Annotated in this window: 51 protein-coding genes (2 of these 51 only partly in view); 31 read left to right on the top strand and 20 right to left on the bottom strand. The window is 63.3% G+C overall.

Annotation, left to right across the window (positions count from 1 at the left end; all coding sequences use genetic code 11):
• The 3 genes from AB4037_RS15250 to AB4037_RS15240 form a co-directional block, all read left to right on the top strand.
• Positions 1-633 carry the 3' portion of an ABC transporter ATP-binding protein gene (locus tag AB4037_RS15250; protein ID WP_434957403.1) on the top strand. It extends 156 nt beyond the left edge of the window, so only the last 633 of its 789 coding nucleotides appear in the window; the start codon falls outside the window, past its left edge; its stop codon occupies positions 631-633.
• A 72-nt stretch (positions 634-705) separates the two neighbouring features.
• Positions 706-1,476, top strand: a complete 771-nt coding sequence (locus AB4037_RS15245; protein ID WP_441772094.1) for an ABC transporter permease — start codon at positions 706-708, stop codon at positions 1,474-1,476.
• A gap of 32 nt (positions 1,477-1,508) precedes the next feature.
• The gene (locus AB4037_RS15240) at positions 1,509-2,540 is read left to right on the top strand and encodes an ABC transporter substrate-binding protein (protein WP_441772093.1); all 1,032 of its coding nucleotides are present in this window, start codon (positions 1,509-1,511) and stop codon (positions 2,538-2,540) included.
• Positions 2,541-2,656: 116 nt separating this feature from the next.
• Here AB4037_RS15240 and AB4037_RS15235 read toward each other — a convergent pair whose 3' ends face one another.
• The gene (locus tag AB4037_RS15235) at positions 2,657-3,841 is read right to left on the bottom strand and encodes a mandelate racemase/muconate lactonizing enzyme family protein (protein ID WP_441772092.1); all 1,185 of its coding nucleotides are present in this window, start codon (positions 3,839-3,841) and stop codon (positions 2,657-2,659) included.
• A gap of 320 nt (positions 3,842-4,161) precedes the next feature.
• On the opposite strand from AB4037_RS15235, the gene AB4037_RS15230 reads away from it, so the two are divergent.
• From AB4037_RS15230 to AB4037_RS15210, 5 genes are all read left to right on the top strand, one after another.
• The gene (locus AB4037_RS15230) at positions 4,162-4,329 is read left to right on the top strand and encodes a DUF3311 domain-containing protein (protein ID WP_434957399.1); all 168 of its coding nucleotides are present in this window, start codon (positions 4,162-4,164) and stop codon (positions 4,327-4,329) included.
• Positions 4,329-5,873, top strand: a complete 1,545-nt coding sequence (gene mctP / locus AB4037_RS15225) for a monocarboxylate uptake permease MctP (protein WP_441772091.1) — start codon at positions 4,329-4,331, stop codon at positions 5,871-5,873. The genes AB4037_RS15230 and mctP overlap by 1 nt, the downstream gene beginning before the upstream one ends.
• A 150-nt stretch (positions 5,874-6,023) precedes the next feature.
• Complete coding sequence (gene mgrA, locus AB4037_RS15220) at positions 6,024-7,058, top strand: L-glyceraldehyde 3-phosphate reductase (protein WP_441772090.1); 1,035 nt, start codon at positions 6,024-6,026, stop codon at positions 7,056-7,058.
• A 277-nt stretch (positions 7,059-7,335) separates the two neighbouring features.
• Positions 7,336-8,025, top strand: coding sequence for an outer membrane protein (locus AB4037_RS15215; RefSeq protein ID WP_434957396.1), 690 nt, complete (start codon positions 7,336-7,338; stop codon positions 8,023-8,025).
• A gap of 104 nt (positions 8,026-8,129) precedes the next feature.
• Entirely contained in the window at positions 8,130-8,459 is a 330-nt protein-coding gene (locus AB4037_RS15210; protein WP_441772089.1) for a YnfA family protein, read from the top strand.
• Positions 8,460-8,469: 10 nt separating this feature from the next.
• On the opposite strand, the gene nagA is transcribed toward AB4037_RS15210, so the two are convergent.
• Together nagA and AB4037_RS15200 are read right to left on the bottom strand one after the other, a co-directional pair.
• Positions 8,470-9,618: an N-acetylglucosamine-6-phosphate deacetylase gene (gene nagA / locus AB4037_RS15205; protein ID WP_441772088.1), complete on the bottom strand. Its 1,149-nt coding sequence runs from the start codon at positions 9,616-9,618 to the stop codon at positions 8,470-8,472.
• A gap of 2 nt (positions 9,619-9,620) precedes the next feature.
• On the bottom strand, positions 9,621-10,484 hold the full coding sequence (locus tag AB4037_RS15200) for a BadF/BadG/BcrA/BcrD ATPase family protein (RefSeq protein ID WP_441772087.1): 864 nt from the start codon (positions 10,482-10,484) through the stop codon (positions 9,621-9,623).
• Positions 10,485-10,871: 387 nt separating this feature from the next.
• On the opposite strand from AB4037_RS15200, the gene AB4037_RS15195 reads away from it, so the two are divergent.
• Positions 10,872-13,385, top strand: a complete 2,514-nt coding sequence (locus tag AB4037_RS15195; protein ID WP_441772086.1) for a glycogen/starch/alpha-glucan phosphorylase — start codon at positions 10,872-10,874, stop codon at positions 13,383-13,385.
• 92 nt (positions 13,386-13,477) lie between these two features.
• Here the strand turns inward: AB4037_RS15195 and AB4037_RS15190 are convergent, their stop codons facing one another.
• The 8 genes from AB4037_RS15190 to AB4037_RS15155 all read right to left on the bottom strand — a co-directional run bounded on the left by AB4037_RS15190 (position 13,478) and on the right by AB4037_RS15155 (position 22,358).
• On the bottom strand, positions 13,478-15,421 hold the full coding sequence (locus tag AB4037_RS15190; protein WP_441772085.1) for a beta-N-acetylhexosaminidase: 1,944 nt from the start codon (positions 15,419-15,421) through the stop codon (positions 13,478-13,480).
• A 23-nt stretch (positions 15,422-15,444) separates the two neighbouring features.
• On the bottom strand, positions 15,445-15,921 hold the full coding sequence (locus AB4037_RS15185) for a GNAT family N-acetyltransferase (protein WP_434957390.1): 477 nt from the start codon (positions 15,919-15,921) through the stop codon (positions 15,445-15,447).
• Positions 15,922-15,933: 12 nt separating this feature from the next.
• Positions 15,934-16,881 carry an ABC transporter ATP-binding protein gene (locus AB4037_RS15180; RefSeq protein WP_441772111.1) on the bottom strand — a complete coding sequence of 316 codons (948 nt, stop codon included), beginning with the start codon at positions 16,879-16,881 and terminating at the stop codon, positions 15,934-15,936.
• Positions 16,882-16,886: 5 nt separating this feature from the next.
• Positions 16,887-17,699 carry an ABC transporter ATP-binding protein gene (locus tag AB4037_RS15175; protein WP_441772084.1) on the bottom strand — a complete coding sequence of 271 codons (813 nt, stop codon included), beginning with the start codon at positions 17,697-17,699 and terminating at the stop codon, positions 16,887-16,889.
• Entirely contained in the window at positions 17,696-18,586 is an 891-nt protein-coding gene (locus AB4037_RS15170) for an ABC transporter permease (protein ID WP_441772083.1), read from the bottom strand. Before AB4037_RS15170 ends, AB4037_RS15175 begins: the two co-directional genes overlap by 4 nt.
• Positions 18,583-19,566, bottom strand: coding sequence for an ABC transporter permease (locus tag AB4037_RS15165; RefSeq protein WP_441772082.1), 984 nt, complete (start codon positions 19,564-19,566; stop codon positions 18,583-18,585). Before AB4037_RS15165 ends, AB4037_RS15170 begins: the two co-directional genes overlap by 4 nt.
• Positions 19,566-21,215: an ABC transporter substrate-binding protein gene (locus tag AB4037_RS15160; protein ID WP_434957386.1), complete on the bottom strand. Its 1,650-nt coding sequence runs from the start codon at positions 21,213-21,215 to the stop codon at positions 19,566-19,568. Before AB4037_RS15160 ends, AB4037_RS15165 begins: the two co-directional genes overlap by 1 nt.
• Positions 21,216-21,311: 96 nt before the next feature.
• Positions 21,312-22,358, bottom strand: a complete 1,047-nt coding sequence (locus AB4037_RS15155; protein ID WP_441772081.1) for a LacI family DNA-binding transcriptional regulator — start codon at positions 22,356-22,358, stop codon at positions 21,312-21,314.
• A gap of 328 nt (positions 22,359-22,686) precedes the next feature.
• Here AB4037_RS15155 and glgB point away from each other — a divergent pair, with 328 nt between their 5' ends.
• From glgB to AB4037_RS15135, 4 genes are all read left to right on the top strand, one after another.
• On the top strand, positions 22,687-24,960 hold the full coding sequence (gene glgB / locus AB4037_RS15150; RefSeq protein ID WP_441772080.1) for a 1,4-alpha-glucan branching protein GlgB: 2,274 nt from the start codon (positions 22,687-22,689) through the stop codon (positions 24,958-24,960).
• A gap of 231 nt (positions 24,961-25,191) precedes the next feature.
• The gene (glgC, locus tag AB4037_RS15145; RefSeq protein ID WP_441772079.1) at positions 25,192-26,463 is read left to right on the top strand and encodes a glucose-1-phosphate adenylyltransferase; all 1,272 of its coding nucleotides are present in this window, start codon (positions 25,192-25,194) and stop codon (positions 26,461-26,463) included.
• Between the two features lie 56 nt (positions 26,464-26,519).
• Positions 26,520-27,953 (top strand): glycogen synthase GlgA, encoded by a 1,434-nt coding sequence (gene glgA, locus AB4037_RS15140; RefSeq protein ID WP_441772110.1) that lies wholly within the window; start codon positions 26,520-26,522, stop codon positions 27,951-27,953.
• Between the two features lie 263 nt (positions 27,954-28,216).
• Entirely contained in the window at positions 28,217-29,845 is a 1,629-nt protein-coding gene (locus AB4037_RS15135; RefSeq protein WP_441772078.1) for an alpha-D-glucose phosphate-specific phosphoglucomutase, read from the top strand.
• Between the two features lie 41 nt (positions 29,846-29,886).
• Here the strand turns inward: AB4037_RS15135 and AB4037_RS15130 are convergent, their stop codons facing one another.
• Positions 29,887-30,822: a lysophospholipid acyltransferase family protein gene (locus AB4037_RS15130; RefSeq protein ID WP_441772077.1), complete on the bottom strand. Its 936-nt coding sequence runs from the start codon at positions 30,820-30,822 to the stop codon at positions 29,887-29,889.
• Positions 30,823-31,021: 199 nt separating this feature from the next.
• Here AB4037_RS15130 and glgX point away from each other — a divergent pair, with 199 nt between their 5' ends.
• From glgX to AB4037_RS15115, 3 genes are all read left to right on the top strand, one after another.
• Positions 31,022-34,858 carry a glycogen debranching protein GlgX gene (gene glgX, locus AB4037_RS15125; protein WP_441772076.1) on the top strand — a complete coding sequence of 1,279 codons (3,837 nt, stop codon included), beginning with the start codon at positions 31,022-31,024 and terminating at the stop codon, positions 34,856-34,858.
• 2 nt (positions 34,859-34,860) lie between these two features.
• A complete protein-coding gene (locus tag AB4037_RS15120; RefSeq protein ID WP_441772075.1) occupies positions 34,861-35,304 on the top strand; it encodes a hypothetical protein in 444 nt (147 codons plus the stop codon).
• Between the two features lie 173 nt (positions 35,305-35,477).
• Positions 35,478-36,416 (top strand): LysR family transcriptional regulator, encoded by a 939-nt coding sequence (locus AB4037_RS15115; RefSeq protein WP_441772074.1) that lies wholly within the window; start codon positions 35,478-35,480, stop codon positions 36,414-36,416.
• Here AB4037_RS15115 and AB4037_RS15110 read toward each other — a convergent pair.
• Complete coding sequence (locus AB4037_RS15110; protein ID WP_441772073.1) at positions 36,367-37,095, bottom strand: SDR family oxidoreductase; 729 nt, start codon at positions 37,093-37,095, stop codon at positions 36,367-36,369. The two genes, AB4037_RS15115 and AB4037_RS15110, sit on opposite strands and share 50 nt — an antisense overlap.
• 274 nt (positions 37,096-37,369) lie before the next feature.
• Between AB4037_RS15110 and AB4037_RS15105 the strand changes: the two genes are divergently transcribed.
• The 8 genes from AB4037_RS15105 to AB4037_RS15070 all read left to right on the top strand — a co-directional run bounded on the left by AB4037_RS15105 (position 37,370) and on the right by AB4037_RS15070 (position 44,962).
• Entirely contained in the window at positions 37,370-37,987 is a 618-nt protein-coding gene (locus AB4037_RS15105) for a CDP-alcohol phosphatidyltransferase family protein (protein ID WP_434957376.1), read from the top strand.
• Positions 37,984-39,744: a bifunctional alpha/beta hydrolase/class I SAM-dependent methyltransferase gene (locus tag AB4037_RS15100; RefSeq protein WP_441772072.1), complete on the top strand. Its 1,761-nt coding sequence runs from the start codon at positions 37,984-37,986 to the stop codon at positions 39,742-39,744. The genes AB4037_RS15105 and AB4037_RS15100 overlap by 4 nt, the downstream gene beginning before the upstream one ends.
• 145 nt (positions 39,745-39,889) lie before the next feature.
• Complete coding sequence (locus tag AB4037_RS15095) at positions 39,890-41,221, top strand: phosphatase PAP2/dual specificity phosphatase family protein (RefSeq protein ID WP_441772071.1); 1,332 nt, start codon at positions 39,890-39,892, stop codon at positions 41,219-41,221.
• Positions 41,214-41,657: a hypothetical protein gene (locus tag AB4037_RS15090; RefSeq protein WP_434957373.1), complete on the top strand. Its 444-nt coding sequence runs from the start codon at positions 41,214-41,216 to the stop codon at positions 41,655-41,657. The genes AB4037_RS15095 and AB4037_RS15090 overlap by 8 nt, the downstream gene beginning before the upstream one ends.
• Positions 41,654-42,319, top strand: coding sequence for a lysophospholipid acyltransferase family protein (locus tag AB4037_RS15085; RefSeq protein ID WP_441772070.1), 666 nt, complete (start codon positions 41,654-41,656; stop codon positions 42,317-42,319). Before AB4037_RS15090 ends, AB4037_RS15085 begins: the two co-directional genes overlap by 4 nt.
• On the top strand, positions 42,319-43,257 hold the full coding sequence (locus tag AB4037_RS15080) for a phosphatidate cytidylyltransferase (RefSeq protein WP_441772069.1): 939 nt from the start codon (positions 42,319-42,321) through the stop codon (positions 43,255-43,257). Before AB4037_RS15085 ends, AB4037_RS15080 begins: the two co-directional genes overlap by 1 nt.
• A gap of 67 nt (positions 43,258-43,324) precedes the next feature.
• On the top strand, positions 43,325-44,341 hold the full coding sequence (locus AB4037_RS15075; protein ID WP_441772068.1) for an aldose epimerase family protein: 1,017 nt from the start codon (positions 43,325-43,327) through the stop codon (positions 44,339-44,341).
• Positions 44,342-44,464: 123 nt separating this feature from the next.
• Complete coding sequence (locus AB4037_RS15070) at positions 44,465-44,962, top strand: hypothetical protein (protein WP_441772067.1); 498 nt, start codon at positions 44,465-44,467, stop codon at positions 44,960-44,962.
• Between the two features lie 38 nt (positions 44,963-45,000).
• On the opposite strand, the gene AB4037_RS15065 is transcribed toward AB4037_RS15070, so the two are convergent.
• From AB4037_RS15065 to AB4037_RS15055, 3 genes are all read right to left on the bottom strand, one after another.
• Positions 45,001-45,765: a metallophosphoesterase family protein gene (locus AB4037_RS15065; RefSeq protein ID WP_441772066.1), complete on the bottom strand. Its 765-nt coding sequence runs from the start codon at positions 45,763-45,765 to the stop codon at positions 45,001-45,003.
• A gap of 85 nt (positions 45,766-45,850) precedes the next feature.
• The gene (locus tag AB4037_RS15060; protein WP_441772065.1) at positions 45,851-46,141 is read right to left on the bottom strand and encodes a DUF1330 domain-containing protein; all 291 of its coding nucleotides are present in this window, start codon (positions 46,139-46,141) and stop codon (positions 45,851-45,853) included.
• Entirely contained in the window at positions 46,138-46,503 is a 366-nt protein-coding gene (locus AB4037_RS15055) for a MerR family transcriptional regulator (protein WP_441772064.1), read from the bottom strand. The genes AB4037_RS15060 and AB4037_RS15055 overlap by 4 nt, the downstream gene beginning before the upstream one ends.
• Before the next feature lie 204 nt (positions 46,504-46,707).
• On the opposite strand from AB4037_RS15055, the gene AB4037_RS15050 reads away from it, so the two are divergent.
• Positions 46,708-47,151: a hypothetical protein gene (locus AB4037_RS15050; protein WP_434957365.1), complete on the top strand. Its 444-nt coding sequence runs from the start codon at positions 46,708-46,710 to the stop codon at positions 47,149-47,151.
• A 22-nt stretch (positions 47,152-47,173) separates the two neighbouring features.
• On the opposite strand, the gene AB4037_RS15045 is transcribed toward AB4037_RS15050, so the two are convergent.
• Positions 47,174-48,178: an asparaginase gene (locus AB4037_RS15045; RefSeq protein WP_441772063.1), complete on the bottom strand. Its 1,005-nt coding sequence runs from the start codon at positions 48,176-48,178 to the stop codon at positions 47,174-47,176.
• Positions 48,179-48,441: 263 nt separating this feature from the next.
• Here AB4037_RS15045 and AB4037_RS15040 point away from each other — a divergent pair, with 263 nt between their 5' ends.
• Complete coding sequence (locus tag AB4037_RS15040) at positions 48,442-49,905, top strand: NAD-dependent succinate-semialdehyde dehydrogenase (RefSeq protein WP_434957363.1); 1,464 nt, start codon at positions 48,442-48,444, stop codon at positions 49,903-49,905.
• 66 nt (positions 49,906-49,971) lie between these two features.
• Here the strand turns inward: AB4037_RS15040 and AB4037_RS15035 are convergent, their stop codons facing one another.
• Positions 49,972-50,754, bottom strand: coding sequence for a hypothetical protein (locus tag AB4037_RS15035; protein WP_441772062.1), 783 nt, complete (start codon positions 50,752-50,754; stop codon positions 49,972-49,974).
• Positions 50,755-51,076: 322 nt separating this feature from the next.
• Here AB4037_RS15035 and AB4037_RS15030 point away from each other — a divergent pair, with 322 nt between their 5' ends.
• A complete protein-coding gene (locus AB4037_RS15030; protein ID WP_441772061.1) occupies positions 51,077-52,117 on the top strand; it encodes an alpha/beta hydrolase in 1,041 nt (346 codons plus the stop codon).
• 37 nt (positions 52,118-52,154) lie between these two features.
• Here AB4037_RS15030 and AB4037_RS15025 read toward each other — a convergent pair whose 3' ends face one another.
• Positions 52,155-52,496, bottom strand: a complete 342-nt coding sequence (locus tag AB4037_RS15025) for a cupin domain-containing protein (RefSeq protein ID WP_434957360.1) — start codon at positions 52,494-52,496, stop codon at positions 52,155-52,157.
• A gap of 85 nt (positions 52,497-52,581) precedes the next feature.
• A complete protein-coding gene (locus AB4037_RS15020) occupies positions 52,582-53,325 on the bottom strand; it encodes a FadR/GntR family transcriptional regulator (RefSeq protein WP_434957359.1) in 744 nt (247 codons plus the stop codon).
• 261 nt (positions 53,326-53,586) lie between these two features.
• Between AB4037_RS15020 and AB4037_RS15015 the strand changes: the two genes are divergently transcribed.
• The 4 genes from AB4037_RS15015 to AB4037_RS15000 form a co-directional block, all read left to right on the top strand.
• On the top strand, positions 53,587-54,666 hold the full coding sequence (locus tag AB4037_RS15015; RefSeq protein WP_441772060.1) for an ABC transporter ATP-binding protein: 1,080 nt from the start codon (positions 53,587-53,589) through the stop codon (positions 54,664-54,666).
• A gap of 10 nt (positions 54,667-54,676) precedes the next feature.
• Positions 54,677-55,606 carry a carbohydrate ABC transporter permease gene (locus AB4037_RS15010; RefSeq protein WP_441772059.1) on the top strand — a complete coding sequence of 310 codons (930 nt, stop codon included), beginning with the start codon at positions 54,677-54,679 and terminating at the stop codon, positions 55,604-55,606.
• Positions 55,607-55,609: 3 nt separating this feature from the next.
• The gene (locus tag AB4037_RS15005) at positions 55,610-56,455 is read left to right on the top strand and encodes a carbohydrate ABC transporter permease (RefSeq protein ID WP_441772058.1); all 846 of its coding nucleotides are present in this window, start codon (positions 55,610-55,612) and stop codon (positions 56,453-56,455) included.
• Between the two features lie 78 nt (positions 56,456-56,533).
• Positions 56,534-57,288: the 5' portion of an extracellular solute-binding protein gene (locus AB4037_RS15000; RefSeq protein WP_434957355.1), read on the top strand. Its footprint extends 568 nt past the window's final position; only the first 755 of its 1,323 coding nucleotides appear in the window; its start codon is at positions 56,534-56,536; its stop codon lies off the right edge, out of view.

Below are 57,288 nucleotides of genomic sequence, written 5' to 3'. Positions count from 1 at the left end.
CTCAATGCCACGGCCGGGCTGCTGACCCCGGTGGCCGGAACGGTCGAGGTCTTCGGCAAGCCGCTCAAGGGCTTGAACGGGCAGGCCGGCTATCTCTTCCAGCAGGAATCGCTGATGCCCTGGAAGACCGTCCTGCAGAATGTCGCCATTGGCCTGGAAGTTGCCGGCACGCCGTCCGAAAAGGCGAGGAAGGCGGCGCAGAGCTGGCTGGAGCGGGTCGGTCTCGCCCGTTTTGGCGATCGTTATCCGCGCATGCTGTCCGGCGGGCAGCGCAAGCGCGTCGGGCTGGCGCAGGTGCTCATCCGCAATCCCAAGCTGCTGCTCATGGACGAGCCCTTCGGGCCGCTCGATGCGCAGACCCGTCTGGTCATGGGCGATCTGCTCCTGAAGCTCTGGTCCGAAGACCGCAAGGCGGTGATGTTCGTTACCCACGACCTCGACGAGGCAATCGCACTGGCCGATCGCATCGTCATCATGTCGGCCGGCCCGAAGGCGCGCATCATCGGGGATTTCGCCGTGCCACTGCCCCGGCCTCGCGCCATAGCGGAAATTCGCCACGATCCCGCTTTCATCCGCCTGCATCGCGACATCTGGGATGCCCTGCGCGACGAGGTGATGAAGGCCTACAGCTAGTTCGCTGGCTTTTTCCATGTCTTCGATATCTTCACGACACCCTGATATCTTCACGACACCTTTGGGACTCCAATGAACAACAAGATCGTTTTGCTCGTCCTGCAGGTTCTTGTCGCGGTCATCGGCATCACTGTTTGGCACGTCGCCTCGACGACCTCGCTGTTCGGTTCGCCCAAGACGGTGGCGTTCTTCTTCGCCGATCCGCTCAGCGTCTGGAACAGAATCGTGGAATGGTTCACCGACGGCTCCATCTGGTATCATTTGTGGGTCACCCTGGCTGAATCGGCGTTGGCCTTCCTGTTCGGCGGGTTGGGCGGCGTGGTTCTCGGCTTCTGGTTCGCGCGCCAGCCCGTGGTCGCCGCCATTTTCGACCCTTATGTCAAGGCCGCCAATGCGCTGCCCCGGGTGGTGCTGGCGCCGATCTTCGCTTTGTGGTTCGGCCTCGGCATCTGGTCGAAGGTGGCCCTCGGCTTCACCCTCGTGTTCTTCATCGTCTTCTTCAACGTCTATCAGGGCGTCAAGGAAGTGAGCCCGGCCGTGCTCTCCAATGCCCGCATGCTCGGCATGAACGAGCGCCAGCTGCTACGCCACGTCTATCTGCCTTCGGCGATGTCCTGGGTGTTCTCCAGCCTGCATACCTCTGTCGGTTTTGCCGTGGTCGGCGCGGTGGTGGGCGAATATCTCGGCTCCTCGGCGGGCCTGGGCTATCTCATCCAGCAGGCCGAGGGCGTATTCGATGTCACCGGCGTCTTCGCCGGCATGTTCGTCCTGATGGCCTTCGTTCTGATCGTCGACTGGCTGATGACGACGGTGGAGCGCCGCCTTCTGGTCTGGCGCGGCTAAATGATATTGGAAATCGAATTGGGAGGAAAAACATGAAACGCAGAACTTTCCTGATCGGCGCCAGCGGCATGGTGTTTGGTGCCTCGCTCGGCGGCGCGCTGCCGGCCTTCGCCGAGGATGCCAAGCCGGAGAAGCCCGATCTGACCATCGGCGTCGGCGGCAAGCCATTGCTCTATTATCTGCCGCTGACGGTGGCCGAGCAGAAGGGCTTCTTCAAGGAGGAGGGGCTCAGCGTCACCATCAACGATTTCGCCGGTGGTTCCAAATCCCTGCAGGCGCTGGTCGGTGGCTCGGTGGACGTGGTGACGGGTGCTTACGAGCACACCATCCGCATGCAGAACAAGGGGCAGGATATCGTCGCGGTCTGCGACCTCGGCCGCTTCCCTGGCATCGTGATCGCGGTGCGCAAGAGCCTGGCCGGCGAGATCAAGACCATTGCCGATCTCAAGGGCCGCAAGATCGGAGTTACCGCGCCGGGGTCCTCTACGGCTCTCCTGCTGCAATATGCCTTGCACAAGAACGGGCTGACCTCGGCCGATGTCGCGCAGATCGGCATCGGCGGCGGAGCCAGCGCCGTCGCTGCCATCAAGAATGGCGGCATTGACGGGCTGTCGCATCTCGATCCGGTGATCAGCCAGCTGCAGCACGACGATGACATCGCCATCGTGCTCGACACGCGCACGGAGGAGGGCACCAAGGCCCTGTTCGGCGGCACCAATCCGGCGGCAACCGTCTATCTGAAGCAGTCTTTCGCGCAGGAGAACCCCGTGACCACACAGCGCGTGGTCAACGCCATGATGAAGGCTCTGAAATGGCTCGGCCAGGCCAAACCGGAGGACGTTGCCGATATCGTGCCGAAGGAATATCTGCTGGGCAATCGCGACCTCTATATGCAGGCGTTCCAGAACTCGCGGCAGATGTATTCGCCGGACGGCATGGTCACCAAGGACGGCTATGAGTCGATGATGAATGCGCTCAAGGCCCTCGACCCTGAACTCGCCAATGCCAGCGTTCCCTACGAAAAGACCTTCGATCCGAGCTTCGTCAAGGCGGCCAAGATCTGACGTTTGGGACGTGACGGATGGGGCGTGTCAGCCCCCTGGCTGACATCTGGAAACGAAACGCTCGCCGGCAAGCGTTGTGTCAGCCAGGAGGCTGACACTGCGCCGCAACTGCAGGGCTAGCTCAGCGGCAGGCGACGGAACACGCCGGGGCGATCCGGGTCGTGATATTTGTTGTAGGGACCATCATGGAGGAAGAGTTGATGCAAATGCCTCAGTTTGTCCTGTGACAGCGTCACGCCGAGGCCCGGCCCCTCCGGTACCGGCACGACATTGTTCTTGGGACGAAACGGACCTTCCTCGATGACGTCGAGCGGCTGCATGCGGAACAGCGACTGGTTGGGTTCGCGGATATGCGGCATGGCCGCGCACAGATGCAGATAGGCGGCGCTCGCCACCCCTGAATCGCCGGAATAGCACCAGAAATCGAGGCCGAGCTGCTCGCAGGCGCCGACGAAGCGCATGGTTCGGGCAATGCCGCCATGGGTCGCGATATCGGTGACCACGGCATCGGGCACGCCTAGATGTGCCGCCTGGCGCAAGTCGAGGCTGTGGACCGAGAAGGGAATCGATGTGTGCTGGCGCAGGGCCTTGAGGTCATAGAGCGAGCCGCACGGATCCTCCCAGTTGCGGATGTTGAGCGGCTCGAGTTCCCGCGCGATCTGGCGCGCCGAGGTCAGCGAATGAGCCATGTTGCCATCGATGCGCAGCATGGCGCCAGGCCCGAGCGCCTCGCGCAGCAATTCCATCATGCGTACGCTGGGGCCGATATCGGCGGTGTAGAACTTGCCCTCGAAAAAAGTGGTGCCATGCGCTTCCCTGAGGCCAAGGCAATAGTCCACGACCGCTTCCGGCGTGGTCTCTCCGCCATCGGGCCCGGCCTTCTCGCGGAAGGAGAAATAATCCGTGACCGGGATGGCCTTGCGCACCGCACCGCCGAGCAGCGCATAGAGAGGCAGGTTCCAAAGCTTGCCGCGCAGGTCCCATAGCGCCATCTCGATGCCGCCGAAGGCGCGAATGAGATTGTAGTCGATATTGTTGGAAACGCCCTGCCAACTCGGCAGCGAGATCAATTCGGCCCCGGCGATGTCGAGGGGATCGCGCCCGACGAGGCGGGGGCCGAGGCTCAGATTGATGATCGCCGCATGTGCGTAGGATGGTGCTTCGCCGATGCCGGTGAAGCCTTCATCGGTCTCGACCTCGACGATGGCTTTGGAAAAGCCGGCCAGCGAGCCGTAGGACCACAGATAGGGCGCCTCCAGCGGTATGTTGACGGGGGTGGCCCGGACCGCGGTGATCTTCATCCTGCACTCCTATTTTGTATAGGCATAAGTCGGCGTGAGGAATTTGGGAAGGCTGAGGATACAAGGGCGGCCTTCGGCCTGCGCCCGGGACTCCGATCGCCGGCCGCGTCTTCGACAGCCTTGACGGTCCATCCCGAATGGTGCCGGCTTTGCCCTCGCAACCCCGCACGGGCAGGCGCCCCAAAATCCCCTCTGGACTCAGTCTTTCTCCAAGGGAATAAAAAGCTGCCAGAAGAGTTTATAGCAGGCTGGATTCGGCTTTGGCCGCATCCGCAGCGGCAATCTTGATGGAAGATTGTCGCAATACCGGGGGAAATGCCATGAAATATCTGCTTCTGCTGGTACCTTGCGTACTGGCATTGCTGACACCGCTCTATAACAGCATCGATCCCGTGCTGTTCGGAGTGCCCTTCTTCTATTTCTACCTCCTCGTCCTGGTGCCGATTTCGTCGCTGTTCGTCTATCTCGCCTGGAAGGTTGAACGCTGATGCTGGACAATCTCAATTGGACGGCGGCGATGGTGTTCGTCTTCTTCTTCGCCGTCGTGACCGTTGTTGGTTTCGTGGCGGCGCGCTGGAAGGCGGGGGATCTCGACCAGTTGCACGAATGGGGCCTCGGCGGCCGACGCTTCGGTGCCTGGATCACCTGGTTCCTGCTGGGTGGCGATCTCTATACGGCCTACACCGTCATCGCCGTGCCGGGCTTGATGTACGCGCTCGGCGCCTATGGCTTCTTCGCCGTACCCTACACCATTCTGATCTATCCGCTGATCTTCCTGATCATGCCGCGGCTGTGGAACGCCACGCACAAGCATGGCTATCTCACCGGCGCCGATTTCATCGCCGGGCGCTACGGCAATCGCTGGCTGGAACTGGCGGTAGCCTTCACCGGTATCCTCGCGACCATGCCTTATATCGCCCTTCAGCTCGTCGGCATGGAGAAGGTGATCCAGGCCCTCGGCTTCTCGGCAACGGGCATGGCCTCGCACCTTCCCCTGACGATCGCCTTCATCATCCTGGCGCTCTACACCTATAAGAGCGGGTTGCGTGCGCCGGCGATGATCGCCTTCGTCAAGGACATCATGATCTATATCTTCGTGATCGCCGCGGTCATCGTCATCCCCTATCAGCTCGGCGGTTTCGGTTCGATCTTCGAGAAGGCGAAACTCGTCTATGACGCCAAGGCAGCCGCCGCCGTTGCCGCTGGCAAGCCGGCAGCCGTGGGTCTCACCCTGGCGCCTTCGCAGATCTGGCCCTTCATTACGCTGTCGATCGGCTCGGCCATGGCGCTGTTCATGTATCCGCACGCCCTTACGGGCACGCTGTCGGCCACAGGACCGAACGCCATCCGTCGCAATGCGGTGTCGCTGCCGGCCTATTCGCTGGTGCTCGGCCTCATCGCGCTTCTGGGCGTGATGGCAGTCGCCGCCGACATCAAGACCGACGATGCCCAGGCGGCGATCCCGCTGCTGGTCAACAAAATGTTCCCCGATTGGTTCGCCGGCTTCTGCTTTGCGGCTATCGCCATCGGCGCCCTGGTGCCGGCGGCGGTGATGTCGATCGGGGCTGCCAATACCTTCACGCGCAATGTCTGGAAGCCCTTCATCGAGCCGGATATGTCGTCGCAGAAGGAATCCTACCTTGCCAAGCTGATGAGCCTGATCGTCAAGGTCGGCGCCCTGGTGGTGATCGTGTTCCTGCCGACCAAATTCGCCATCGATCTGCAATTGCTCGGCGGCGTTTGGATGATCCAGATCTTCCCTGCCTTGGTGGCAGGCCTTTATACGCGCTGGTTCAATGGCTGGGCCTTGCTGATCGGCTGGGCGGTGGGCATGCTGGCCGGTAGCTATATGGCCTGGGGGCCAACCTCCGTGGTCTCGACCTACACCCTGTTCGGCACCTCCTTCTATATCGGTGTGATCGCCGTGGTGCTGAATTTCGTCGTCTCCGTGGTGCTGACCATGGTGCTGGGCTCCTCGGCGCAGGACGAGACGACGGCGGCGGACTATGAGGACGCCGTCACGACGCCCTGACAGGGGTCGCAATCGAGGCGGGAGAGGCCGGCGGTGACGCCGGCCTTTTCATGTCCGCCGGGTGTATGGTGGTTGAACAATTGGCCCGGGCCGGGCAGTTTGTCTGATGAATGATTGCGGATTCGCTTTTCCTCAGTATTGGAGCCACCTATGACTTATGTCGCGGATGAGGCGCGTTACGACGCCATGCAATATCGCCGGTCCGGCCGCTCGGGCCTGCAGCTTCCGGCTCTTTCGCTGGGCCTGTGGCATAATTTCGGTGGCGACATCCCTTTCGAGAATGCCAGGGCGCTCTGCCGCAGGGCCTTCGACCTCGGCATTACCCATTTCGACCTAGCCAATAATTACGGGCCGCCGCCCGGCTCGGCCGAAGAGACCTTCGGGCGCATCCTCAGGACGGACTTCGCCCATCATCGCGACGAACTGGTGATCTCCACCAAGGCCGGCTATCGCATGTGGCCCGGCCCCTATGGCGAGTGGGGCAGCCGCAAATATCTGCTCTCCAGCCTGGACGCCAGCCTCAAGCGCATGGGTATCGAGACGGTCGACATCTTCTATTCCCACCGCTTCGATCCGAACACGCCTCTGGAAGAGACCATGACCGCGCTGCATGACGCGGTGCGCCAGGGCAAGGCCCATTATGCCGGTATCTCGTCCTATAGTGCCGAGAGGACCAGGGAGGCGGCTGCGATCCTGCGCCGTCTGGGCACGCCGCTGCTTATCCATCAGCCGAGTTATTCGATGCTCAATCGCTGGGTCGAGAAGGACAGCCTGCTCGACCAGCTCGAAGCGGACGGCGCTGGCTGCATCGCCTTCACGCCGCTGGCGCAGGGCTTGCTCACCAACAAATATCTCAGCGCGACCGGCATTCCCGCCGACAGCCGCGCTGCGGCCGGCAAGTCGCTCTCGCCCGATCAACTCACCGAGACGAATCTGACCAGGCTGCGGGCCCTCGATACGATAGCTCGTCGCCGCGGCCAGACCCTGGCCCAGATGGCGATCGCCTGGGTCCTCAGGGATGGCCGCATGACCTCGGCGCTGATCGGGGCCAGCCGCCCGGGGCAGATCGAGGACTGCGTCGGCGCCTTGAAGAATCTCGCTTTCTCCGCCGAGGAGCTGGCGGAGATCGACCACTATGCCGAGGAAGGCAACGTCAATCTCTGGGCGGCATCGAGCAAGAGCTGATCCCCGACCTGGCGACGATCGACCTGCAACGGGCCACTTTGTGGCCCGTTATGTTGCGATGGTTTACCAAGGAAATACGAATTTGCTTCCCTAATGTCCCGAACAGGGTATTCGCGGTCAGAAAATAAAGCAATAATCCTGTTTTCTTCAGTCAATAGTATATCGATGATTAGCGTTCTATTGCCTTCAGAGGTGGCAATTATCTGAAAATATGGACAATATGTAGAAATTGTGGCAGTGATTTCTTGCCGATCAACGTCGTGATAAGGTGGGGATCATGAAGAAAATCGTTTTAGCGGCACTCTTTCTTGCGCCAATGCCGGCACTTTCAGCAGACCTTGCGCCGGCGCCTGTGGAACCTATTGTGCCTGTGACGCCCTTTAGCTGGACCGGCTTTTATGTCGGTGCCCATATCGGCTATGGTTGGGGACGGGAAAAGGACGATTTGAGCAGGTCGACGCCCGTGCCGGCCGATAACTTCAACGTCAATGGTGTGCTCGGCGGCCTGCACGCCGGCTACAACGAACAATTCTCCAACAATATCGTCGTCGGTCTGGAAGGCGACATCGACCTCAGCAGTATCAAGGGCAGCCATACGGTCATCGACGCCCAGAACGGCAACAGCCGGCTGCATATGACCAATCGCTGGCAGGGATCGGTCCGCGCGCGTCTGGGCTATGCCTTCGACCGTATTCTCGTCTATGCCACCGGCGGCGTCGCCTTCGGCGATATCCGTGAACGCTGGAACCTCTTCGATGGTGACGTCGTGGGTTCCTCCACCAAGACCAAGGTGGGCTGGACCGCCGGCGCCGGTGTCGAATATGCCTTTACCGACAACTGGATCGGACGCGTCGAGGTCCGCTACACCGATTTCGGCAAGTCGCGCTTCCGCGTGGCGCCCGATACCCGCTTCAAGGCCGGTTTCCACGAGACCGTCGCCATGGTCGGTGTCAGCTACAAATTCTGAGTCGTCTGAGCAGGGGCGAGACAGCCCCTGCGTCGCCCTTTCGCCACCTTCCGCCTCCGGTACCAGCCCGCTAAGCTGACGCCGATGGGAGACGGACGGCCTGCATGAAATCGATTCTGTTCTATGTCCTGGCGGCGGCCGGCGAGATTGCCGGCTGCTATGCCTTCTGGGGCTGGCTGCGCCTCGGCAAGCCGGCCTGGTGGCTGGTGCCTGGCGTGGCAGCCCTCATTGCCTTCGCCCTGCTGCTCTCGCGCGTCGAAACCGATGCGGCCGGGCGGGCCTATGCCGCCTATGGCGGGATCTATATCGGCGCCTCGCTGCTCTGGCTGTGGGGCGTCGAAGGGATCAGGCCCGATCGCTGGGATCTGATCGGAGCGGTTCTGTGCCTGGCCGGCATGGCCGTCATCCTGTTCGCACCACATCGCATCGCCTGACGCGGCCGCTTCACCCGGCCAGTTGGCGACCTCCCACCCACACGCCGCGCGCGGTCAGATGCTCGTCGAGATGCACGATGTCGGCACGATAGCGCGGAGCCAGCCGTCCCCGGCGGCTGTCGAGGCGGAGGAACTGGGCGGGATAGAGGCTGGCCATGCGCAGGGCCTCCCCGAGATCGACGCCAAGATGGCCGACGCTGTAGCGCAGCGCCGCGTCCATGGTGAGGTCGGAGCCGGCCAGCGTGCCGTCTTCCAGCGTCAGGGCGCCGTTGCGCCGCGTCACCTTGCGTCCGTTGAGATAGAAGACGTCGTTGGCATCGCCAGCAGTGGGCATGGCGTCGGTGACGAGAAAGAGCCGTCCCGGCGCCTTTTTCGCGCGCAAGGCGAGCGAGAGCGAGCCTGGATGCACATGGAGACCGTCGGCGATGATGCCGACCCACAGCCCGCCATGGTCGAGCGCGGCCCCGGTGACGCCGGGGTGACGACCCTGCAAGGGCGACATCGCATTGAAGAGATGGGTGATGCCGGTGGCGCCGGCATCCGCCGCCGCCATCACTGCCTCATAGCTGGTATCGGTATGGCCGAGGCTGACGATCACGCCCCCATCCGCCAAGCGCCGGATCAGGTGAAGCGGCGCATTCTCCGGCGCCACGGTGAGCAGGATGGTCTCGATGCCGCTGCCGAGAATGAGCTCGACATCGGCTTCCGTCAGCGGCCGGATCAGGGCCGGGTCATGGGCGCCCTTGCGCGGCACCGAAAGGAAGGGCCCTTCCAGATGAATGCCGGCCATGCCCGGCACCCCATCGGCGATCGCCTGGCGGGCGGCGGTGATGGCGCTCTTCATTCCATCGGCCGTGTCGGTGATGTAGGTCGGCAGCAGGGCGGTGCTGCCATGGCGCCGATGCGCTGCGACCATGCCCGCAAGCGTCGCCACGTCGGGTGACTGGTTGAACAGGAAGCCGCCGCCGCCATTGACCTGGGCGTCGACGAAACCGGGTGCCAGCAGCCCGGAGGGCAGGGTGGTCACGGCGGCATGGGAAGGAATGTCGAACCGCGGCACCAGGCCGACGATCACATCGGCCTCCACCAGGACGGCGTGGCCCTCGACAAAGGTTTCGCCGTTGAACAGGCGGGGGGCGGTGAGAGCGTTTAGAGACATCGTCAGCGGCCCCTTTTCGCCAGGGTCAGGGCTCCGGCCAGGGCATCTCCCTTGGGCGGGACCAGGATCTCATCATAGCGCACCGGCAGATAGGGCCGATAGGGTTCGGCGAGCCCTCCCATCAGGGCGATCCTGGGGGCGCCAAGGTCTTTCAGGCGGTCGAGCATGGCGACGATGGCGCCGGTGGCTCCGGCAATCAGACGGTCCGCCACCACATCCCCCCCGGCGGCCTCGAACACCAGGGGAGCGAAGCGGCCATAATCCCTCGGCGTTGCGGTCCTGGCCCAGATCACCGCCTCGTTCGGATCGTCGTGGAAATGCGCCAGCAGGCGGCGGGTCAGATCGCTCGTGGGGCCGAGCAGGTCGACGCTGAGCAGGGCGGCCCTGAGTGCGGCCCGTCCGAGCACGGCGCCGGAGGCGTCGTCGCCAAGGGCGAACCCCCAGCCACCGACCGAGGTCTCCCTGCCTCCCACCAGGGCGAGGCCCTGCGAACCCGTGCCGAGAATGAAGATGCCGCCATCCTGGCCGGCATGGGCACCGAGGCAGGCCGTGACCGCGTCCGAGGTGACGGTGAGGGCGCCATAACCGAAGGGAAAAGCAGCGATACTGTCGGCAAGGGCGGGAATATTGCCGCCGGAAAGACCGAGGCCGGCCCGGATCCGGGTCTTGGCTCCGGGGTCCAATCCGGCAGCGGCAAGTGCGGCATCGCCGGCTGCGGCGATGGCCGGGCCTGCAATATCGGTGCCGAGAGTCAGGTTGGAGGAGCCCGACAGGCCTTCGCCGATCAGCTTGCCGCTCTCGTCATAGAGGCGGGCGCGTGTATTGGTGCCACCGCCGTCGACCGCGAGATAATAGATAGCCGTCATGCCTGTCTCCCAGGGCAAGGCGCCTGAACGCTGCTTGCCCTAACTCCTTGTTCCGATGCGTCTTTGCGATTCTTGGCGATCCCGCGAAATCGCATGGCCCCATGGCCGTGGCATATCATCATCGCCCGCGGAATTCAGCCAGGATTCCGCCGCAGGCGCATACTCTCCACGGTCGTGAGCAACAGCATAGGGCCGCTTTGTGCAGGCGACGCACAAGGTGGACGAGCCATGCAGAACAGACATATGAGGTGATCATGGCAGCTCATCCGGCCATAATCACAAGATATCAGTGTTTTTGCCTACATCTTATGCAAAAGGGGCACTCGTAACCAGGCGGCACTTGGGTTAAGGAGCACCGTCCTGGGATCAACGATCGAGAAGTGACACATGACTTCAACGTTGCACGACAAGCTCTATTCGGCCGAAGCGGCGATGGCTGTCGGTGATGAGGCGGCCAAGCTGCCCGAGGCGACCGGCGAGGCGCGGGCCTTCCGTGACTTGATCCTCGCCAAGCTGACCTATGCCGTCGGCAAGGACCCGATCGTGGCGCGCGACCATGACTGGCTGCGGGCCGTGAGCCTGGCGTTGCGCGACCATATCGTCGACCGCTGGATGGCAACGACGCGCGGCGTCTACCGCATGGGCGGCAAGCGTGTCTATTACCTCTCGCTCGAATTCCTGATCGGCCGCCTGCTCAAGGATGGCCTCAACAATCTCGGCCTCGTCGCCACGGCGCGCGAGGCACTGGCTTCCGTCGGCGTCGATCTCGACATGATCGCCGAGATGGAGCCCGATGCCGCCCTCGGGAATGGCGGCCTCGGCCRCCTCGCCGCCTGCTTCATGGAGAGCATGGCCACCGTCGGCATTGCCGCCTATGGCTACGGCATCCGCTATGAGAACGGCCTGTTCCGCCAGAACATCGTCGATGGCTGGCAGACGGAATCGCCCGAGAACTGGCTGCAGAACGGCAATCCCTGGGAATTCCCGCGCCGTGAAGTCGCCTATGAAGTGGGCTTCGGCGGTGCCGTCGAAGCGACGGACGGCTGGGATGGCTCGGCCGTGCATAGCTGGAAGCCGGCAGAAACCGTGCTCGCCGTCGCCCATGACACGCCGGCCGTCGGCTGGCGCGGCAACCGCGTCAACACGCTGCGCCTGTGGTCGGCCCGCTCGCTCGATCCGATCTCGCTCGACGCCTTCAATGCCGGCGACCATATCGGCGCCCTGAATGACCGCACCAAGGCGGAATCGATCTCGCGCGTGCTCTATCCGGCCGATTCCACGCCGGCCGGCCAGGAATTGCGCCTGCGCCAGGAGTATTTCTTCACCGCCTCGTCGCTGCAGGACATCGTCCGCCGCCACCTGCAGCAGCATCGCGACATCAAGACCCTGCCTTCCAAGGCGGCCGTCCAGCTCAACGACACTCATCCGGCCATCGCCGTGGCCGAGCTGATGCGTATCCTGATCGACATTCACGGGCTGAACTGGGCCGACGCCTTCGCCATCACCCGCGAGACGATCTCCTACACCAACCATACGCTGCTGCCTGAGGCGCTGGAAACCTGGCCTGTGCCGCTGATCGAGCGCCTGCTGCCGCGGCACATGCAGATCATCTACGCCATCAATGCCCGCGTGCTGACCGAGGCGCGCGAGAGCGGCGCCTCCGATGCCATGATCGCCACCGTCTCGATCATCGACGAGAGCCATGGCCGGCGCGTTCGCATGGGCAATCTGGCCTTCGTCGGCTCGCACAAGGTCAATGGCGTGTCGGCCCTGCATTCGGAGCTGATGAAGGAGACGGTGTTCCGCGACCTCAACACGCTGTTCCCCGGGCGCATCACCAACAAGACCAACGGCATCACGCCGCGGCGCTGGCTGATGACCGCCAATCCGGGGCTGACCACGCTGCTGCGCGAGACCATCGGCGATGGCTATCTCGACGATGCCGAAAAGCTGGTGGCGCTGGAACCCTACGCCACGGATGCCTCCTTCCAGGAGGCCTTCGCGGCCGTCAAGCATGCCAACAAGGCGCGCCTGGCCAAGGTGCTTCAGCAGACGGTGGGCCTGCGTGTCGATCCTTCCGCGATGTTCGACGTCCAGATCAAGCGCATCCACGAATATAAGCGGCAGCTTCTCAACATCCTCGAGACCATCGCGCTCTACAATGCCATCCGCGCCCATCCCGAGCGCGACTGGGCGCCGCGCGTGAAGATTTTTGCCGGTAAAGCGGCGGCGAGCTACACGGCGGCCAAATATGTGATCAAGCTGATCAACGACGTCGCCAAGGTGGTGAACTCGGATCCGGCCGTGCGCAACCTGCTCAAGGTCGTGTTCATGCCGAACTACAATGTCAGCCTCGCCGAGGTGATCATTCCGGCCGCGGACCTGTCCGAGCAGATCTCGACCGCGGGCCTGGAAGCCTCGGGCACCGGCAACATGAAGTTCGGCCTCAACGGCGCGCTCACCATCGGCACGCTCGACGGCGCCAATGTCGAGATGAAGGAGCATGTCGGCGACGACAACATCTTCATTTTCGGCCTGAAGGCACATGAGGTCGAGGAGAAGAAGCGCCAGGGCCGCAATCCGGCCGACGCCATCGCGGCCTCGCAGGCCTTGGCCGAGGTGCTCGATGCGGTGGAAAGCGGCGTGTTCTCGCCGACCGACCGCGAACGCCATCGCGGCACGGTGCAGTCGCTGCGCTCCAGCGACTGGTTCTTCGTCACCGACGATTTCGACGCCTATGCCGCCGCGCAGCGCAATGTCGATACGCTGTGGGCCAACAAATCGGCCTGGCGCGAGAAGTCGATCCTCAACGTCGCACGCATGGGCTGGTTCTCCTCGGACCGCACCATCCGCGAATATGCCGACGAGATCTGGGGCGTGCAGACGACGCCGGTGGAGTAGACGCTGCTATTCCGGCAATCTCGATAAGATTTGCGTCCCGCGAGGCATGAAACACAGCTTCGCGGGATTTTGTTTGTCTGGAGACCAGTGTCTCAGGCCTTGATCCCATAGAGCAGTGGCATCAAGCCGACCATGGCCCTGAAGCGGTCCCAGGATTTTTTGGGCGGGGCCGTCCATCCGGTTTCCGCCAGGGCCGAAATGCGGGGAAAGATCAGGCGGTCGAACACGCCGCGGTCGGTCATCGGTTCGGACCAGATGCAGGTCTGCACGCCAAGGAAATGTTGCCTCTGGATATCCGACCAGCCTTCCACCGGATCGAAACGGTAGATCTTTTCGGCGTCGGACCAGCCGGCCCAGCCGGCGCCCGGCTCTGACCAGGCCGGACTGTTGGCCATGTCCAGATAGTAGACCTGTCCGGGGCAGACGACGATGTCATAGCCTTCGGACGCCAGCCTGGCGCTGATCTCTACCGTATGCCAGCCATTCAGGTAGCAATTGGCCTTGTCGATGCCGCCGCCATGCGCCGCCTCTTCCCAGGCGCCCGTGATGCGGCCCCTGGCGGTGAGCGAGGCCTGGACGCGTTGCAGGAAGTGGGCCTGCAATTCGGCCGTGCCGCCGCCGCCCAAAGTTTTGAGATGCGTCATGGCCTGAGGAGAGCCTTCCCAGGCACCCGCCGGGACCTCGTCTGCGCCGACATGGATGGTGCGGGAGGGAAAGAGCTCGAGCAATTCGTCCAGGAGCTTCTCCACGAAGGCATAGGTCTCCTCACGGGCGGGATTCAGGCAGTTGTTCGGAAAGCCCTGGATGGAGAAATATTCGCCCTGTTCATCTGGATCGCGCAGCGAGGGCAGGGATTGCAGCACCGAGTAGCAATGGCCCGGCATGTCGATCTCCGGCACGACGTCGATGCCGAGGCGCGTTGCGAGATCAACGATCTGCCGGATCGCTGTCTTGGTATAATAGCCGCCCGTAGGTGCCGCTCCGGAGCCGAGCAGCGAGGGGATGGCCAGGCCATGGCCGCGCCAGGCGCCGGTGGCGACCAGTTCCGGATAGGCCTCGATCTCCACGCGCCAGGCCTCGTCGTCGGACAGGTGCCAGTGGAAGCGGTTCAGCTTGTTCCAGGCGAGAACGCGCAGGAATTGCGCGATCTCGGCCGAGCCGTAGAACTGGCGGGCGACGTCGAGATGGGTGCCGCGCCAGCGAGCCCAGGGTTCGTCCCGGATCTTGCCCTCCAGAGGGAACAGGAAGGTCTGCGGATGCAGGCGAGCGCCGCGCAGTATCTGTCCAAGCGTGATCAGACCGTAGAGGAAGCCGGCGCGGCTTGCGGCCGTGAGCGTTACGCCCTCTTCGGCGAAAAATATCCGGTAGGCTTCGGCTGCCATGCCGTCCTGATGCTGCAGGGTAACGGCAAGTCCGCCTTCGGCCTCGGGCCGGACGATGCCTTCCACCGGGAACAGGCTGGTCGTCAGCTCGCCAAAGGCGGCGATGGCCTGGCTGGCCTCACCGGAGCCGGCCTGGGGGGCAAGCCCCAATGGCACGCCGCGCCGGCCGGTGACTGAAACCTCGTTCGGCCAGGGAACGATGGAGATGGCGACGGGCGCGATATCCGGCACGGGATAGACGTCCGCGCCCCGCTTGGGCGAGGCATTGTCGCCGCTGGACCGGCTGGGCATGACCGTGACCGGCAGATTGGTTCCGTCGTCGAAAACGACATAGGCGGTGTTGGTTCCATCGGTCCAATGCCGCAGCGGATAGCTGAGGCCCCGGGCGGTGACGGTCCAGGCCGTGTTCGGCTGCAGAACGAATCCTTCGGGTGGCGCGAACTCGGCATAGTTCGACAGGCGGGTTCGAAGCGAGCCGCCTTCGATCGTGGCGGCAGGGTCTATGCGTCCCGGCCCGCTGATGCAGAGCCGAAATCCCGATATGGCCCTGTCGGATGTATTGGTCAGGGTCAGGGCATAAGCGAGCTGCCGATCCTCGCTGGATGGCGTCCAATGAGTTTCGAGGCGAAGAAGATTGCGCACGGATATCGTCATGAAAGTCTCTCGAAGGGCAAAGATCAACTGGAAGCTTTGAGGAGGCCGGCGAAGATGCCGGGCGTGGAATCGGCGATCGGTGTCGCGCCCACCGTGCGGGCATAGAATTCCACCGGCCCGACATCGCCGATGGCGGCATAGGCATAGCCCTGCGCACGCATGTCATTGAGGCAGGCGAGGAGCAGGGCATGGCCAATGCCGCGGCCGCGTTCGGCCTCGTCCACGCCGGTGGGGCCGAAGAACCCCCGGGCGGTGGCGTCGTAGCAGGCGAAACCGAGCAATTGCCCCTGCCTGACCGCAATGAAGCATGAGACCGGCTGGCGGCAGAGAGCTACGGTCGCCTCGCTGGCCCAGCCGGCGGTGAAATGCCGGCGGATCCACTCCGTTATTGCGGCAAGCTCCGGGGGGAGGGCACGCCGGAGCGTGATGCCCGCGTCGTCGAGGCGGGTGTCCAACGCCTTGTTCGGCACGAGGTCGTAGAGTTTGACGAGAAGGTCCATGCAAAGTCCTGTTCAGTCTGAAGCGTTCTGTTCTGGAGATCCGGCTATCCGGACGAAATGGTTCGGGCCTACCTGCTCGATCGTGTTCGAGGCGGGTCGCGAAATGCGGCGAATGTCTTCGGCTCGGCTGAGAAAGGCGCTGCTTTGGCCCGGGATGAACGGGCGGTTCGGATCGGGAACCGCGGAGAGCAGCAGCTTGGTGTAGGGGTGGCGCGGATTGGTGATCACCGCCAGGGCATCGCCCCATTCCACCATCTGCCCGGCGAACATCACGACGATCTCTTCCGCGACATGGGCGGCCGTGGCGATGTCATGGGTGATGTAAAGCACAGCCAGATTGCGCTCGCGCTTGATGCCGGCAAGCAGGTCGAGGATGCCCTGCCGGATCGAGACGTCGAGCATCGAGGTGGGCTCGTCCGCCAGCAGGACCTGTGGGCGAACCGCAATGGCGCGGGCGATGTTGACCCGCTGGCGCTGCCCGCCGGAGAGCTGATGCGGGAATTTGCCGATCGTCACCTCGGGATCGAGGCCGACGCTTTCCAAAAGCTGCTTCACGCCTGCCTGGCCTTCGGCGCGTCCCCGGGCATGGCCATGCAGCAGCAGGGGCCGAATGAGGTGATGACCGATGGAAAAGACCGGGTTGAGCGAGGCGAAGGGATCCTGGAACACCATCTGCACCGCGCGCCGATAGGCTTTCTCTTCCTTGCGACTGCCGGGTTGCGTAACGTTGCGGTCGTGGAAGTGCAGGGCTCCCCCGGTCGGCCGGTCCATGCGGGCGATGATGCGGGCGCAGGTGGTCTTGCCGCAGCCGGACTCGCCGACCAGGGCCAGTGCCTTGCCGGGGACAAGCGACAGGGTGATGCCGCGCAGGGCCTGCACGGCCCCGAAGGAGCGCGCGATGTTCTCCAGCCGGATGATCGGGGCAGTCGCCGGCTGCAAACGGGTCGGGGAAGCCAGCATATTCATCAAAGGCTCCCCTCGAGATGGCGGGCCACCGGCAGGGCCGGGATGGCGCTCCACAATTTGCGGGTATAGTAGTGCCTGGGGGCCATGCTGATCTGGCTGGTATCGCCGACCTCCACGAGTTCGCCCTTCAGCATCACGCCGATGCGGTGGCAGATCTGCGCCATCAGATGCAGGTCATGGGTGATGAAGAGCACCGAAAAGCCCTGGCTTTGCTGCAAATCTACCATTTGTTCCAGGATTTCCCGCTGCACCACGACGTCGAGCGCGGTGGTCGGCTCGTCCATGATGATCAGTTCGGGATGGAGGGCGAGGCAGATCGCGATGACGATGCGCTGACGCATACCGCCGCTGAACTGGTGCGGATAATGGCCCAGGCGATCGACGGGAATGCCGACCAGGCGAAACATGTCCTCCGCCCTGGCGCGCGACTGTTCCCGCGAATAGCCCTTGTGAAGCCGCAGCACGTCGTGGAACTGCGCCTCCACGCGCAAGAGCGGGTTGAGGGAGTTCATGGCGCTCTGGAAGACCATGCCGATCCTGCGCCAGCGGATGCGTCTGAGCTCGTCCTCCGGCAAGGCCAGGATGTCCTGGCCGTTCAGCAGGATGCGGCCGCCCGTGGTCAGGGCCGGGGGCTTGGCCAGGCGGGTGATGGCATACGCGATCGTGCTCTTGCCGCAGCCGGATTCGCCGGCAAGCCCGAAGAGTTCGCCGCGCCGGATCTGGAAGGAGACTTGCCTGACCGCATGGAAGGCTCCCCTGTCGAGCAGATAGTCGACGCTCAGATTCTGGATGTCGAGAAGTACCTCGCTCATGATCGGCTCCTCGACAGGCGTTTGCGCCGGTTGCTGAGCTGCAGCCAGCGGGTCAGGGCGGGGCCCGATCGCAATTGCGGATTGGCGATCTCGTCAAAGGTGAAGTTGAGCAGCGACAGGCCGAATCCGACCAGCATGATGCCGATGCAGGGCGTGGCGATGTCCCACCAGGCGCCGACGATGATGGCAGAGGAGTTCTGCGCATTGTAGAGCATGGTGCCCCAGCTGACGTTCAGCGGGTCGCCGAAGCCGAGATATTCAAGCGTGGTCTGGGCGACGATGGCGTAGATGACGCTGCCGACGAAATTGAGGGCCAGCAACGGCAGAAGGTTGGGCAGGATCTCGACGAAGACGATGCGCCAGCTCGGTTCGCCGATCATGCGCGCGGCAACCACGAATTCACGGTTGCGCAGCGCCAGCATCTGGGAGCGCGTCATGCGAGCGCCCCACGGCCAGGACGTCAGGGCGATGATGCTCATGATGGCGACGGGGCCGACCTTGCCGGCGAAGGAAGCGAGCAGGATCAGGAGCGGTATGTTGGGTATGACCAGCACCGCATTGGTGAGGAGGTCGAGGGCGTTGTCGGTACGTCCACCGGCATAGCCGCCGATCAGGCCGAGCAGCGTACCCAGCGCCGTGATGGCAAGGCCTGTGGCAAACCCCACCGTCAGGGAGGAGCGCGCGCCCCAGACAAACTGGCTGAAGACGTCCCGCCCCATCTTGGTGGTGCCGAGCACCTGTTCGGCGCTGGGCGGCTGATGAGGGCGGCCGACACGGGCCGCCGGATCGTTGGGGGCCAGAACCGGCGCCAGGAGGGCCATCAGGCACAACAGCACCACGATGACGAGGCCGAAGACGGCTTTCTTCTGTTTCAGGACGGCCGTCATGCCCGGGCCTCCTCGATGCGCGGATCGATCGCGCCGTAGATGAGGTCGACCAGGAGATTGGCGCCGAGCGTCGCCAGCGTCATCAGCAGGAGCTGACCCTGGATGACTGGATAGTCGCGCGCCACGCTGGCCGTGTAGAGCGTCAGGCCCAGGCCCGGATAATTGAAGACGATCTCGGTGACGATGGAGCCACCGAAGACCGCGCCCAGGATCAGCGCGAGGTTGGTGAGCACGGGCAGCAGGGCGTTGCGGGCGGCATAATTGAACATCACCGCCATTTCCCTCAGACCCTTGGCCCGTCCCATGGTGACGTAATCCTCGCCCAGAACCGAGATCATGCTGGTGCGCATGGTGGTCAGGAATTCGCCGATGAGCGCAGGGGAAAGGGCGAGCACCGGCATGGCCGCATGGAGGAGGACGCTGCCGATGAAGCTGGGAGAGAAGGACGGATCGAGGGACGGATCATAGGCATAACCCACCGGCAGCCAGCGCAGGGACACGCCGAAGACGAACAGGATCGACAGGCAGATCACCACCGGCGGTACCGATTTCATCACGATGGCCAGCGGCGAGACGATGGTGTCGAAGCGCCCGCCGCGCCGCCAGGCCGCCAGTGCACCGAGCAGGACGCCGACGATGAGCGAGAAGGTGATGGCACCCAAGACCAGGAAGGCGGTCCAGCCGGCGGAGCGGGCAAGGACTTCGGTGACGGTCTGGGGATAATATTTGACCGATACCCCCAGATCGAACGTAGCCAGGCCTTTGATATAGTCGATGAACTGATGCCAATAGGATTGATCCACGGCGCCGAAGCGGGCGCGGATGGCGTCGACGGCCGCGGGCGTGGCGCGCGGGCCGAGCTGGGCGATCATCCCGTCGACCGGGCTGCCGGGCATCAGCCGCGGCAGCAGGAAGTTGACCAGGATGGCGAAGACGAAAGCGGTGCCATAGACCGCCAGCCGGCGGGATGAGAGCCGCATCAGTTGGCGTTCGCGACCGGCTGCAGGCGCAGCAGATGCATGAGCCTGATGCGGTTGTCATCATGGTTCTCGGGATTCATCGCAGGATCATCCTTGGTTACCCAGCCGGTGAAACGCTTCGAGCTGTACTGATACCAGGTCGGGCCGTTGAACAGCGGCACCATGGGGAAGTTGTCGGCGATGTGGAGCTGGATCTTGTCGAAGATTGCCCTGAAATCCGCTTCCTTGGAGGCGCGCTTATAGTCCTCGAATAGTTTGTCGAGCTCGGTATTGGTATAGCGCGAGGCGGCGAAGGACGACCGGCCGACATAGGGGGTGGCAAGGGTCTGGTAATAGGCACGGAACGGTGTCGGACCATCGGGCCGGGACTGGAATACCGTATCGTAATTGCCTTCGACGATCTGCTTGTTCCACTGCTCGTATTCGGGTGTGGCCACCGAGGCGTTGATGCCGGCTTTGCGCAGGCCCTCCACGCCGATCTGCACTGCGTCGATCCAGTCCGTCCAGCCATTCGGCACGGCGACGGTGAAGGCGATCGGCTCGCCCTTCGGGGTCTTGCGGAAGCCATCCGATCCCTTCGCGTAGCCCGCTTCATCGAGGAGCTTGCCGGCCTTGTCGATGTCATAGGCCATCCAGGCGTCCTGGCCCTGCTGGGCCTGTGGATTGGCCCAATTGTCGAAATGCAGCGGCAAGCCGGTGGCGTGGGGATTGACCTTCGGATAGCCGAAGCCGGCGATATCGACCATCGATTTGCGGTCCATCAGCAGGCTGACGGCCTGGCGGAACTTGATGTCGTCGAAGGCCGCCTTGTTACCTGGATTGGTGGTCTTGAGGTTCATCTCGAAGGAAACGGTGTTGGCCGAGGGCTGCCAGTAGCCATTGTGCTTGGGATCGAGCGAGACATAGGTCTTGTCGATTTCCGGTAGGAACGAGCCGAACCAGTCGATGTTTCCCTCCGGCAAGGTCGCGAGCATCTGGTCGTTGCCGCTGATCTGCGGCAGCTTCAGGCAATCCACCTTCAGATGTCCGGCATCCCAGTAATTGGGATTGCGGCATTGCTCGTAGACCTGCGGGGTGAAGCGGCGGATTTCGGTCATCGGGCCGGAGCCGACGGGGTTCTCGTTCTTGTAGGCGAAGGGATCGCCCACATCCTTCCAGACATGCTCGGGCACGACTGTGAAATCGGCGAGAGACTCGGGAAACTGGGAATCGATGTCCTTGAGATTGACCTTGACCTGGTTGGGCGCCGGCAGCTCCACCGACTGTACCGCGGCGCCGACTCCGACGATGTCGATGGAAGGGTTCTTCATCATCAGGTCGAAGGTGAATTTGACGTCCTTGCCGGTCAACGGCTGCCCGTCCGACCATTTGACGCCGTCGCGGATGGTGTAGGTGACGGACTTCAGGTCATCGGAGAATTTGTAGCCGGTGGCCAGGCGATAGATCGGCTTGCCATTGTCATAGGCGTTGAAGATGACCAGGGGCTCGTAGATGAAGTCGAGCGTGCTCTGCCGGCGCCCGGCTGCGTCGAACGGGTTGAAATTGCGCACCCAGCTGGTCTGCTCCTCGATATGCATGGTGAGCAATGCCTCCGCCGAGGCACTGCCGATGATGCTGCTCGCACATAAAGCAATCAGGATGCGTCTCATGTTCCACCTCTGTTATGGGATCGATCCCACATTTATTTATGGTCATTGACAGAACTCATCCCGGTCGGTGCTCGGCACAGACCGGGATGAGCTTTCCTACACTCTTGCTGCCTCCACGGCGTGGTCCGTCTGATGTCTTGCCGAAGGATGGACGACGCTTTCCCTGACGATCAGTTCGGCGGGAATGACGACGTCATCCGGAACGAAGTTCCTGTCGGCAATCATGCCGAGCAGGAGTCTTGCAGCCGTCTGACCGGCTATGTCCGTCGGCTGGCGTATGGTCGTCAGCGACGGGGTGAGATGCCTCGCGTGGAAATTGTCGTCGAAGCCGAGGAGGGAGATCTGTTCCGGCGCCTTGACGCCATGGTGCCGCAGTGCCAGCAGGACGCCGGCGCCAATATCGTCGTCGCCGGCAAAGATGGCGCTGACCTTCCGGCCCGACGCCAGCAGCCGTTCCGTCGCTTCGTAGCCGAAGCGTTCCTTGTAATCGCCGGCTTCCAGATAGATGTCGCCCCTGCTCATGCCGACTTCCGCCAGGGCGGTGTCGATGCCGCGCAGACGCTCGCGCGTGTCGAAATAGGTGGGCGTGCCGGCGAAATAGGCGATGTCGCGGTGACCCATGGTCAGCAGGTAGCGCATGCCATCGAGAGCGCCATTGTAGTTGTCGATGCCCACTCTCGCCCAGGCGAGCGAGGTCGGCTCTCCGCCGATCGCCACGATTGGAATATCGGCCTTGGCCACCACGTCCTTGACCTCGTCGCTCACGGCATTTTCGAGATAGAGGATCAGGCCGTCGCAGGAACGGTCGATCAATTCCAGGATCGCCCGCGATTCCTCATGCGCCTGGGCGTAACCGCTGGCGAGCAGGATCGACTTGTCGGCAGCCCGGCATACGCTCTGCATGCCACCGACCATCTGGGCGTAGAAGGGGCTGGCGACGTTGACGACGACCGCGCCGATGATCTCCGAGCGATTGGAGCGCAGCCCCCGCGCCATGGTGTTGGGCCGGTAGCCCAGTTCCGCGATGGCCGCTTCCACCGCCTGCCGGGCATTGTCCGAGACATAGCCATTGCCGGCGATGATCCGCGATGCCGTCGATCGCGAAACACCGGCGCGCCTGGATACGTCTCTGATCGTGGCCACGAAGGCTCCGCAGCTTCATTGTGGGATCGATCCCATATCTAGAACGCATGTTCGCGACGATGTCAAATCTCCCTATGGATTATCGGCTGGTCCTTCCTGAGGCAGCCGCGCCGGCGGTTGTACGAAGTCCGCCGACGGATTGCTTTGAGGCGGAACAACCAAATTTTTCACCTTGCGGGGTTCCCGGCATAACCCATTTGGGCAGGCTGCGTTTAATCGTTGACCGGTGTAGCAAAAGCCCTAGCTTGTGTTCGAGAGGATCACAGGAAGACGCCTGATCCCCGGCAAGACAGGCGTTTCGATCCAGTCCGAAAAGGGGTCGCGGCGCTTGGCAAAAACAACGAAGACGAACGCTCCCACCGCCAGAGCCGTAAAGCCGGCGCCCTTGGCCAAGCGGCCGGCCAGCCGCGGCAAGACAGCGGATTGGCGTTTGTCGGACGTGGAAGTCGCGGCGCTCGCGGCGGGACGCCATGCCGATCCATTCGCCGTGCTCGGTCCGCATGAGACGCCGGCTGGTCTGGTCATTCGTGCCTTCATCCCCAATGCCGAGACGCTGTCGGTGCTTGCACCCAATCTGGTCGGGCCTGTCGCCCTGGAGCGGCGGCATGGCGATGGCGTCTTCGAAGGCCTGGTGCCCGACAGCGTCGGGATCTATCGCTTGCGTGCCGTCAATGCTGGCGGGCAGTGGGAGGTCGAAGATCCCTATCGCTTCGGGCCGCTGCTGGGACAGGTCGACGACTATCTGCTGACGGAAGGCACGCATCTGCGGCTGTGGGACAAGCTCGGTGCCCGCCCCCTGCGCCATGGCGATATGGAGGGTGCGCATTTCGCCGTCTGGGCGCCGCATGCCAGGCGGGTATCGATCGTCGGCGATTTCAACGATTGGGACGGTCGCCGCCATCCCATGCGCAAGCGCGTTGACACTGGCGTGTGGGAAATCTTCCTGCCGGGCGTCGGCGTCGGCGCCTACTACAAATACGAGATTATCGGGCCGAACGGTGCACTGCTGCCGCTGAAGAGCGATCCCTTCGCCTTTGCCAGCGAATTGCGCCCGGGCACGGCCTCGCGGGTCGTCTCATCGGAGCCTTTCGTCTGGACGGATCAGCAATGGCTCGAAGAGCGTGCGCATCGCGATGCCAGGCGGGCGCCGATGTCGATCTATGAGGTGCATCTCGGTTCCTGGAAGCGGGGCGAGCAACAGCGCTTCCTCAGCTACGACCAGCTTGCCGACGAACTGATCGCCTATGCCGTGCACATGGGCTACACCCATATCGAATTGCTGCCGGTGACGGAGCATCCCCTCGATGCCTCTTGGGGTTATCAGCCGACGGGCATGTTCGCGCCATCAAGCCGCTTCGGTTCGCCTGAGGGGTTCGCCCGTTTCGTCGACCGTGCCCATGCCGCCGGGATCGGCGTGATCCTCGACTGGGTGCCCGCGCATTTCCCGACCGACTCGCATGGCCTTGCCTGGTTCGATGGCAGCGCGCTCTATGAACATCCCGATCCACGGCGCGGCTTTCATCCCGATTGGAACACGGCGATCTACGATTTCGGCCGGCGCGAAGTCGCCAATTTCCTGATCGCCAACGCCCTGTTCTGGCTGGAGCGCTACCATATCGACGCGCTGCGCGTGGATGCCGTCGCCTCCATGCTCTATCTCGATTATTCGCGCCGGGACGGGGAATGGCTTCCCAACATCCATGGCGGGCGCGAGAATCTCGATGCCATCGCCTTCCTGCAGCGCATGAACACGGAGGTCTATGCGGCCCATCCCGGCGTCATGACCATCGCCGAGGAATCCACCGCCTGGCCCGGCGTGTCGAAACCGGTGCATGATGGCGGGCTCGGCTTCGGTTTCAAGTGGAACATGGGCTTCATGCACGACACGCTCAGCTACATGCAGCGCGAGCCGGTCTACCGCCAATATCACCATGACGATCTGACCTTCGGTCTCATCTACGCCTTTGCCGAGAATTTCGTGCTGCCGCTCTCGCATGACGAAGTGGTCCACGGCAAGAATTCCATCGTCAACAAGATGTCCGGTATGGACGGCGACAAATTCGCGACCCTTCGGGCTTACTACGCGCTGATGTGGGCCTATCCCGGCAAGAAGCTGTTGTTCATGGGGCAGGATTTCGGCCAGCGCCGCGAATGGAACGAGAATGTCGGGCTGGACTGGGACCTGATGCAATATGGCCCGCACAAGGGGCTGAGCGACCTCGTCCGCGACCTCAACCATCTCTATTGCGGCCGCGCAGCACTGCATCAGCGCGATTGCGAAGGTGACGGCTTCGAATGGATGGTCGTCGACGATAATGCGAATTCGGTGTTCGCCTGGGCGCGCTATGCCACCGATGCGATGCCGATCGTGGTGGTGGCCAATCTGACGCCCGTCGCGCGCGACGACTATCTGCTGCCCCTGCCGCTGGTGGGGCAGTGGTGGGAAATTCTCAATACCGACTCCGAGCGTTATTTCGGGCTCAATCGCGGCAATGCTGGTGGAGCCTATGCATATGCTAGCGATTGGAAGGGAAAATCGGCGGCTGCGCGGATCAATTTACCGCCCCTGACGGCCATCATGCTGGAATGGGCGGGGAACTAGACCGGGAAGTTGGCGTTGCATGTCTTTGGAGAGTCGACGCCGCGACAGGGCCGAGACTGAAGAAGAAGGCAGCAGCGTCCAAAGCGTTTTGCGATTTGGCGGAATCGCCAAGAATCGCAAAGACGCACTGGCCAATCCGTTGGATTGGCCAGGAAACAGGGAGTTGGAGCAAAAAAAGCGTTTAGTCAGGAACGCGCTTTGCGCCAGGGATTATCAAGTGGGAGGAACTGTATGACGGAACCGAGGCATTCGAAGGGTGGGCCGCTGGCACGTTCGGCCATGGCTTATGTGCTGGCCGGAGGCCGCGGCAGCCGCCTGATGGAACTGACCGACCGGCGCGCCAAGCCCGCGGTCTATTTCGGAGGTAAGAGTCGCATCATCGATTTCGCCCTTTCGAACGCGATCAATTCGGGTATCCGTCGGATCGGCGTGGCCACGCAATACAAGGCTCACTCGCTGATCCGCCACCTCAGTCGAGGCTGGAACTTCCTGCGGCCGGAGCGCAACGAAAGCTTCGACATCCTGCCAGCCAGCCAGCGCATTTCGGAGGACATGTGGTATCGAGGCACCTCCGATGCGGTCTACCAGAACCTGGACATCATCGACGGTACAGGGGTCGAATATATGGTCATCCTCGCGGGTGACCACATCTACAAGATGGACTATGAGCTGATGCTCAAGCAGCATGTCGAGCAGAGCGCCGACGTCACCATCGGCTGCCTCGAAGTGCCGCGCATGGAGGCCACCGGCTTCGGCGTCATGCATGTCGACGAAAAGGATCGCATCGTCGCCTTTGTCGAAAAACCCAAGGATCCGCCCGGCATTCCCGGCAATCCGGAGATGGCTCTGGCCTCGATGGGTATCTATGTGTTCTCGATGAAGTTCCTGACGGAGGAGCTGAACCGGGATGCCAATGATCCCAATTCGAGCCGCGACTTCGGCAAGGACATCATTCCCCACATCGTCAAGAACGGCAAGGCGGTGGCGCACCGTTTCCCGGCGAGCTGTGTGCGTTCCGAGCACGAAAAGGAGTCCTATTGGCGCGATGTCGGCACGGTGGATGCCTATTGGGAAGCCAATATCGACCTCACCGACGTCGTCCCGGCGCTCGACCTTTACGACCAGGAATGGCCGATCTGGACCTTCGCCGAAATTACGCCGCCGGCTAAGTTCGTGCATGACGCCGAAGGACGGCGTGGCACGGCGATCTCCTCGCTGGTCTCGGGCGGCTGTGTCGTCTCCGGGGCACTATGCAAGCACTCGCTGCTTTACACCGGCGTGCGCATCAACTCCTTTTCCAGTGTCGAAAGCGCCGTGATCCTGCCCTATGTCGAGATCGGCCGCTCGGCCCACCTCAAGAATGTGGTGATCGATCGCGGCGTGGTGATTCCGGAAGGCTTGGTGGTGGGTGAGGATCCCATACTCGACGCCAAGCGTTTCCGGCGGACCGACAAGGGTATCTGCCTGATCACCCAGCCCATGATCGACAAGCTGAACCTGTGAAGACAGGCCCAGTTTTTCGATGACCGAAATTTCTCGATGATCAAAGTCTCTCGATGATCAAAGTTCTTGCCGTTGCGTCCGAAATCCATCCGCTGGTCAAGACGGGGGGGCTCGCCGACGTCGTCGGCGCGCTGCCTGCCGCCTTGAAGGGCCATGACGTGGTGGTGACGACCGTGATCCCGGGCTATCCGGCCGTGATGGCCGCGGCCGACAAATGGGAAACGGTGGCCAAGCTGCCGGGCTTCTTCGGCGGTCGCACGACCATCAAGCGGGCGTCGATCGGCGAGCTCGATCTTCTGGCCGTGGACGCGCCGCATCTGTTCGACCGGCCGGGCAATCCCTATGTCGACGCGGATGGGCGCGATTGGCTCGACAATCCCCAGCGCTACTGCGCTTTGTCGAGCGCCGCCGCCGAGATCTGCCAGGGGCTGGTCAAGACTTACAGGCCCGACATCGTGCATGTGCATGACTGGCAGGCGGCGATGACGCTGGCCTATCTCAACTACACCGAGGCCGTCAGGCCGAAATCGGTGATTACGGTGCATAATCTTGCCTTCCAGGGCCAATATCCTCGCTCGATCCTCGGCAGCCTGGGCCTGCCGCAGCGGGCCTTCGCCCTGGACGGTGTCGAGTATTACGGCATGATCGGCTTCCTGAAGGCCGGGCTGCATTTTGCCGACCGCATTACCACCGTCTCGCCGCGCTATGCTGCCGAGATCAAGACGGCGGAAGCCGGCATGGGGCTGGAAGGCCTGCTGGCCGGCCGCGCCGACGTGCTCTCCGGTATCGTCAACGGCATCGATGAACGGGTCTGGAATCCCCAGACCGATCCGAATCTCGCTGTCAATTACGACGCCAAATCCCTCGCCAAGCGCGCGGGCAATCGCAAGGCGCTCGAAGAGCGTTTCGGCCTCGATCACGACGACTCCCCGCTGTTCTGCCTGGTCAGCCGCCTGACCTGGCAGAAGGGTATCGACATTCTCGCAGAGGCGCTGCCGCATCTGGTCGCCTCGGGGGCGCGGTTCGCTTTGCTCGGTTCGGGTGACAGGGAGTTGGAGGGCATCTTCCGCCAGGCCAGCCTCCAGCATCCGGGACGTGTCGGCGCGGTGTTGGGCTTCGACGAGGCGCTCTCGCATCTGATGTTCGGTGGCTCGGACATGACCTTGGTGCCGTCCCGCTTCGAGCCCTGTGGCCTCACCCAGCTCTATGGCCTGCGCTATGGCTGCGTTCCCGTGGTTGCGCGTGTCGGGGGGCTCTCCGACACCATCGTCGATGCCAACGATGCCGCATTGACGCTCAAGGCCGCCACGGGCGTACAGTTCCAGCCGATCACGCCGGACATGCTGCGCGACGCCATTTCCAGGGCTATCGCTCTCTACAACGACAAGCCCGTATGGCAGGCGATGCAGCGCCGTGGCATGGGGCTGGACCAGTCCTGGGATCTCAGGGCCGCCGGCTATGCCAAGCTTTATCGCGAGCTCTTGGGGTGAGGGGGCTTGTCGGCAGCTTTTCAAGGGTAGCGCTGCCCCTCACCCTTACCCCAGTCCACTCCAAGTGGAGTGGACGACACCCGTGAAAACGGGGCGAGGGGGACTTCGACGTCGCGACTTGTCCAGCAGGCGAGACGTCTCGTATCGAGACGCCGCGTTTGGCGCCCCTCGCCCCGTTCTTACGGGGAGAGGTAAGGTGAGGGGCATCGCGCCTTTGCCTTTGATCGACCGAACTTCGTATAAACCAGAACCGGAACCTCACTATGATCCGCACTGTCCCGACCCAACCCTTCGATGGCCAGAAGCCCGGTACGTCCGGCTTGCGCAAGAAGGTGCCGGTGTTCCAGCAGCCGCATTACGTCGAGAATTTCGTGCAATCGATTTTCGACACTTTGGAAGGATTTGCCGGCAAAACATTGATCGTGGGAGGCGACGGGCGCTATTACAACCGCGAAGTCGTGCAGACCATCCTCAAGATGGCGGCAGCGGCGGGCTTCGGCCGCATCAAGGTGGGACAGGGCGGCCTGATGTCGACTCCAGCCGTCTCGGCCGTCATCCGTAAATATGGGGCCTTCGGCGGCATCGTGCTTTCTGCCTCCCACAATCCCGGCGGGCCGGACGGGGATTTCGGCATCAAGTACAATATCGGCAATGGCGGTCCGGCGCCCGAGAAGATCACCGACGCCGTCTTTGCCCGCACCAAATCGATCAGCGAGTTCAAGATCGCGGATGTGCCGGATCTCGACATCGACCAGCTTGGCGAGACTGCGATCGGTGACACCGTCGTCGAGGTCGTCGATCCCGTCGACGACTATGCCGAGCTGATGGGCAAGCTGTTCGACTTCGATGCCATCCGGGAGCTGTTCAAGTCCGGCTTTACCATGCGCTTCGACGCGATGTCGGCCATCACCGGCCCCTATGCTCGCCGCATCATCGAGGATCTCCTTGGCGCAGCGCCAGGTAGCGTAGTGAACTCGACGCCGCTACCCGATTTCGGCGGCCATCATCCCGACCCCAACCCGGTCAACGCCAAGGATCTCTACGATCTCATGATGGGGCCTAATGCTCCCGATTTCGGGGCGGCTTCCGATGGCGACGGCGACCGCAACCTGATCATTGGCCGCGGCATCTTCGTCACGCCCTCGGACAGCCTCGCCATCCTGGCAGCCCATGCTCATCTGGCGCCGGGCTATGCCAAGGGCATCTCCGGCATCGCCCGCTCGATGCCCACGAGCCTTGCGGCGGACCAGGTCGCCAAGGCGATGGGGGTGGGCATCTACGAGACGCCGACCGGCTGGAAGTTCTTCGGCAACCTGCTCGATGCCGACCGCGTCACCATCTGCGGCGAGGAAAGCGCCGGCACCGGCTCGAACCATGTTCGCGAGAAGGATGGCCTGTGGGCGGTGCTGCTCTGGCTCACCTTGCTGGCCAAGCGCCGCCAGCCCACGCTCGACATCGTCCGCGAGCATTGGGCCAAATATGGCCGGAACTATTATTCGCGCCACGACTATGAAGCCGTGCCCACAGAGGCCGCCAATGCGGTGATGGAAGCAGTCCGCTCGCAGATCCCCAGCCTGCCCGGCAAGAGCTTCGGTGAGCTCAAGGTCATTTCGGCCGACGATTTCGCCTATCACGATCCCGTCGACGGCTCGGATTCGAAGAACCAGGGCCTGCGCGTCCTGTTCGAGAACGGCTCGCGCATCGTCTACCGCCTGTCCGGGACGGGTACGGAAGGCGCGACGCTGCGTGTCTATCTCGAGCGCTACGAAGCCGATCCCGCCCATCACGGCATCGAGACGCAGGCAGCCCTCGCCGATGTCATCGCCGTCGCGCGCCAGCTCAGCGGCATCGCCGAGAAGACGGGCATGGCGGAGCCGAGCGTGGTGACCTGAGGAGGGTGATTTACCTTCTCCCACAAGGGGAGAAGGTAGTCCTACCCTCGCGGTGCGCAGAGCTTCGGCTGGTCCAGCACCACCGGCTCGAGAAGACCGGCGGCGATGCGCTTGGCGGTGCGGTCATCGGTCAGCTGGCCCGCCAGGGCATAGGTGCGGCGCATCAGCTCCATAGCGACCGCCTTGCGATCGCTGGCGGCCGCGAAGGCCGCCCCGTCAATGGGATCGCCGATGGCGATCGGCAGGATCGTGCCGATGCGATCGCGCACCTCCTTGAAGATCAGCGACAGGCGCAGGGTTTGGTTGAGGTGGCTGGCGATCTGGAAGAGGCGGCTGTTCTGGCCGCCGAAGAAGATCGGCACCACAGTGGCCTTGGAGCGCTGGATAAGCTGTACCGTGAAGGGCTGCCAGGGCGCATCCATGGCGGGACGCCGGCCGAGTTTGTCGGGCGAGGTCGAGACGCCGCCGGCCGGGAAGACGATCACGCAGCCGCCGCGGTCGAGCAGCCGGCGCGCTTCGGCCCTCGTGCGCAGATTGGTCTGCATCGCCTCCTCGGTCTCCGCGAAATCGACCGGGAGCAGAAAAGCCTGCGTTTCCGGCGCATGCAGCAGCACGGCGTTGGTGAGGATGACGAAGTCCTGGCGAACGAGGCCGATCAACCAGGCGATGGTGACGCCGTCGAGAACGCCATAAGGATGGTTGGCCACGATGACGCAGGGGCCCGTCTTCGGAATCTTGTCGAGTTGGGCTCTGTCGAATTGGACGTCGAGCCGGAGTTGGCGAACCGCGGCGGCGAAGAAGGTCTCGCCGGCCACGGGGTTGCGCTGGTTCTCCAGATAGAGCCGCTTCAGCCGAGGTTGCCCCGTCACCTTTTCGATGGCGCGGATCAGGGCGCGTTTCGGCTTGGAAAAGGTCGGGTCCGCATAGGTGAACTGGACGGCTTCGGCCCCGGCGGGGTGGGCATTGTCGCGAACCATGGGTTTCCTCAGGGCGCTCCATCGCGCCGGGATGTTCCTATAGCAAAACGCACGGCAAGGACATTGGCAGGCTTCGATCCACGCGCAACTGGCGCTACGGCAAGAATTTAGCGGAGGCCTGTCATCTAGCCTTTGCGTTTTGATCGTCCAAGATGTCAGGAAAGTACGACAGGCATTCGACAATCGAGGCAAGGACCGTATGGCACGTTCAAGCATGGCGAACCCCGGCACGGAAGCTCCGCTTGGAGCGAGCTGGATCGGGGAAGAGGTCAATTTCGCCGTTCACGCCGCCGAAGCCGAGCGGATCGAGCTTTGCCTGTTCGATGCCGACGGTACCGAGAGCCAGAGGATCGTGCTCTCCGGCCGCAGCGATGCCGTGCATCATGGCCGTATCGGCGGCCTCGCGGAGGGGCAGCTCTATGGGCTGCGGGCTCACGGTCCCTGGCGCCCGGAGGAAGGACTGCGCTTCAACCCGGCGCGCCTCCTGATCGATCCCCATGCGACGAGACTCGTCCTGCCCGAGGGCATGACCTCCGCCTTGCCGGTGAAGGGAGCACAGGGCGTGGACGATCTCGTCCTTGACGAGACCGACACTGCCGCGATCATGCCGAAAGCCGTGCTGGAGCGGATAGTGCCGGACAAGGCCCGTCCTTCCGGCGTGAAGCCCGAAACCCGCATCATCTATGAAGTCCATGTGAAGGGCTTCAGCCAGGCCCATCCCGGCATCCCGGCCGATCTGCGCGGCACGGTCGCGGCCCTGGCCCATCCGGCGGCGATCGCGCATTTCACCGAAATCGGCATCACCACGCTCGAATTGATGCCGCTCGCCGCCGCCATAGACGAGCGGCATCTCGAGCCGCTCGGACTGAGGAATTACTGGGGTTACAATCCCGCCTGCTTCCTGGCGCCCGATCCGCGCCTTGCTCCCGGCGGCATGGCCGAGATCGCGCAGACGGTGGACCGGCTGCACGAGGCCGGTTTCGAAGTGCTGCTCGATGTCGTCTACAACCACACGTCCGAAAGCGACGAGCGTGGCGGCACCCATTCGTTGCGCGGGCTTGACAATCGGTCTTATTACCGGCTTGCCGACAATCCGCGCTTCTACGCCAACGATACCGGCTGCGGAAACACGCTGGCGCTTGATCGCGAGCCGGGCCTCGGCCTCACTCTCGCCGCCCTCAGGCATTGGGCCGAGGCTGGCGGCTTTGACGGCTTTCGCTTCGATCTCGCCCCGGTGCTGGGGCGCCGGCCTGATGGCTTCGATCGAGAGGCGCCCTTGTTCGCCGCCATTGCGGCCGATCCCGTCCTCAGCAACCGGCTGATGATCGCCGAGCCCTGGGATATTGGTCTCGGGGGCTATCAGCTTGGCCATTTTCCGCAAGGGTGGGCGGAATGGAATGATCGCTACCGCGACGATGTCCGGCGGTTCTGGCGAGGCGATGGCGGCATCGGCACACTGGCGACGCGCCTGGCCGGCTCCTCGGATCTGTTCGATCCCGGCAGTCGCCGCCCCACCGACAGTATCAATTTCGTCGCGGCCCATGACGGCTTCACACTGGCCGATACGGTGAGCTTCGCCGGCAAGCACAACGAAGCCAATGGCGAAGGCAATCGCGACGGGCATGCGGGCGAGATAAGTTGGAACAATGGCGCCGAAGGGCTGAGCACGGCGCCGGAGATCGTATCGCTCAGGCGCAGCCATGTCCGGGCCATGCTGGCGAGCCTCCTGCTATCGCGTGGCACGCCGATGATCGCCATGGGCGACGAGCTCGGCCGCAGCCAGCGCGGCAACAACAATGCCTATGCGCAGGACAATGCGATTACCTGGATCGATTGGGCCAATGCCGATCGTTCGCTGATCCAGTTCGTCGCAAGCCTGACGCGCCTGCGCAAGTCGCTGCCCCTGGTGAAAGTGAACACGTTCCTGACCGGCAAGCCCTATCCCGACAACGGGGCTGAGGGGGAGTCCGACGTGACCTGGCTCGGGCCGAGCGGCCAGCCTTTGCAGGATAATGAATGGGGCAATCCGGCTTTGCGCAGCCTCGGCATGGCCCTGACGGGGCCAGATGGCACGAAAGCGCTGATCTGGTTCCATGCCGGCGCCGAACCGCTTCATGCCCGCCTGCCCGACCTTGCACCCGGGCAAGTTTGGCGGCTGGCGCATGTCAGCGACGAATATCAGGCCTTCGCACCGCCGGTGCTCTACGGTGCCTTCGACATCATGGAACTCGCGCCGCGCTCGGTCGGCGTGTTCATCGCCGAGCCCGGCCGCGCGCCGCGGCGGGACGGGGATGCACCGCCAGAAGTGATCGAACTCCTGGCCAAGGCGGCGGGCATCGCGCCGGAATGGTGGGAGGTTTCCGGCCGCCACACTTTGGTCTCCCAGGACACCAAGCGCGCTCTGCTCACCGCCATGGGCCTGCCGCACCATTCGCTCGCCCAGGCGCGCGAGAGCCTGGACCATCTGCGCTCGCTCGGCGCTCCCATCGGGAACGGGCAAGCCAGGGCCCATCTGCCGCCGGCGCTCGCCGAGGGCGGCAAGCGCTTCGGCCTTTCCGCCCAGCTCTATACGCTGCGACGGCAGGGAGACCAGGGTGTCGGCGATTTCCGTACCCTGGAGAGCTTTGCGAAGGACGCGGCCGGCAAAGGCGCCAGCCTGATCGCGCTCAATCCCTTCCATGCCATGTTCCCGTCCGACCGGCAGCGGGCCAGTCCCTATCAACCCTCCGACCGCCGCTTCCTCGATCCGGCCCTGATTGCCCTTGATGCCGTGCCCGAGCTCGAAGGCCGGCTCACGGTCCCACCGCCCACTGGGCGTCTGGTCGACTGGCCCGAGGTCTGGCGCCACAAGCGCGCTGCGCTGGTGGAGGCCTTCGCCATCCTGTCCGAACGGCCTTCACGTCTGGCTACCGTTCGAGCCTTCCAGGCCGCGGGAGGCGAGGCTTTGGCCCGTTTCTCCCTGTTCCAGGCGCTGGAAGAGCAGGTCGGCTCGACGGCTATCCCGACGGTGTCGACGGCGGCCTTGTCCCCGGAACTGAGGCAGTCCGCCGACTTCGCCGGCTACCTACAATTCCTGGCGGAGGAGCAGCTTGCCGCTGCCAGCCGCAACGGTCTTGCCATCGGCTTTTGCCGAGACCTGGCCGTCGGCGCTGCGCCCGATGGCGCCGAGGTCTGGACGGCGCCCGAGGCCTTCCTCAAGGGGGTTTCGGCCGGGGCACCACCCGATCCCTTCTCGGCCAGCGGCCAGGTCTGGCATATTCCGCCGCTTGATCCGGTGGCTCTGCGCCAGAGCGGCTTTGCCCATTATCGCGAGCTGCTCGCCGCCAATATGCGCCATGCCGGAGCGCTCCGCATCGACCACGTCATGGCGCTGACGCGCCTCTTCGTCGTGCCCGACGGCGCACCGGCCAGTGAGGGCGCCTATCTGACCTATCCGCTCGAAGGCATGCTGGAGGTGCTGGCCGAGGAGAGCCAGCGCCATCGCTGCATGGTGGTGGGCGAAGATCTCGGCACCGTGCCGGAAGGCCTGCGCGAGCGGCTCGCTGAAGCCGAGCTCTATTCCTACCGAGTGCTGTTCTTCGAGCGCGACGGCGCGGTCTTCCGTCGCCCCGACGTCTATCCGGCCGCGTCGCTGGCCTGCGTCGCCACGCATGACCTGCCGACTTTGCGCGGCTGGTGGAGCGGCGCGGACATCGCGCTGGAGCGCTCGCTCGGCCGGCCCGTTGCCGATGATGCCGAGGCGGCACGCGCCGAGGACAGGCAGGCGCTGCTGCAGGCCGTCGGCACCGAGGAGAGCACACTGACGCCTGCGCTCGTCGGCGCCATCCATGGCTTCCTGGCCTCTGCCTCCTCGGGGCTTGTCGCCGCGCAGGTCGAGGATCTCGCCGGGGAGGCAGAGCCGGTCAACGTGCCGGGGACCAATCGCGAATATCCCAATTGGCGCCGCCGCCTCGACCTCGATGTCCACGCCATGCTGGATACCGACGACGCCAAGACGGTATTCGAGGCGATGCGGCAGGCGGGGCGGGCAGCGTAGTCATGACGCAGGCCGGCAAGCGGCATGAGAGAAGCCTGGCGCTGGGAGCCATGATCAGTCCCTGGACAGTTCCTGGCGGTCTTCCCCTCCTGTTCATCGCGCTTGAGCTTGTGGTCGGTGGGCACGACGGTATCCCGGGCTCGCAGATAGCCGATGTTTTTGCCGCCTTTCTCCTGTTCGGCCTGCCTTTCACCTATGCTGTAACCTTGGTTCTGGTTGTTCCGATGGCAGTATGGCTGCGGCGTTGGCAGGCACTGTCTGCCGCAAGGCTATGTTTGTGGTGCACGTTGTTGGGACCGACGACGATGTATGCCTATGCGTGGTTGTTGCGCGGTCAGCCTGCGAAAGTCATCGAGCTCGACGGTATCTTGTTGTCGGCAAGTTATGGACTGGCGTCCGGTATCGTTTTCTGTCTAGCCTCTGGTATCCGGCTTTTCGCCCGCTGAACCGACAAGCAACGGGGGGGCCCTGCCTATGTTAGGGTTTCTGCCGGATCGAGACAGAGCCTGAAGCATTTTGTGATTTCACGGAATCATCTGGAATCGCAAAGATGCGTCGAGACAATCAGTTGGAGTAAAAGTGCAGTTCGGAGAACTCGTACTTTGCTCTTGTGAACGCCATGCATCCCAGATTGCTCAAGACCTTTCTCGCCGTCACCCGTCATCGCAATGTCACGCGGGCGGCCGAGGCGGTGCATCTGGCCCAGTCGAGCGTGAGCGACCAGATCCAGGCGCTCGAAGCCGAACTCGGCACGCCCTTGTTCACGCGTTCGCGCTCAGGCTTGCAGTTGACGGCGGCCGGGGCGGCGCTGCAGCCCTTTGCCGAAGAGATCCTGATGCTGACGGACGAGGCGCACAGCGCCGTGGCTTTGACCAGTGGCCGGGAGCGGGGAGCGGTGTCGATCGGCGCTCTGGAGACGATTGCGGCGACCCGCCTGCCGGCCTGGCTCTCGCGCTTCGGGCAGGTCCATCCTGAAATCGCGCTTCGCTTGTCGGTGGCGGGCACGAATGACCTCCTGCGCAAGCTGGAAGATGGCGAGGTGGACGTCGCCTTCTGTTTCGACAAGGGCGAGGCCGACGAACGTTTTGCCAAGCGCAGCATTTCCAGGGAGCCGCTGATCCTGATCGCACCGGCCGGCGAGCCGCCGCTGCCGGTTGGCGAGGGGCTGTCTGCTCTGGCCGCAAGGCGGTTCGTGGCGACGGAGGCGGGCTGCGTCTACCGTCACTTGTTCGACGTGGCTTTCGCCGCCGAGGGACTTGCGGCGCCAAAGCTCGCTGCCGAAGTCGGCAGCATCGGTGCGATCGCCCGATTGGTGGCAGCGGGAACGGGGCTCGGTCTGGTGCCGCGTCTGGCGGTTGCCGAGGCATTGGAGCGGGGCGAGGTGACCGAACTCCCCTGGTCGGGGCCTGCCCAGTCCGCGGATCTGGTGATGATCTGGCGCCGGCGGCGGGTGCAGCCGCCGGCCCTGAAGCAGTTGCTGGCCTCGGCGAGTACTGGGCTCGACACGCTCAGACCAGGCGATGCCCGCCTTCGACATGCAGCACCGAGCCCGTCGTGAAGCCGTTGCCCATCACGAAGGCGAGGGCATCGGCGATGTCCTCGGGCCGGCCGACCCGGCCGACCGGCAATTTCCTGGCCATGGCACCGAGGGTCTCGTCCTTCCTGTCGCCGGCGACGAAGGCCCAGATCGGGGTGTCTACCCAGCCTGGCGAGACGGCGTTGACTCTTAGCGGCGCGAGCTCGACCGCCAGGGCCTTGACCAGCCCTTCCAAGGCGGCATTGACGGCGGCGACCGCCGCGCCCCTTGGCAGGGGACGGTAGGCCGCGATGCCGGAGACGAAGGTCAGGGAGCCGGTCGGGGCAAGCTTGCCCGCACCGTGCTTGGCCAGGAGGAGGGGGCCGTAGACCTTGCTTTCCACGGCCTTCTGGACGGCCTTCAGATCGAGCGACGGCAGAAGCTCATAGGCGCCCTCGATGTCCGCGGCGGTGCTGACGATGTGATCGAGCGGGCCGATCCGCTCGAACAACGACGCGACCTGCCGTTCCTGCGTGATGTCGACGGCGATGGTGTCGAGGGCGGTGGATTCCCCTAGGCTCGTACGGGCCTGGGCCAGCCTGCCTTCGCTGCGCCCGGCGATGCTGACACGCGCGCCGGCATTGAGACAGCGCCGCGCCAGCGCCAGACCCATGCCGGAACTGCCGCCGGCGATAAGAATTCTCGATTGTCCAAGGTCCATGATGATGCGTTTCCTTTCGATTCCGATGGAACTGACATCGGGATCGCAGATCGGCGATGGCCGGGAAAACGGAAGAAACCGATAGCGCCATCGGTGTTTCCGATGGTGGCGCCGTGCTTGCCAGGTCGGAGAGGCGGACGTCTTGTCCCCCCTTGACACCGTCAAGCATGCCGAAGATCCGATGCACCAGTACCTGCCGGCCTATCCGTCGGGTTGCGCGAGGCTCGCCGACTGAGCCATGATCGCTGGCTACATCGCGAATCTGGACAGTCCCGTGAGTCTCTATGCCCTCAAGCCCCGTTTTCAGGCCCTTTTGCGCCCGCGCGTCACGCGGTTGGCCGAGCGGGGCACCACCGCAAACCAGGTGACGCTGGCGGCGGCGGCGGGCTCACTTGCCGTCGGCTTCGGCGTAACCTGGCTTTCGGACCTGCGCATTCTCTTCCTGCTCTTGCCGGTCTGGCTCGCCATCCGCATGGCTCTCAACGCGGTCGACGGCATGCTGGCGCGCGAATTCGGCCAGAAAAGCCAGCTCGGCGCCTATCTCAACGAGATCGCCGACGTCGTCTCCGATGCGGCGCTGATCCTGCCCTTTGCCACCCTGCCGGTCTTCGGCCCGTTCTGGACCGGGGCGGTGATCGTGCTCGCGGTGATCAGCGAATTCGCCGGTGTGATGGGGCCGATGGTGGGGGCCTCGCGGCGTTATGACGGCCCGCTCGGCAAGAGCGACCGGGCCTTCCTGTTCGGCGCACTCGGCCTATGGATCGGCCTCGGCCTGCCGCTACCCGGCTGGTTTGGCTGGATCATGCCGCTTGCCGTGCTTTTTCTCACACTGACCATCGCCAATCGTGTGCATAAGGGCCTGCGCGAAGCGCGCGCCTTGCAGGAGTCATGATGCGTCCCTCCAACACCAGTTTTTTCCGCAGCCATGACGGCGTCGAGCTGTTCTACCGCTATTGGCCGGCGGTCAACGGATCAGCCAAGGGCGCGGTGGTGCTGTTCCATCGCGGGCATGAGCATTCGGGACGCATGGCGCATCTGCCCGATGAGCTGGCGATGCCCGATTATGAGTTCTTCGCCTGGGATGCCCGTGGCCACGGCGATTCGCCCGGCGAACGCGGCGATGCCCCGAGTTTCGGTGCCCTGGTACGCGACGTGCAGAGCTTCATCGACCATATCGGCACTGCGCATGGCTTCGCGCCCGCCGATATCGCAGTGATCGCTCAGAGCGTCGGGGCCGTCGTCGTCTCGGCCTGGGTGCATGACTATGCCCCCAAGATCCGCGCTCTGGTGGTCGCCTCGCCGGCCTTCAAGGTGAAGCTCTACGTGCCCTTTGCCCGGCCGGGCCTGAAGCTCTGGCAGGCCTTCAAGGGGAATTTCTTCGTCCAATCCTATGTGAAGGCCAAGTTCCTCACCCATGATCACGAGCGTCAGGCGACCTTCGACGCCGATCCCAAGATCACGCGGGCGATCTCGGTGCGCATCCTGCTCGGGCTCTACGATGCCGCGCAGCGGGTGGTGGAAGACGCCCGCGCCATCACGGTGCCGACGCAACTCCTCGTCTCCGGCGCCGACTGGGTGGTGCATCACGGGCCCCAGCACCGCTTCTACGAAAATCTGGGATCGGCCATCAAGGAACGGCATGTGCTGCCCGGCTTCTATCATGACACGCTGGGGGAGAAGGACAGGGCGGTGGCAACAGGCCATGTCCGGCGCTTCCTCAGCGAGCGCTTCGCGGCGCCGCTGGAGCGGACGGTCCTGACCGAGGCCGATCGGCAAGGCTTCACGCGCGACGAGGCCGACAGGCTCGCTTCGCCCTTGCCGCTCGTCTCGCCGAAGGGCCTCTACTGGGCGGGCACCAGGCTCGGGCTGAAGGCGACGGGGCTGATCTCGGACGGCATCAAGCTTGGCCATGAGACCGGCTTCGATTCCGGCTCAACCCTCGATTATGTCTACCGCAACACGCCGTCGGGACGTTCGGCTTTCGGGCGGCTGGCCGACAGGAACTATCTCGATGCCATCGGCTGGCGCGGCATCCGCCAGCGCAAGCTTCATGTCGAGGAATTGCTGCGCATTGCCATCGCCCGGCTGCGGGCGGAAGGCAAACCGGTCTCCATCGTCGATATTGCCGCTGGCCATGGCCGCTATGTGCTCGAGGCCCTGGAAGCGGAAGGCGTGTCGCGGCCGGATTCGATCCTGCTGCGCGACTACAGCGACATCAACGTCGAGGCGGGTGGCCGGCTGATCGCCGAGAAGAGCCTCGCCGACATCGCCCGCTTCGTCAAGGGCGATGCCTTCGATGCCGCAAGCCTTGCCGGCATCGAGCCCAAGCCCACTCTGGGCCTGGTCTCTGGCCTTTATGAGCTGTTTGCCGACAACAACCTGATCAAATGGTCGCTGGGTGGGCTTGCCGCCGCCATCCCGGCAGGAGGCTATCTGATCTATACCGGCCAGCCCTGGCACCCGCAGCTCGAATTCATCGCCCGCGCTTTGACCAGCCACCGCCAAGGTCAGGCCTGGGTGATGCGCCGGCGCACGCAGGCGGAGATGGACCAACTCGTCGAGGCGGCCGGCTTCGAGAAGCTCGAGCAGCGCATCGACGAATGGGGCATCTTCTCGGTCTCGCTTGCCCGACGCAAGGCCGCATCATGACCCTTGTTTTGGACCGCGGACTTCTCAGCGACATGCTTGCATGTCGCGATTTCCGCTTCTTCCTTGCCCGGTGGTGCGGCGGTTCCAAGAGCGGACATCACGCCATGCGAGCATGGCGCTGTGATGTCCGCGCTCCGGTATCGTCATGAGCATGGCGGTACCGGCAAGGCCCGCCGATGGGCGTCCCTGGGGCAGGGCGCTTGTCTGGCTCGCAGGCCTCGGCATCTTCTTCTATTCGAGCTATGGCCTCGCCAATTATCTGGCCGACCAGCGTGCCTTCGTGCCGTCCATCGTGTTCGGCTGGGAACGGGATATGCCGTTCCTGCCCTGGACGATCATTCCCTATTGGTCGGTCAACCTGTTCTATGCCGCTTCGCTGTTCGTCTGTACCAGCCGGACGGAGTTGGACACGCTGGGCCGCCGGCTGCTCACGGCGCAGGTCATCGCCGTCGCCTGCTTCCTCGTCTTTCCGCTGCGCTTCAGCTTCGCCAAGCCGGAGATCGGCGGCGGGCTGCCAGGCTTCATGTTCGATGCCCTGCTGAGCTTCGACAAGCCCTATAATCAGGCGCCTTCTTTGCACATCGCGCTCCTGGTGATCCTGTGGGTGCATTACCTCAGTCATCTGCCGACATGGGCTCGATGGTTACTCCATCCCTGGTTCGCCCTGATCGGCCTTTCCGTCCTCACCACCTATCAGCATCATTTCTTCGACATTCCAAGCGGTGCCTTGCTCGGCCTGTTCTGCCTGTGGTTGTGGCCGGATTCACCCCGGTCCCTGGAGGAGGAAAGTGAAGCGGGCAAACGTCGAAAACTTGCCACCTGTTATGGTCTTGGCGCGCTGGTTCTTGCCGTTGTCGGCATCGGGATTGGCGGCTGGGCGCTCTGGCTCTGCTATCCGGCGGTATCGCTCGGCCTGGTCGCGTCCAATTATCTCTGGCGCGGCGCTGCTGGTTTCCAGAAGCGCGCCGACGGTTCGATGCCGCTGGCAGTCCGGCTCCTGTTCGCGCCTTATCAGCTCGGTGCCTTCCTCAATTCGCGCTGGTGGACGCGCCATGAGCCATCGGCCGGCGAGGTCCGTCCGGGGGTCTATCTCGGCCGTATCCCCTCGCGCTTCGATCGGGCGCCGGGGAAGTATGGCAGCGTTGTCGATCTTGCCGCCGAACTGCCTGCCTGGCCGGGGTCCCTGACACAGGCCGTGCCGACGCTCGACCTGATTGCGCCGCAGGCGGCGAAGCTGATGGCGGCGTCCCAAGCGATTGAAGCCGCGCGTGGACAAGGTACGGTTCTGGTGTGCTGTGCGCTCGGCTATTCGCGCAGCGCCGCCGCGCTGGCGACCTGGCTGCTTGCCAATGGCGAGGCGAAGACGGTGGACGAGGCGATTGCGATCATAGGTGCTATCCGCCCTCGAATCGTGCTGGGGTTGGAGGCACGTGCCGCCATTGCGGCGGCTGGAAGGATTGATAGCGTCGATGGCTGAGGCACAGGAAAATCCAGCGGTGATTGCTGCCATCGCCGCAGCCTATCTGCGGCAGGGTAGGGCGCTCGACCGGATTTCGCGCGGGCTCACCTTGCTCGGTGTCGGCGGTCTTCTCGCCGCTACCTATGCCTCGGCGCCCCTGTTGGTCAGCGCTCCTGTGCTGCTTGCGCTGGTCTTCGGGCTCGTGCAGAGCTATTTCGCCTTTCGCGCGGGCTTCGATGCCGAGATATTCGGCCATCTTGCCGGCAATGCCTTCAGCACCACCAATTTCGACGGGGCAATGAAGCGTCTCGGGCTGTTCGCGCAGGACCGCGCCTCACGCCCGATGTCCGAGCGGGCACGCGGCGCCATGGCCCTAGTCCGTCGGCAGGCCATTTTCCTGGCCTTGCAGGTTTTGTGCTTGTTGGCCTTGCCATTGCTCGGGATCGTGTTGTGAGTGACATCGTGGTGCGGGATGGCCGGTCCCTGCTCGGCCGGCTGGTGGGGACCGCCACCATCGGTTTTGCCCGGCTCGTCACCGGTGTGCGTGGCAATTGGCAAGGCTGCCTGCCGGTGCGCAAGCCGCGCATCTATTTTGCCAACCATGCCAGCCATGGCGATTTCATCCTGGTCTGGACGGTCTTCCCGGGTGTCCTGCGCTCGGCGGCGCGGCCAGTGGCGGCGCGCGATTATTGGAATGCCGGACCGCTGCGGCGTTTCCTCGCCCATAATGTCTTCGACGCCGTGCTGATCGATCGTGAAAGCGCCAGCCGCAGTGTCGATCCGATCGGCCAAATGGCCTCGGCGCTGGAAGCGGGATCCTCGCTGATCCTGTTTCCGGAGGGAACGCGCAACATGGGGGAGGAGCCGCTGCTTCCCTTCAAGTCCGGCCTGTTCTGGCTCGCCAAGCGCCAGCCGGAGGTGGAGATGGTGCCGGTCTGGATCGAAAACCTCAACCGCGTGATGCCCAAGGGCGAGTTCCTGCCGGTTCCCTTCCTGTGCACCGTGACCTTCGGAGCACCGTTGCGCCTGCGGCCTGGCGAGGAGAAGCAGGCCTTCCTCGATCGCAGCCGGAATGCCCTGCTGGGCCTCAAGTCGCATGAGGGGGACGAGGGCTGATGTTCGAGAACCATACCCTGACCCTGTTTGGCGGCATCGTCGCCTTCCTGGTCCTCGCCTCCCTGATCGGCTGGCAGCTCGATCGCCGGGCCGGGCCGCAGGGCAATGCCGCCATCGACAATCTCAATGCGCGCATCCGCGCCTGGTGGGTGATGGTAGCGCTGATGGGAGGCGCTTTCCTCCTCGGCAAGGCCGGAGTAGTCGCCCTCTTCGCCTTTGCTTCCTTTGCCGCCTTGCGCGAATTCCTGACACTGACGCCGACGCGCCGGGCGGATCATCGCACCCTGTTCGCCATGTTCTTCGTGGTGCTGCCGGTGCAATATTACTTGATCTGGATCGAGTGGTACGGGCTCTACTCGATCTTCATTCCCGTCTATGTCTTCCTGCTCCTGCCGATCCTGATCGCGCTCAGGGGCGACACGGCCAAATTCATGACCCGCATCGCCGAGATGCAGTGGGGCATGATGATCGCCATCTTCTGCCTCTCACATGTGCCGGCGCTGCTGACACTGGGCATTCCGGGCTTCGAGGGCCGCAAGCTCCTGCTCATCGCCTTCCTGGTCATCGTCGTGCAGATGAGCGACGTGCTGCAATATGTTTGGGGCAAGCTCTTCGGGCGGCACAAGGTGGCGCCGAAACTGTCGCCCTCCAAGACCTGGGAAGGCCTGATCGGCGGGGTGGCGAGTGCCACGCTGCTCGGCGCCGGCCTGTGGTGGATCACCCCGTTCTCTTTCTGGCAGGCCGGGCTGGTGGCGCTGGTGATCACCTTGATGGGTTTCTTCGGCGGACTGGTGATGTCGGCGATCAAGCGCGATCGCGGCGTCAAGGATTGGGGGCATCTGATCGAGGGGCATGGTGGCATGCTCGATCGGCTCGATTCCGTTGTATTCGCTGCGCCGATCTTCTTCCATGTGGTCCGTTATTGGTGGACTGTGTAGAAACGAGTCGCCGCTGCCTTGGCGGTGCTGGTCCAGCTTCACGTCTCATCCCTACCAAGGAAGTCCCATGTCCAAGCCTGCCCTGTTCGGAACCTTCAACGGCGCCGATGTGCTCGAGGTCACCCTGCGCTCCGATGCCGGTGCCGAGGCCCGGATCATCACCTATGGTGGCGTGGTGCGCGATCTCCTGGTGCCCTCGAAGAATGGGCCGCAGCGTGTGGTGCTCGGCTTCGAGAAGTTCGAGGACTATCCCAAATATTCCCCGCATTTCGGCGCCGTTCCCGGCCGCGTCGCCAATCGCATCGGCTTTGGCCGTTTCACCCTGGATGGCGTGACCTACGACCTCTCCAAGAGCCATGGCGGGCCGCACACGCTGCATGGCGGCGCCACCGGCTTCGGCAAGCGCGTCTGGTCCCTGGTGCAATCAGACCAGCGCTCGGCCATGCTGGTGCTGGTCTCCGAGGATGGCGATATGGGCTTCCCCGGCCGCGTGGTGACGACCTGTACCTATCGCCTGCTGGAGCCGGCGACGTTGCAGGTGATCTTCACCGCCACCACCGACAAGGCGACGCCGGTCAATCTCGCCCAGCATTCCTATTTCAATCTCGATGGTTCGGCCGATGTGCTCGACCATCGCATGCAGATCGACGCCGATTTCTACACGCCCACCGACGCCGACCTCATCCCCACCGGCGAGATCCTTTCGGTGGCGGGTACGCCCTGGGACTTTCGCGAGGAGCGCACATTGCGCCTGGAAACCCCGGAGGGGCCCTTCAAATATGATGGCAATCTGGTGCTGAGGAGTTCGGGTGTGCTGGCGCGGGCGGCGCGGACCTGGTCTCCCAAGAGCGGCGTCAGCCTGGAGACCTGGACGACACAGCCGGGCGTGCAGCTCTATGATGCCGCCAAGCTCGATATCGCGGTTCCCGGCCTGGGTGGCGCCAAATACGGCGCTTTCGCAGGCTTCTGCCTGGAAACCCAGAACCTGCCAGATGCCGTGAACAAGGCGCATTTCCCGTCCTCGATCATCCGGCCGGGCGAGGTCTACGACCAGGAGACGCAATATCGCTTCGGACAGGTGTGAGCGGGATAATCCGGTTCTCGTTCGGGTGCGCGGGCATAGTGGCTTCGCATCCGGGACGGAGCTGCGCCATGGTTGATCTGTCTGGTACTTTCTGCACCGCAGGAGCAAGTCGGATCTTACCCGATGGCGAATTCGATCACCTATGAGGCGCGGCCTGATCTGCCATTTCTGCAGATGAACAATTCACTGACGTCGGTGTTCATCGGCATATTGGCGTTGGCTGCCTCGTCATTGGTTGCGACCTGTCGGCATTGCCAGCTTGCATCCTGGATCGCCGCAAGGGACCAGGGCGTCTATGGCCTCGGAACCGTGGGCTTCGATGTCTCGGAGATGCCCTGGGAAATCGAAAGTTTCGTCGAAGACCGCTCCTTCCTCCTGCGCGCGATTGCTACTGCGAAAGCGAAAGAGGGCTGGCACGGGCTCGGCTATGAGCCGAAGGAAGAATGGCTCATGCCATGCCTGGATAAATTCCAGGTGCTGCTGGCGGCGTTCGCGTCGGCGGATATTCGCGCCGAGGCGCAGAATGACAGGAATCGGTGGTCGGCTCCCGAGTTCGACCGTTGCCAGGTGCACGGCCTGATCAAGCATGTCCATGGCTGCCCGATCTGCAATGGATCGTGATGGAGGGCATCAGCCCAACAGCAAGCAGGCACCCTGGCCTAAATCTCGCTCAGATAGACGATCTCGGTTTCAATCTCCCCGTCGTTGGTCTCCACGATGCGATAGCCGCATCGCGTCGTATCGACCCGAAGCCGTTCGGCCTGCTTGACGATCTGGTAGGAGACGGCAGGGGTGCAGAATTGCCTGATGTTCGCTTCGCGCCGTTCATCCGCCATGTGATAGTGGCCGCAAAACAGCGATATGTCGCATTGGCTGCTCGTGAGAAGCGCCTTGAGAGCGTCGCGCTCCCTCAAGGTGGCCCCGGCATGCTCCACCAGCGTATCGATCGGCAGGACCGGATGATGCAGGAACAGCAGGAGCCGGCGGGTGTCCTGTAGTTCCCGCTTGAGCCAGGCGAGCTGGTCCTCGTCCACCCGGTTGGTTGATGAATCGAGAAACAGCCATTTCAGCGCCGGGTCGCCTTCGAAAAAGCAGACCTTACCCTGAATGGCATGGGTCTGATCGCAAAGGAAGGGTGAAACCGCGTCATAGTCGTCGTGGTTGCCCAGCACTATTTTCGAATTGAAATCGTAGGATCCCAGAATCTCGAAGAAATCGGGGACGGTGCCGCGTGCTCCGATATCGCCGCCGAAGACCACGTCCGATATGTCTCTTGCCGCAATGTCGTCGAGGACTTGGCGCAGGTGATCCCAGTGTTCGGCAGGCTCGTTGGCATAGCGCATCTTGTCGCTGTCCATCGCACCGCCCATGACGAGCCTTTGCCCGAGATGGGCGTCGGTGAAATAGGCGAATTTTCTCGGCATCAGGGCGGCCCGCCAGTTGCGTGGACTTGTCGCCCCGTTCTAGTAGGCCGTGTCGGCCAATGTTTCGACTTGCGTCGAAGCATGCTCAATCGACGCCGTCCACCCGGATCAGGTTTCTGCTCAGGGCCTTGCCACGAAAATTCAGGGCCTCGGCATATTCAGGGGAGGCATACCAGGCCTCGACGGCCTCCCGGTCGGGAAATTCTACCAGGACGATCAGGCGCGGCGACCAGTTTCCCTCCATGTTTTGCACCGATCCGCCGCGTACCAGATAGCGGCCGCCATATTTTTCGATCGTCGCGGGGGCCAGCCGCACATAGGCGTTCCAGGCTTCCACGTCCTGCGGAACCACGTCGGAAATGACATAGGCACTCATGATTTTCGTCCTTTTTCCAGTTCAGCCAGGTCCAGGATCTTCTGCTGGATTACAAGGAGACAGGATTGAAGGTCCTCGATCTGGGCTGCCACCCGCCGGCCTTGCTTCTCAAGCATGTCGCGGCGCGCGGCCTCGGTACCGGCGCCCTGCTTCCACAAGAGCGCATAGGCCGCGATGTCCCGGATCGGCATGCCCGCAGCCTTCATGCGGCCGAGGAATTCGATCCAGCTGAGGATAGCGGCGTCATAGTCCCGCTGGCCCGAACGGTTCCGAAAGGCTGGCGGAAGCAGGCCGGCTTTCTCGTAGTAGCGAAGCGTGTGCACCGACAATCCCGAGCGGCGCGCCAGTTCTCCGATTTTCATCTGCCTTCATTGCACTCCTGAACTGTCGTCGAGGCTACTTGCTGGAGTGCACTCTAGATCAAGTGCTGATTTGCGGGATATCTGACGCGTGGCGAGTGCCGTCCAGGGAGCGACTTGCATGGGGCCTTCTCTGCCGAGAATGCTGACAGGCAGTTGTCAGCAGCGGCGGACTAAGGTCCCGGCTTCGACCAGCGGGAAGGGCAGATGGCCATGACAGGTTTCGAGACATTGTCGGTTTCGATGGTGCCCATGCGCCTTCTGACGTTTCAGGCTCCGGTGGAGGATGTCGATCGTATCATGGCGGCGGTCATTGCCATCACTCCGCTGACGATGGGGGCCTATGACAGCAATGCCTATCAATCCGCGCCCGGGACCGAGCGCTATCGCCCATTGGAAGGGGCGGCGGCCGGCGCCGAAAGTAAGCTTCGCCAGCGCCCCGGCGTGGTGGAAGTCTGTTTCGAGCTTCCAGATGTGCAGGAGATTACGGAGAGGGTGATCGAGGCGATCTTCCAGGCCCATTCCTACCAGGAGCCGGTGATCAGGCTGCAGACCATCCTGTCCAGCCGTTCCAAAGGGCTTGATGACAGCAAGAATCCCAATCGCTGGTGGAACAGCACGGGTGATTGGAAGAAAGCGGCCTCGACCTGAGGAAGAGCGATAGGGCGCCGCTTCAGGCCAATCCCCCCGCCAGGCGGAGCCTGCCCACCTCGATGCCGTTCCAGTTCTTTTGCACGGGTTCGATGAAGCGTTTCAACGCCTCGGCCTCGTTTTCGGACAAGGGCAGCAGCTTGGCGATCACGCCCGCCATCATCAACTCGGCGGCTCTGGTGCCGCCATCATCGCATTTGAGGGCGATGCCGTAACCGAGTTCGGGAAAGGCAGCGCAGAATACGCCCTCGGCGCCGGTCTTCACGAAGACTCGCTCGCCGAAGATCGTCATGATCTCGGTACAGAAGCGCTTGGTGCCGGCAACCAGGAATGGTTCGGCCGCCGCGGCGCGGCGGATGCGGGCCGCGGCCTTCCCTCGCTCGGGGCCGAGATAGGCGCCGGTGCCGAAGCGGGCAAAGCCCCGTGCCACGCCGGCCAGCGGCGCGGCCTGGGTGGGAATGGAGCAGCCGTCGATGCCGACGCCATCGCCGGTGAAGGCGCCGCCGCTCATCTCGTTCACCGCCCCCATCACCTCGCGCATCACCGGATGCCCGGCTTCGATGTAGCCATGCGGATCGCGATCTCCGGCGCAGGCAAGGCAGATGAAGCCGGCGTGCTTGCCCGAACAGTTGTTGTGCAGGGCCGAAGGCTCCTCGCCGGCGCGTAGCAGGGCCCAGGCGGCCGGGCGGAAACTCGGCGCATGAACGCCGCATTCGAGCGTGTCGGCATCGCGGCCGGCCTTGGCCAGCATGGCGGCGGCCGTCTCGACATGGCGCTGTTCGCCGCCATGGGAGGAGACGGCGAGGGCGATGTCGGCGTCGGTGAGGCCGAGCTTGTCGGCGGCTCCGGATTCCAGCAAAGGCAGGGCCTGGAACGCCTTCACGGCCGAGCGGGGAAAGATGGGCCTAGTGACGTCGCCGAGTGAAAGCACAAGGCGGCCTTCGGGATCGCTGACGGCAACGGCGCCGCTATGCCGGCTTTCGACCATACCGCCGCGTATGAGTTCGGCCAGGACGGGATTGGACATCGCGACTTGCTTTCTTTATGTGCAGCAAGCCTATTCCTCCTGATCGACCAGGGAGGATCAGGAGGAATAGGCAGGATCTAAAACGCTTGCAGAATATCCCGATACCGTCCACGGATCGACGATATCGGGATATTCTGCTTGGCCTCCATCGCAGGCTTCGCGAGGAGAGGCAACACCCGAATATGTGATCACATTTCTACATTGATCCGCGCGCGCCGAACGCCTATCTAAGCGCCAGCGAGAGACATAACGGAGGAAGGCGCATGTTGGAAAAGCTGGCGCAGACACTCGAATTCAAGCGTGAGGCCGCCTACGTCAACGGTCAATGGATCGCTGCCGATAGCGGCAAGACCTTGCCGGTCACCAATCCCGCCACGGGCGAACTCATCGGCAGCGTGCCCAATTGCGGCAAGGACGAGACGGCGCGCGCCATCGCCGCCGCCGATGCCGCTTTCCCGGCCTGGCGCGCCAAGACCGCCAAGGAGCGGGCCAAGATCCTGCACAAGCTCGCCGACCTGGTCGAGGCTAATGCCGACGCACTCGGCGTGCTGCTCACGGTCGAGCAGGGCAAGTCGCTTGCCGAAGCGCGCGGCGAAGTGGTGTTCTCGGCCGCCTATGTGCGCTGGTTCGCCGAGGAAGCGCAGCGCGTCTATGGCGATGTGATTCCTTCTCCCTGGCCGGGACGCCGCATCCTGGTCACCAAGGAGCCGGTCGGCGTCGTCGGCGCCATCACGCCCTGGAACTTCCCCTCTTCGATGATCGCCCGCAAGCTCGGTCCTGCTTTGGCCGCCGGCTGCACCATCGTGATCAAGCCGGCCCTGCAGACACCCTATTCGGGCCTTGCCTGGGGCGTGCTGGCCGAGATGGCCGGCGTTCCCGCCGGCGTCGTCAACGTCCTCACCGGTTCGGCGAGTGCCATCGGCGGCGAGCTCACCTCCAATCCGCTAGTGCGCAAGATCACCTTCACTGGCTCCACGCCGATCGGCAAGCTGCTGGTCGAGCAGTCGGCCAAGACACTCAAGAAGGTCTCGATGGAGCTCGGCGGCAACGCTCCCTTCATCGTGTTCGACGATGCCGATGTCGATCGGGCGATCGAGGGCGCGATGATCGCCAAGTACCGCAATTCCGGTCAGACCTGCGTGTGCACCAATCGCTTCCTGGTGCAATCAGGCATCCACGACAAGTTCGTCGAGAAGCTGATCGCCGCTTCCAATGCGCTCAAGGTCGGTAACGGCCTGGAGGCTGGCGTGCAGCAGGGCCCCCTGATCGACGAGAAGGCGGTGGAGAAGGTCGAGGAGCATATCAGCGACGCCGTTGCCAAGGGCGGCAAGGTGGTGGCGGGCGGCAAGCGCCATGCGCTCGGCCACACCTTCTTCGAGCCGACGGTGGTGACCGGGGTGACCCCGGACATGCTGGTGGCGCGCGACGAGACCTTCGGGCCGCTGGCCCCGGTGTTCAAGTTCGAGACCGAGGAAGAGGCCGTCCGGATGGCCAACGATACCGAATTCGGCCTGGCCTCCTATTTCTACACCAAGGATCTCGGCCGCGCCTTCCGGGTCGCCGAAGCGCTGAAATACGGCATGGTCGGCGTCAATGAGGGCCTGATCACCACCGAAGTCGCTCCCTTCGGTGGCGTCAAGGAATCCGGCATGGGCAAGGAAGGCTCCAAATACGGCATCGAGGATTACATCGACGCCAAATATGTCTGCCTCGGTGGCCTCGACTAAGGCTTGCTCGCCTGCTGACAGCTGAATCGGGAAGGGCCGGCACCACGCCGGCCCTTTTTGTTTGGGTCAGTCGAATACGGTTGTCAGTTGCCTGACGTCGGCGCCTTCTTTCACGCGGAGGAGCTGGAAATAGGCCATCGCCGACGCAACGAAGGCAAAGCTGGTCGACAAGGCATCGACGCCGATGGTTGCGACATATTTCAGGTAATTGACTTGATCCGGCGCTGCACCCGGATCTTGGAAGGCAGCGATGATTTCCTCGAAATTGATGGCCAGTCTCGGTGCAATTTGAAGAAGTAGGAGAAGCAGGCCGAGGATCAGCAATTTCCATCGGTAGCCTCTCGTCAGTTCTGCACTTCTTTTCAGCGCTTGGAGGGGCCCGGTTCGCTCGACCACGCAGACGGGGACTGCCACGAAGTAACGGCAGAGCACCATCAGCCCGGGGATGATCAGGACGACGAGCCCGAGATAGAAGGCCCCGAGGAAGATGATCGTGGTCGCAAAAAGGGCAAGAAAACTGCGGCGGGCGTGCGTAAAAGCCGCTCCAAACGAGAAGGGTTGATGGCTCAGGATCTGCCGGACGCCCAGACAAGTTATCGCTCCGGCCGTTGCACTGAGTGCAAGGCTGAGCAGCAGGGTCGACCAATACTCGACCGATGTGAGGAGGCGATCCTGCGGTATGGGGAAGAAAGTCAGGATCAACGGGGGAGGCAGCACCGCAACCAGGGCCAGCAGCGTGAGCCGCAGGAATTGGCTGCGGTAGACGGCCCAGCTTACGCGCAATACTAGGCCAAGACCAAAATGATGCGCGGCCGATCTGGCTACGGCGATATTCTCACTTCCCGACATGGCTGGACGAACTTCCCTATGGCGTTTTGCGATTTGACGGCTTCACTCCAAATCGCAAAGACGCGCCGAGGGCGTTTCTGCCAAAACGCGCTTTGCTCTAGAATGCACCGACACAACCTCCACGATGTCATCGCGGGGCACAAGGTTCGGCACCTCTCGGATAGGCCGATTGCGTGACATTTTTGCCTCTATTGAGCAGAAAGCGCCATGAAATCGGGAAATTTTTGCCTGGAGGGCGCTGTCGCCTCAATTTCGCCTGTTCACTGACTATTCACCCCTTGCGCTGCATTGAAAGCAGCTCGGCAAACGGGATTGGGTTTCGATGCGGGTCGCCTCGCTCTTCGCTTTGGTTGCTTCGGCTTTGGTTCTGACGGGCTGCGTCGGGATCGATGACGATTCTGGCGACGCAACCTCGTCCTTGAAGCCGGTGCTCACCAACACGGCTTCCAACGATCAGGCGGCCAACGCCGCCCCGCTCGGCATCTGGCGCGGCGGCATGACCATGCTGATGATGACCACGCGCAATTCGACCGGCAGCAAGGAGCCTTGGTTCGGCGCCAAGCGCGCTTCCGATCCGACCGCAGCCCGCCTCGTGATGTATCCGCCGTCGAAGTCGCTGCTGGCCGCCGTCAATCCGGTTTCCACACCTGGCTGGTCTGTGGCCGGGGTGAGCGCCCTGCCGGGCGACCAGCCCGCCACGGCCCTTGCGGCACAGGCCGAAGGGCGCGACGTCATCGTCTATGTCCACGGTTATAACGAGACCTTCGACAGCGCGGCGACGAGCTATGCCAAGCTGGTCGATGGCATCAAGTTCTCGGGCGTACCGGTGCTGTTCTCCTGGCCCTCTCGTGCGGCGCTGCTGGACTACGTGACCGACAAGGACAGCGCGATGTGGTCGCGCGACGCCTTGGAGGACACGCTCACCGCGCTCGCCAACGATCCCAAGGTCGGTCGCATCAACTTGATCGCCCATTCCATGGGCAGCATGGTGATGATGGAAGCCCTGCGCTCGATGTCCGATCGCATGGGGGCTTCTCTCCCCAATCATTTCGGCGCCATCGTGCTGGCCAATCCGGATGTCGACCTCGACCTCTTCCGTCGCCAGATGAAGCGGCTGTCGTTGCTGTCGTCGAAGATGACGGTGATCGTCTCCAAGAACGATCGCGCCCTGGAAATCTCGACCAAGCTCGCGGGCGGCGTGCCGCGCGTCGGCTCCGGCGACAGCGAGGAGTTGCAGAAGACCGGCGTGAAGGTGGTCGATGCCTCCGATTTCGGCTCCGGCTTCATCAACCACGACATCTTCATGAGCCGCGAGGAAGTACGGGCCGTGGTCGCCCGCGCGATCGAGAACGCGGAGCAGTAGTCTTCGGCGCTGGTTGAAGAACCGCGCCAAAGCGGGATCATGCCAGGAAATCGGCGCGGTGCGGGGTGAAACAGTCCACTAGGCGGCCCTTCTCGAGTGCTTTGACGCCATGTTCGAGGCCGGATGGCACGATGAAGCTGTCGCCGGTGGCGAGCGTTTCGGTTCTTCCTCCAATGGTGACCTCGAACCGTCCCTCGGCGACATAGCTGGACTGTATGTGGGGATGCGAATGCAACCAGCCCACGCCATCCTTCTCGAAGGCGAATTCGACCATCATCAGTTCGTCGGTATAGGCCAGGATGCGTCGCCGGTTGCCATCGGGCGTGAACCGCCATTCGGCGTCACCGGAGCGGGCGAATAGCTCCTTGCTGCGGATCATCGGACTTCACCTCGCTGTCCAGCTACGACCGGGAAGATAAGCACAGGTTTGGCGCGCTGTCCCGCAGACCGTCGGACGGGGCTGTCTATTGCCCGGCCGTCTTCTCGATGGCGCGCGGCGCATTGCGCAGGGCCTCCAGCATGCGGGCCCGCGAAATTTCCAGCAATTGGCTCATGGCCCTCGAGGCCTCGTCCGCCTTGCGGGCGAGAATGGCCGAGACGACGACCTGATAGGGCTGCAGATCCAGCGCCTGCCCATTGGTGCTGCGCTGGGTCAGGCCGAAGGAGACTTTCAGCGCCGTCTTGACCGCCCGCCCAATGGTGACGAACAGGCCGTTATGGGTGGCCGTCATGATGGCGAGGTGGAATTCCGTCTCGGCGCCCGCCGCCAAGGCTGGCTGCCCGAGCATGGATACCAGATCCGAGAAGCGCATCCGTATGCGTTCCAGATCATCCGCCGAACCGTCCCGCGCCGCCAGGAAGCAGGCACGTGGCTCGAAGCAGTTCCGCATTTCATAGAGATCCTCGATGATGCGCTCGTCGAACTGGGCATTGAGGCGCCAGGACAGCACGTCCTGGTCGAGCAGGTTCCAGTCGGCGAAAGGCAGCACGCGCGTGCCGGTCTTGGGGGAAACCTCGACCAGTCCTTTGGCCGCCAGGTTCTTGACGGCCTCGCGCACCGTCGAGCGGCTGACGCCATAGGCCTGGCAGAGTTCGTTCTCGATGGGCAGGGTGTCGCCGGGACGAAATTCTCCCGAGGTGATGCGGGTGCCGATGATGCGCGCGACCTGCGCACTCATCGTGCTGATGGCGGTATCCCGCTCGAACATACTCATCTCCAAACCAGCCCGCGGCCGTACACGGGCGGGAAGGCGCCCTTCGCTTGGGCAGCTTCGATCGTGCCCGGGAAGGCCTTCCACCTCTTATCACCGCTATCGGGGGCGAACAAAGCGCCCAACAACCCTCCTGCCAATTATGAATCCTCCTACAAATTGCCGATATCCGGCTCGGCGACGGATTGACACCGCGCCGCGATTACTCATATCTTATCATCAGATGATAATAAGAAAAGATGGTAGGAGGAAGAGGCCTTGAGTGCCATCGACATCGACAAGGTGTCCAAGACCTTTGGCGCCGTGAACGTCATCGCGGACCTCTCTTTGAAGATCCGCTCGGGCGAATTCATTGCCTTCCTGGGGCCGTCAGGCTGCGGAAAATCCACCTTGCTGCGCATGATCGCGGGGCTGGAGCGCGTCGATGGTGGCTCGATCTCGATCGGAGGCCAGAGGGTCGACCAGCTTCCCCCGGGCGCTCGCGGTGTCGCCATGGTGTTCCAGCATTATGCGCTCTATCCGCATATGACGATCTACGAGAACATGGCTTTCGGCCTGCGCAACATTGCCGTGCCCAGCCAGGAGATCGATCGCCGGGTGAAGGAAGCGGCGCGCATCCTGGAGATCAAGCCGCTGCTCGCCCGCAAGCCAGGCCAACTTTCCGGCGGCCAGCGACAGCGCGTCGCCATCGGCCGCGCTCTGGTGAAGAGCCCCAAGGCCTATCTGTTCGACGAGCCGCTTTCCAATCTCGATGCGGCACTACGCGTGCGCACCCGCGTCGAGCTGGCGCGCCTGCACCAGCAGGTGCAGGCCACCACCATCTTCGTCACCCATGACCAGGTCGAGGCGATGACGCTGGCCGAACGCATCGTGGTGATGAATGCCCGCAAGATCGAGCAGGTGGGCACGCCGATGGAGGTCTATTCCCGCCCGACCACGGAATTCGTCGCGCGTTTCGTCGGCTCCCCCGCCATGAACTTCCTGCCCGTTACCATCGCCGAGCAGGGTGGTCTTGCCGCCGCCAGGCTCGCGGATGGCACCGGCTTCGCCACCCGTGTGCCCATCGCGGTCCTGCCTCAGGGCGCCAGTCTGCGCCTGGGCGTCAGGGCGGAGGCCGTCCGGGTCGATCCGGCGGGCTCTCTTGCAGGCCGGATCGAAGTGGTCGAGCGCCTCGGCGATCGCACGCATCTCTATGTGCGCCTGCCCGATGGCACCTCGTTGGTCGCTGAGGACAAGGGCGCGTCGACCGCTGTCGCAGGGAGCGAGGCCCGTTTCTCGATGGATTCGCAGGCCGCACATCTGTTCGACGATGGCGGCCGTGCCTTCCATGCCGCGTGAGGAGGGGGCGATGTCCACGCAGAGCCTTCCCTCCGGCGCGACCGTGATACCCGTCCCCCGCTATGCCGGCGCTTCGATCGGGCCGAGCTGGCGCAATCTTCTGTTCGTCCTGCCTTTTCTTGCCGTCTATGTCGTCCTCTTGGTCTATCCGCTGTTTCGCGGCATTTGGATCAGCCTGCAGGAATACGACATGTTCGACCAGACGGCCTCCTTTGCCGGCCTGGCGAATTTCCGGCGCCTGTTCGCCGACAAGATCTTCCTGGGCACGGTGAGCAATACGTTCGTCTTCGTGCTGATGACCGTGCCGGTTTTCGTCGCCATCGGTCTTGCTCTCGCCCTTGCTCTCAACCGGGAGAGCAAGGGCAGTGCCGCCTTGCGGGCGATCTTCTTTGGCACCTCCGTGCTGTCGGTGACCATCGTCACCATCATCTGGAAGATGATGTATCTGCCGGACCGGGGCTTGATCGCCGGTATCCTCTCGATCTTCGACCTGCCGCCCATCCAGTTCCTCACCAGTCAGGAACTCGCCTTGCCGGCCATCGCGCTGTGTACGCTGTGGTGGGTTATCGGCCTGCCGATGATGCTCTTCCTCGCCGCCTTGCAGCAGATACCGGGCGAACTCTATGAGGCGGCCGCGCTCGACAATGCCGGGCGTTGGCGCTCCTTCTGGTCGATTACGCTGCCTTCGATCCGGCGCAGTGTCGTCGTCGTCGCGATCTACGAGATCGTCGCGCAGTTCCAGCTGTTCGGCCAGGCCCAGCTCCTCACCAGGGGGGGACCCAACAACGCATCGCGCCCCATCGTGCAGTTCATCTACGAGGAAGGCTTCCAGCGCTGGAACGTCGGCTATGCAGCCGCGGCCTCCGAGGTGCTGTTCCTGTTGATGGCCATCGCTGCGATCCTGCAATATGTCGCCGCCCAGCGGCGCGCGGAGGGCTAGGCCATGGCGAGCGCGCAGCAATTCGTCGGCCGCACCGCTGGAGACAGGCTGATCCTGGCTTGTGTCCTGCTCCTGGCTTTCGCCTGGTTGGTTCCTGTCGCCTGGGTGATCGTGCTCTCGTTCAAGCCCAATGCGGAGCTGATGCTCTCGACCGCCACGGTCCTGCATCCGCCCTACACGTTGAAGAACTACACCGACATCCTCGCCTCCTCCGGCGTCTTCCGCTGGCTGCTCAACAGCATGATCGTGGCCGGCGGCATGACCATCGGCACTTTGGTGCTGTCGTCCCTGGCCGGCTACGGCTTCGCCCGCACCGAATTTCCGGGCCGTAACATCCTGTTCGTGCTGGTGCTGCTGGGTCTCGCCATTCCCGAGCAGGCGGTGATCATCGCGCGCCATCAGATGTTCACCGACTGGAAGATGCACAATGGCTATCCGGCACTGATCCTGCCGGGGCTCTCCCATGCCTTCGGCGTCTTCCTGATGACACAATATTTCAAGGCCATCCCACGCGACATCGACGAGGCGGCAATGCTCGACAACGCCTCGCGCTTCAAGATCTTCTGGAGGGTGGTGCTGCCCCTGACCATCCCGGCTCAGGCCACCCTCGGCATCTTCACCTTCCTGTCGGCCTGGAACGACTATCTGTGGCCGCTGATCTCGGCGACCAAGCCGGACATGTTCACCCTTACCGTCGGCATGGCCTCGACCCAGACCAATTTCGCCCAATCCGAGGGGCTCGGCTTCCTGATGGCGCAAGCCGTCTTCGCCGGGCTGCCCGTCTTCATCGTCTACCTGTTCTTCCAAAAATACATCGTCCGCGCCGTGGCCGGCGCCGCGATCCGCTGAACCCGACGAGATCTCCTGGTTCCGCGTCCCGGCCGCGCGCTCGACCTTGAACAAAATCGGCCGAAACGGAGGAAATGCATGATCGGTTTGAAACGATTGCTCTATGCCGGGGCCCTCTTGCTGCTGTCGTCGCAGGCCGGCCTCGCCCAGGACAAGACCGAGATCTCGGTGTCACGCTTCTTCGGTGCCTGCGAAGCCGACTATGGCGCGGTGACGGATGTTGCCAAGGCCAATGGTGAGTGCGGCATCATCACGGCGTTGATCAACAAGTTCAATGCCGAGAGCAAGGCTACCCGCGTCAAGGTCGATATCGTCGAATGGCCCGGTTACGACCAGCTTACTGCCCGCATCCGTTCCGGCGAGCCGCCGACCATCTCGGTCATGCATGAGGCCGTCATCAGCGACTATTCCTCGCGCGGTCTGCTGGAGCCCCTGGACGAGGGCTTGAAAACGGCAGGCGTCGATACCGGCGACTTCACCGACGCTGCCAAGGCCGGCGTCACCAAGGATGGCAAGACCTATGCCTTGCCATTCGATACCCATACCTGGCTCTGGCACATCAATCTGAACCTGTTCAAGCAGGCTGGGCTCGTCGATGCTGCCGGCAAGCCGATCCTGCCCAAGAATGGTGAGGAATTGCTGGCTCAGGCCAAGCAGTTCAAGGAGAAGACGGGCAAGCCTTATTTCGTCTGGACCATCGCCAATGAGCGAGCCTTCTTCACCCGGACCTTCGATACGCTGCTCTATCAGCAGAATTCCGATTTCTTCGCCGACCCGACCAAGGTCAATTTCTCGACGCCTGAGGCCAAGAACGCCGCGACGCTGCTGAAGAC

This window comes from Labrys sp. KB_33_2, from assembly GCF_052114505.1.
GTDB lineage: Bacteria > Pseudomonadota > Alphaproteobacteria > Rhizobiales > Labraceae > Labrys.
Note: the sequence above shows the minus strand (reverse complement) of the source record. Positions and strands in the feature narration are given on the sequence as shown.

Bases quoted from the DNA above. Each gene is read 5' to 3' on its own strand.
- AB4037_RS15245 (WP_441772094.1), top strand. From the start codon at position 706: ATGAACAACAAGATCGTTTTGCTCGTCCTGCAGGTTCTTGTCGCGGTC.
- AB4037_RS15240 (WP_441772093.1), top strand. From the start codon at position 1,509: ATGAAACGCAGAACTTTCCTGATCGGCGCCAGCGGCATGGTGTTTGGT.
- AB4037_RS15235 (WP_441772092.1), bottom strand. From the start codon at position 3,841: ATGAAGATCACCGCGGTCCGGGCCACCCCCGTCAACATACCGCTGGAG.
- AB4037_RS15230 (WP_434957399.1), top strand. From the start codon at position 4,162: ATGAAATATCTGCTTCTGCTGGTACCTTGCGTACTGGCATTGCTGACA.
- mctP (WP_441772091.1), top strand. From the start codon at position 4,329: ATGCTGGACAATCTCAATTGGACGGCGGCGATGGTGTTCGTCTTCTTC.
- mgrA (WP_441772090.1), top strand. From the start codon at position 6,024: ATGACTTATGTCGCGGATGAGGCGCGTTACGACGCCATGCAATATCGC.
- AB4037_RS15215 (WP_434957396.1), top strand. From the start codon at position 7,336: ATGAAGAAAATCGTTTTAGCGGCACTCTTTCTTGCGCCAATGCCGGCA.
- AB4037_RS15210 (WP_441772089.1), top strand. From the start codon at position 8,130: ATGAAATCGATTCTGTTCTATGTCCTGGCGGCGGCCGGCGAGATTGCC.
- nagA (WP_441772088.1), bottom strand. From the start codon at position 9,618: ATGTCTCTAAACGCTCTCACCGCCCCCCGCCTGTTCAACGGCGAAACC.
- AB4037_RS15200 (WP_441772087.1), bottom strand. From the start codon at position 10,484: ATGACGGCTATCTATTATCTCGCGGTCGACGGCGGTGGCACCAATACA.
- AB4037_RS15190 (WP_441772085.1), bottom strand. From the start codon at position 15,421: ATGACGATATCCGTGCGCAATCTTCTTCGCCTCGAAACTCATTGGACG.
- AB4037_RS15185 (WP_434957390.1), bottom strand. From the start codon at position 15,921: ATGGACCTTCTCGTCAAACTCTACGACCTCGTGCCGAACAAGGCGTTG.
- AB4037_RS15180 (WP_441772111.1), bottom strand. From the start codon at position 16,881: ATGCTGGCTTCCCCGACCCGTTTGCAGCCGGCGACTGCCCCGATCATC.
- AB4037_RS15175 (WP_441772084.1), bottom strand. From the start codon at position 17,699: ATGAGCGAGGTACTTCTCGACATCCAGAATCTGAGCGTCGACTATCTG.
- AB4037_RS15170 (WP_441772083.1), bottom strand. From the start codon at position 18,586: ATGACGGCCGTCCTGAAACAGAAGAAAGCCGTCTTCGGCCTCGTCATC.
- AB4037_RS15165 (WP_441772082.1), bottom strand. From the start codon at position 19,566: ATGCGGCTCTCATCCCGCCGGCTGGCGGTCTATGGCACCGCTTTCGTC.
- AB4037_RS15160 (WP_434957386.1), bottom strand. From the start codon at position 21,215: ATGAGACGCATCCTGATTGCTTTATGTGCGAGCAGCATCATCGGCAGT.
- glgC (WP_441772079.1), top strand. From the start codon at position 25,192: ATGACGGAACCGAGGCATTCGAAGGGTGGGCCGCTGGCACGTTCGGCC.
- AB4037_RS15135 (WP_441772078.1), top strand. From the start codon at position 28,217: ATGATCCGCACTGTCCCGACCCAACCCTTCGATGGCCAGAAGCCCGGT.
- AB4037_RS15130 (WP_441772077.1), bottom strand. From the start codon at position 30,822: ATGGTTCGCGACAATGCCCACCCCGCCGGGGCCGAAGCCGTCCAGTTC.
- glgX (WP_441772076.1), top strand. From the start codon at position 31,022: ATGGCACGTTCAAGCATGGCGAACCCCGGCACGGAAGCTCCGCTTGGA.
- AB4037_RS15120 (WP_441772075.1), top strand. From the start codon at position 34,861: ATGACGCAGGCCGGCAAGCGGCATGAGAGAAGCCTGGCGCTGGGAGCC.
- AB4037_RS15115 (WP_441772074.1), top strand. From the start codon at position 35,478: ATGCATCCCAGATTGCTCAAGACCTTTCTCGCCGTCACCCGTCATCGC.
- AB4037_RS15110 (WP_441772073.1), bottom strand. From the start codon at position 37,095: ATGGACCTTGGACAATCGAGAATTCTTATCGCCGGCGGCAGTTCCGGC.
- AB4037_RS15100 (WP_441772072.1), top strand. From the start codon at position 37,984: ATGATGCGTCCCTCCAACACCAGTTTTTTCCGCAGCCATGACGGCGTC.
- AB4037_RS15095 (WP_441772071.1), top strand. From the start codon at position 39,890: ATGAGCATGGCGGTACCGGCAAGGCCCGCCGATGGGCGTCCCTGGGGC.
- AB4037_RS15090 (WP_434957373.1), top strand. From the start codon at position 41,214: ATGGCTGAGGCACAGGAAAATCCAGCGGTGATTGCTGCCATCGCCGCA.
- AB4037_RS15080 (WP_441772069.1), top strand. From the start codon at position 42,319: ATGTTCGAGAACCATACCCTGACCCTGTTTGGCGGCATCGTCGCCTTC.
- AB4037_RS15075 (WP_441772068.1), top strand. From the start codon at position 43,325: ATGTCCAAGCCTGCCCTGTTCGGAACCTTCAACGGCGCCGATGTGCTC.
- AB4037_RS15070 (WP_441772067.1), top strand. From the start codon at position 44,465: ATGGCGAATTCGATCACCTATGAGGCGCGGCCTGATCTGCCATTTCTG.
- AB4037_RS15065 (WP_441772066.1), bottom strand. From the start codon at position 45,765: ATGCCGAGAAAATTCGCCTATTTCACCGACGCCCATCTCGGGCAAAGG.
- AB4037_RS15060 (WP_441772065.1), bottom strand. From the start codon at position 46,141: ATGAGTGCCTATGTCATTTCCGACGTGGTTCCGCAGGACGTGGAAGCC.
- AB4037_RS15055 (WP_441772064.1), bottom strand. From the start codon at position 46,503: ATGAAAATCGGAGAACTGGCGCGCCGCTCGGGATTGTCGGTGCACACG.
- AB4037_RS15050 (WP_434957365.1), top strand. From the start codon at position 46,708: ATGGCCATGACAGGTTTCGAGACATTGTCGGTTTCGATGGTGCCCATG.
- AB4037_RS15045 (WP_441772063.1), bottom strand. From the start codon at position 48,178: ATGTCCAATCCCGTCCTGGCCGAACTCATACGCGGCGGTATGGTCGAA.
- AB4037_RS15040 (WP_434957363.1), top strand. From the start codon at position 48,442: ATGTTGGAAAAGCTGGCGCAGACACTCGAATTCAAGCGTGAGGCCGCC.
- AB4037_RS15035 (WP_441772062.1), bottom strand. From the start codon at position 50,754: ATGTCGGGAAGTGAGAATATCGCCGTAGCCAGATCGGCCGCGCATCAT.
- AB4037_RS15030 (WP_441772061.1), top strand. From the start codon at position 51,077: ATGCGGGTCGCCTCGCTCTTCGCTTTGGTTGCTTCGGCTTTGGTTCTG.
- AB4037_RS15025 (WP_434957360.1), bottom strand. From the start codon at position 52,496: ATGATCCGCAGCAAGGAGCTATTCGCCCGCTCCGGTGACGCCGAATGG.
- AB4037_RS15020 (WP_434957359.1), bottom strand. From the start codon at position 53,325: ATGTTCGAGCGGGATACCGCCATCAGCACGATGAGTGCGCAGGTCGCG.
- AB4037_RS15010 (WP_441772059.1), top strand. From the start codon at position 54,677: ATGTCCACGCAGAGCCTTCCCTCCGGCGCGACCGTGATACCCGTCCCC.
- AB4037_RS15005 (WP_441772058.1), top strand. From the start codon at position 55,610: ATGGCGAGCGCGCAGCAATTCGTCGGCCGCACCGCTGGAGACAGGCTG.